Origin of the sequence: Halomonas ramblicola (assembly GCF_030409215.1) — a bacterium.
Lineage (GTDB): Bacteria > Pseudomonadota > Gammaproteobacteria > Pseudomonadales > Halomonadaceae > Halomonas > Halomonas ramblicola.
This window is the reverse complement of the sequence record NZ_JAUFPL010000027.1, coordinates 136,245-190,040: the sequence shown is the minus strand read 5'-3', so window position 1 is coordinate 190,040 and position 53,796 is coordinate 136,245. Positions and strand designations below refer to the sequence as shown.

General features: G+C 63.4%; 47 protein-coding genes (1 of these 47 cut by a window edge). 42 read left to right on the top strand and 5 right to left on the bottom strand.

All coding sequences use genetic code 11. The annotated features are described in order from the left end of the window. Positions 1-218: 218 nt before the first annotated feature. The 11 genes from QWY80_RS11050 to QWY80_RS11000 all read left to right on the top strand — a co-directional run bounded on the left by QWY80_RS11050 (position 219) and on the right by QWY80_RS11000 (position 12,578). Entirely contained in the window at positions 219-1,157 is a 939-nt protein-coding gene (locus QWY80_RS11050; RefSeq protein WP_290231368.1) for a sugar ABC transporter substrate-binding protein, read from the top strand. Positions 1,158-1,396: 239 nt separating this feature from the next. Beyond that, positions 1,397-2,407 carry an ABC transporter permease gene (locus tag QWY80_RS11045; protein ID WP_290231366.1) on the top strand — a complete coding sequence of 337 codons (1,011 nt, stop codon included), beginning with the start codon at positions 1,397-1,399 and terminating at the stop codon, positions 2,405-2,407. Beyond that, positions 2,320-3,381 (top strand): ABC transporter permease, encoded by a 1,062-nt coding sequence (locus tag QWY80_RS11040; RefSeq protein WP_290231364.1) that lies wholly within the window; start codon positions 2,320-2,322, stop codon positions 3,379-3,381. The genes QWY80_RS11045 and QWY80_RS11040 overlap by 88 nt, the downstream gene beginning before the upstream one ends. Continuing rightward, positions 3,378-4,952 (top strand): sugar ABC transporter ATP-binding protein, encoded by a 1,575-nt coding sequence (locus QWY80_RS11035; protein WP_290231362.1) that lies wholly within the window; start codon positions 3,378-3,380, stop codon positions 4,950-4,952. The genes QWY80_RS11040 and QWY80_RS11035 overlap by 4 nt, the downstream gene beginning before the upstream one ends. Before the next feature lie 53 nt (positions 4,953-5,005). Then, complete coding sequence (locus QWY80_RS11030) at positions 5,006-6,085, top strand: maleylacetate reductase (protein ID WP_435389361.1); 1,080 nt, start codon at positions 5,006-5,008, stop codon at positions 6,083-6,085. Then, positions 6,082-7,446: an amidohydrolase family protein gene (locus tag QWY80_RS11025; protein ID WP_290231360.1), complete on the top strand. Its 1,365-nt coding sequence runs from the start codon at positions 6,082-6,084 to the stop codon at positions 7,444-7,446. Before QWY80_RS11030 ends, QWY80_RS11025 begins: the two co-directional genes overlap by 4 nt. Beyond that, positions 7,443-8,345: an NAD(P)-dependent oxidoreductase gene (locus QWY80_RS11020; protein WP_290231358.1), complete on the top strand. Its 903-nt coding sequence runs from the start codon at positions 7,443-7,445 to the stop codon at positions 8,343-8,345. The genes QWY80_RS11025 and QWY80_RS11020 overlap by 4 nt, the downstream gene beginning before the upstream one ends. Positions 8,346-8,349: 4 nt before the next feature. Next, positions 8,350-9,213: an intradiol ring-cleavage dioxygenase gene (locus QWY80_RS11015; protein ID WP_290231356.1), complete on the top strand. Its 864-nt coding sequence runs from the start codon at positions 8,350-8,352 to the stop codon at positions 9,211-9,213. 55 nt (positions 9,214-9,268) lie between these two features. Next, positions 9,269-9,859 carry a malonic semialdehyde reductase gene (locus QWY80_RS11010; RefSeq protein WP_290231354.1) on the top strand — a complete coding sequence of 197 codons (591 nt, stop codon included), beginning with the start codon at positions 9,269-9,271 and terminating at the stop codon, positions 9,857-9,859. A gap of 128 nt (positions 9,860-9,987) precedes the next feature. Then, positions 9,988-10,725, top strand: coding sequence for a sulfite exporter TauE/SafE family protein (locus QWY80_RS11005; protein ID WP_290231352.1), 738 nt, complete (start codon positions 9,988-9,990; stop codon positions 10,723-10,725). Positions 10,726-10,805: 80 nt separating this feature from the next. Further along, positions 10,806-12,578 carry an ABC transporter substrate-binding protein gene (locus QWY80_RS11000; protein ID WP_290231350.1) on the top strand — a complete coding sequence of 591 codons (1,773 nt, stop codon included), beginning with the start codon at positions 10,806-10,808 and terminating at the stop codon, positions 12,576-12,578. Between the two features lie 25 nt (positions 12,579-12,603). Here the strand turns inward: QWY80_RS11000 and QWY80_RS10995 are convergent, their stop codons facing one another. After that, a complete protein-coding gene (locus QWY80_RS10995) occupies positions 12,604-13,410 on the bottom strand; it encodes an SDR family NAD(P)-dependent oxidoreductase (protein WP_290231348.1) in 807 nt (268 codons plus the stop codon). 370 nt (positions 13,411-13,780) lie between these two features. On the opposite strand from QWY80_RS10995, the gene aroQ reads away from it, so the two are divergent. Beyond that, positions 13,781-14,221, top strand: coding sequence for a type II 3-dehydroquinate dehydratase (gene aroQ, locus QWY80_RS10990; RefSeq protein ID WP_290231346.1), 441 nt, complete (start codon positions 13,781-13,783; stop codon positions 14,219-14,221). Between the two features lie 9 nt (positions 14,222-14,230). Here aroQ and QWY80_RS10985 read toward each other — a convergent pair whose 3' ends face one another. Both QWY80_RS10985 and QWY80_RS10980 read right to left on the bottom strand, forming a co-directional pair. After that, a complete protein-coding gene (locus QWY80_RS10985; RefSeq protein WP_290231344.1) occupies positions 14,231-15,184 on the bottom strand; it encodes an AEC family transporter in 954 nt (317 codons plus the stop codon). Between the two features lie 92 nt (positions 15,185-15,276). Next, on the bottom strand, positions 15,277-16,065 hold the full coding sequence (locus tag QWY80_RS10980) for an IclR family transcriptional regulator domain-containing protein (protein WP_290231342.1): 789 nt from the start codon (positions 16,063-16,065) through the stop codon (positions 15,277-15,279). A 332-nt stretch (positions 16,066-16,397) separates the two neighbouring features. Here QWY80_RS10980 and QWY80_RS10975 point away from each other — a divergent pair, with 332 nt between their 5' ends. From QWY80_RS10975 to pcaQ, 9 genes are all read left to right on the top strand, one after another. Next, positions 16,398-17,228 carry a CoA transferase subunit A gene (locus tag QWY80_RS10975; protein WP_290231340.1) on the top strand — a complete coding sequence of 277 codons (831 nt, stop codon included), beginning with the start codon at positions 16,398-16,400 and terminating at the stop codon, positions 17,226-17,228. Next, a complete protein-coding gene (locus QWY80_RS10970; protein WP_290231338.1) occupies positions 17,228-18,001 on the top strand; it encodes a CoA-transferase subunit beta in 774 nt (257 codons plus the stop codon). Before QWY80_RS10975 ends, QWY80_RS10970 begins: the two co-directional genes overlap by 1 nt. Before the next feature lie 18 nt (positions 18,002-18,019). Beyond that, positions 18,020-19,222, top strand: a complete 1,203-nt coding sequence (gene pcaF / locus QWY80_RS10965; protein WP_290231336.1) for a 3-oxoadipyl-CoA thiolase — start codon at positions 18,020-18,022, stop codon at positions 19,220-19,222. 11 nt (positions 19,223-19,233) lie between these two features. Beyond that, positions 19,234-20,418: an alpha/beta fold hydrolase gene (locus QWY80_RS10960; protein ID WP_290231334.1), complete on the top strand. Its 1,185-nt coding sequence runs from the start codon at positions 19,234-19,236 to the stop codon at positions 20,416-20,418. A gap of 182 nt (positions 20,419-20,600) precedes the next feature. Then, complete coding sequence (gene mntA, locus QWY80_RS10955) at positions 20,601-21,011, top strand: type VII toxin-antitoxin system MntA family adenylyltransferase antitoxin (RefSeq protein ID WP_290231332.1); 411 nt, start codon at positions 20,601-20,603, stop codon at positions 21,009-21,011. Then, on the top strand, positions 21,001-21,411 hold the full coding sequence (gene hepT, locus QWY80_RS10950) for a type VII toxin-antitoxin system HepT family RNase toxin (protein WP_290231330.1): 411 nt from the start codon (positions 21,001-21,003) through the stop codon (positions 21,409-21,411). Before mntA ends, hepT begins: the two co-directional genes overlap by 11 nt. 92 nt (positions 21,412-21,503) lie before the next feature. After that, complete coding sequence (locus QWY80_RS10945; protein WP_290231328.1) at positions 21,504-22,589, top strand: hypothetical protein; 1,086 nt, start codon at positions 21,504-21,506, stop codon at positions 22,587-22,589. A gap of 117 nt (positions 22,590-22,706) precedes the next feature. Next, positions 22,707-22,982: a hypothetical protein gene (locus QWY80_RS10940; protein WP_290231326.1), complete on the top strand. Its 276-nt coding sequence runs from the start codon at positions 22,707-22,709 to the stop codon at positions 22,980-22,982. Further along, positions 22,983-24,185 carry a pca operon transcription factor PcaQ gene (pcaQ, locus tag QWY80_RS10935; RefSeq protein WP_290231323.1) on the top strand — a complete coding sequence of 401 codons (1,203 nt, stop codon included), beginning with the start codon at positions 22,983-22,985 and terminating at the stop codon, positions 24,183-24,185. A gap of 166 nt (positions 24,186-24,351) precedes the next feature. Here the strand turns inward: pcaQ and QWY80_RS10930 are convergent, their stop codons facing one another. Then, positions 24,352-25,932, bottom strand: a complete 1,581-nt coding sequence (locus QWY80_RS10930) for a sulfatase-like hydrolase/transferase (RefSeq protein WP_290231321.1) — start codon at positions 25,930-25,932, stop codon at positions 24,352-24,354. Positions 25,933-26,063: 131 nt separating this feature from the next. On the opposite strand from QWY80_RS10930, the gene QWY80_RS10925 reads away from it, so the two are divergent. Then, positions 26,064-26,861 (top strand): helix-turn-helix domain-containing protein, encoded by a 798-nt coding sequence (locus QWY80_RS10925; protein WP_290231319.1) that lies wholly within the window; start codon positions 26,064-26,066, stop codon positions 26,859-26,861. 144 nt (positions 26,862-27,005) lie between these two features. Here the strand turns inward: QWY80_RS10925 and QWY80_RS10920 are convergent, their stop codons facing one another. Further along, complete coding sequence (locus tag QWY80_RS10920; protein WP_290231317.1) at positions 27,006-27,950, bottom strand: LysR family transcriptional regulator; 945 nt, start codon at positions 27,948-27,950, stop codon at positions 27,006-27,008. 226 nt (positions 27,951-28,176) lie between these two features. On the opposite strand from QWY80_RS10920, the gene QWY80_RS10915 reads away from it, so the two are divergent. From QWY80_RS10915 to QWY80_RS10820, 20 genes are all read left to right on the top strand, one after another. After that, positions 28,177-28,974 carry a 2-keto-4-pentenoate hydratase gene (locus QWY80_RS10915; RefSeq protein WP_290231314.1) on the top strand — a complete coding sequence of 266 codons (798 nt, stop codon included), beginning with the start codon at positions 28,177-28,179 and terminating at the stop codon, positions 28,972-28,974. 16 nt (positions 28,975-28,990) lie between these two features. Next, a complete protein-coding gene (locus QWY80_RS10910) occupies positions 28,991-30,463 on the top strand; it encodes an aldehyde dehydrogenase (RefSeq protein ID WP_290231312.1) in 1,473 nt (490 codons plus the stop codon). Between the two features lie 15 nt (positions 30,464-30,478). After that, the gene (locus QWY80_RS10905; RefSeq protein WP_290231310.1) at positions 30,479-31,345 is read left to right on the top strand and encodes a DODA-type extradiol aromatic ring-opening family dioxygenase; all 867 of its coding nucleotides are present in this window, start codon (positions 30,479-30,481) and stop codon (positions 31,343-31,345) included. Next, a complete protein-coding gene (locus QWY80_RS10900; RefSeq protein ID WP_290231308.1) occupies positions 31,342-32,235 on the top strand; it encodes a fumarylacetoacetate hydrolase family protein in 894 nt (297 codons plus the stop codon). The genes QWY80_RS10905 and QWY80_RS10900 overlap by 4 nt, the downstream gene beginning before the upstream one ends. 26 nt (positions 32,236-32,261) lie before the next feature. Beyond that, positions 32,262-33,698: an aldehyde dehydrogenase family protein gene (locus tag QWY80_RS10895; protein WP_290231305.1), complete on the top strand. Its 1,437-nt coding sequence runs from the start codon at positions 32,262-32,264 to the stop codon at positions 33,696-33,698. A gap of 19 nt (positions 33,699-33,717) precedes the next feature. Continuing rightward, positions 33,718-34,734 (top strand): aromatic ring-hydroxylating dioxygenase subunit alpha, encoded by a 1,017-nt coding sequence (locus QWY80_RS10890; RefSeq protein WP_290231303.1) that lies wholly within the window; start codon positions 33,718-33,720, stop codon positions 34,732-34,734. 63 nt (positions 34,735-34,797) lie between these two features. Continuing rightward, complete coding sequence (locus QWY80_RS10885; RefSeq protein ID WP_290231300.1) at positions 34,798-35,964, top strand: acyl-CoA dehydrogenase family protein; 1,167 nt, start codon at positions 34,798-34,800, stop codon at positions 35,962-35,964. Then, positions 35,961-38,081 carry an acetate--CoA ligase family protein gene (locus QWY80_RS10880; RefSeq protein ID WP_290231297.1) on the top strand — a complete coding sequence of 707 codons (2,121 nt, stop codon included), beginning with the start codon at positions 35,961-35,963 and terminating at the stop codon, positions 38,079-38,081. The genes QWY80_RS10885 and QWY80_RS10880 overlap by 4 nt, the downstream gene beginning before the upstream one ends. Positions 38,082-38,094: 13 nt before the next feature. Next, entirely contained in the window at positions 38,095-38,883 is a 789-nt protein-coding gene (locus tag QWY80_RS10875; RefSeq protein WP_290231295.1) for an aldolase/citrate lyase family protein, read from the top strand. Between the two features lie 224 nt (positions 38,884-39,107). Beyond that, positions 39,108-40,064, top strand: a complete 957-nt coding sequence (locus QWY80_RS10870; protein ID WP_290231293.1) for an ABC transporter substrate-binding protein — start codon at positions 39,108-39,110, stop codon at positions 40,062-40,064. A 76-nt stretch (positions 40,065-40,140) separates the two neighbouring features. Continuing rightward, positions 40,141-40,965: an ABC transporter ATP-binding protein gene (locus tag QWY80_RS10865; RefSeq protein ID WP_290231291.1), complete on the top strand. Its 825-nt coding sequence runs from the start codon at positions 40,141-40,143 to the stop codon at positions 40,963-40,965. Then, positions 40,962-41,735: an ABC transporter permease gene (locus QWY80_RS10860; protein ID WP_290231289.1), complete on the top strand. Its 774-nt coding sequence runs from the start codon at positions 40,962-40,964 to the stop codon at positions 41,733-41,735. Before QWY80_RS10865 ends, QWY80_RS10860 begins: the two co-directional genes overlap by 4 nt. 44 nt (positions 41,736-41,779) lie before the next feature. Beyond that, positions 41,780-44,008: a cytochrome P450/oxidoreductase gene (locus tag QWY80_RS10855; protein WP_290231287.1), complete on the top strand. Its 2,229-nt coding sequence runs from the start codon at positions 41,780-41,782 to the stop codon at positions 44,006-44,008. Positions 44,009-44,261: 253 nt separating this feature from the next. Next, positions 44,262-45,281: an ABC transporter substrate-binding protein gene (locus QWY80_RS10850; RefSeq protein WP_290231285.1), complete on the top strand. Its 1,020-nt coding sequence runs from the start codon at positions 44,262-44,264 to the stop codon at positions 45,279-45,281. A 117-nt stretch (positions 45,282-45,398) separates the two neighbouring features. Beyond that, positions 45,399-46,709, top strand: coding sequence for a cytochrome P450 (locus QWY80_RS10845; RefSeq protein ID WP_290231282.1), 1,311 nt, complete (start codon positions 45,399-45,401; stop codon positions 46,707-46,709). 69 nt (positions 46,710-46,778) lie between these two features. Beyond that, positions 46,779-47,768, top strand: coding sequence for a TAXI family TRAP transporter solute-binding subunit (locus QWY80_RS10840; RefSeq protein WP_290231280.1), 990 nt, complete (start codon positions 46,779-46,781; stop codon positions 47,766-47,768). A 68-nt stretch (positions 47,769-47,836) separates the two neighbouring features. After that, on the top strand, positions 47,837-49,789 hold the full coding sequence (locus QWY80_RS10835; protein ID WP_290231278.1) for a TRAP transporter permease: 1,953 nt from the start codon (positions 47,837-47,839) through the stop codon (positions 49,787-49,789). Beyond that, positions 49,786-51,099 (top strand): sulfatase family protein, encoded by a 1,314-nt coding sequence (locus tag QWY80_RS10830; protein WP_290231276.1) that lies wholly within the window; start codon positions 49,786-49,788, stop codon positions 51,097-51,099. Before QWY80_RS10835 ends, QWY80_RS10830 begins: the two co-directional genes overlap by 4 nt. A 720-nt stretch (positions 51,100-51,819) precedes the next feature. Next, complete coding sequence (locus QWY80_RS10825) at positions 51,820-52,815, top strand: porin (RefSeq protein ID WP_290231275.1); 996 nt, start codon at positions 51,820-51,822, stop codon at positions 52,813-52,815. A 312-nt stretch (positions 52,816-53,127) separates the two neighbouring features. After that, positions 53,128-53,796 carry the 5' portion of a 3-hydroxyacyl-CoA dehydrogenase NAD-binding domain-containing protein gene (locus QWY80_RS10820; RefSeq protein ID WP_290231273.1) on the top strand. 180 nt of this gene lie beyond the right edge of the window, so 669 of the gene's 849 nt are visible here — the first part of the coding sequence; it begins with the start codon at positions 53,128-53,130; its stop codon lies beyond the right edge, outside the window.

Below are 53,796 nucleotides of genomic sequence, written 5' to 3'. Positions count from 1 at the left end.
GGCCCCGGTCGCCACGGCGACCGGGGCCCTGGCGTTTCGTGGGTCTCGCGGGTGCGCTTCCGGGAAATGACCAGAATGGATATTTCTCCCCTCCCGCTCCGTTGCCGCAGGCTCACGCGGCCCCATAAGCTGCATCCACTCTGACAGGCGAAGGGCCTCGTCAGCGATGCAACGCCAGATGGCCACGATAACAAGCCACTACAACAGCAGGTGACAACATGTTCCACAAGACAGCGCTAGCCACCAGTGTGATGCTGCTTTCCGCCGGCCTCGCCCACGCCGAAGAGACCTATCGCATCGGCATCACCCAGAACAATGTGGGCGTGGACAGCTACCAGACGACCTATGAAAGCGCCTTCGAGGAGGCGGCCGAGAAGCAAGGCAATGTCGATATCGTGGTGCTCGATGCCGGCGGCGATGTGGCCCGTCAAATCGGCCAGATGCAGGACCTCATCCAACAGAATGTGGATGCTATCATCATCTGGCCGACCAACGGCCAGGCGGTGATTCCGGCCATCCGCCAGGCCTACAAGGCCGGCATCCCCGTCGTGGTGACCAACTCCAAGATCGCCGAGGCCGGCATGGAGTATATCGCCTCCTTCTCTGGCCCCGACAATGTCCAGCAGGGGGCCTCTTCTGCCGAGATGATGTGCGAGGCCCTCGATGGCGAGGGGCAGATCGTTCAGATCGCCGGGCAACCCGGCTACACCACGGCCATGGAGCGTTCCCAGGGCTTCGAGGAGAAGCTGGCCGAGGCCTGCCCCGGCGTCGAGATTCTCGAGACCCAGCCCGCCGACTGGAACCGCGAGAAGGCTCAGCGGGTCATGGAAAACTTCCTTACCAAGTACGATGACATCGACGGCGTCTATGCCGGCGACGATAACATGGGTGTCGGTGCCCTGAATGCCGCCAAGAGCGCCGGCCGCGCCGATGAGATCGTGTTCATCGGTGCCACCAATTTCGCCGTGGGCTATGAGGCCATCGAGCGTGGCGAGTACTACGGCTCCATCTACCAGTCACCGGTCGATGACGCGGAGGCGGCCCTCCAGACCGCCCTCGACGTGCTGTCGGGAGAGGACGTGCCGAAGATGAACTTCTTCGAGACGCCCAAGATTACCGCCGACAACCTGTCCGAGTTCGACAAGCCCGTGTTCTGAATGTCGCAAGTCTCGGGGCACGAAGTGAGTTCGTGCCTCCCCGTGTCTCTCCAGGCCAATGGCTCCGCAGCGGTCGATGAAGGCCCCCGCGGAATACCGAAAACCACACTCCGTTGGCCATGATGAATGGTCAGAAAGTCACTCGATTCGGTGGCATGCCCCCGGGTATGCCAACGGACCGTCGACTGTAACGGATTCACCCTGGCCTTAAGTCAGTAGTGCCAACATAGGTGAGTATCATGGCTTCTGTAGAACAAGGTAAACAAGCCATCATGCTGAGCAAGAAGCATAAGGCGGGTCTCCTGAACTTTCTTTCCGCTCAGGGAATCCTGGTCTTCTTTCTTATCTGCATGTTTGCTTTCTCGCTGTTCTCCGAACAGTTTCTCTCCCAGTCAAACATCATGACGGTGGTCCGCCAGGCTTCGATCATCGGCATCATTGCCGTGGGCGTAACGGTGGTCATCATCGGCGGAAACCTGGACCTCTCCGTTGGGTCGATGCTCTCCTTCTCGACGGTGCTGGTCGTCGATCTGCATGACAAGATCGGGCCTGCCGGTGCCATCATCCTGATGTTCGTCCTCACCCTGCTGATCGGGGCCGTTAACGGCTTCCTTATCGGCTTCATGAGACTGAATTCGCTGATCGTCACCCTGGCGATGCTGTCGGCGATCCAGGGACTGGTACTGATCTACAGTGGCGGACAGAACGTCGATATCGCCAACCAGAGCGACACCTGGTTCGCCTTCTTCGGACGAGGCTATGTGCTGGGTATCGCGGTGCCGGTGATCCTCTTTGCCGTGCTGGCGATCATCGTGCAGGTCGTCATGTCCTACACCAGCTATGGTCGGCGCATCTTCGCCGTCGGCGGCAACCCGGCCGCCGCCGTCTATTCCGGTATCCGCAAGAACTGGTGCGTGTTCAGTACCTATCTGATCTCGGCCTTTTGCGTGGCCTGTGCCGCCCTGGTGTTGGGCTCGCGGGTCATGGGGTCCCAGAACAACGTCGGGCAGGGCTACGAGCTGCTGGTGCTGGCCGGGATCATCCTGGGGGGAACCAGCCTGCTGGGCGGCGCCGGCAGCATCTGGAAGACGGTCATCGGGGTATTGATCCTGGGCTTCATCCAGAATGGTCTGCTGCTGTTGGGCTACCCCTATTACACCCAATGGCTCGTCACCTGGGTGATCATCATCCTGGCGGTGTGGCTGGACCTTGCCAACAAGCGCAAGCGTCTGTTCACGACTCACTCCTGAACCTGGTGATCAACATGATTAACGTGAAGGATTTTCTAAAGGGCAGTGGCATTATCCAGCCTATCTGGGTATTTGTCATCGCCATTACCGTCTTCTTCAGCTTCATGTCGGAGTATTTTCTCTCGGTCGGGAACCTGAGCAACATCCTGGTCCAGACCTCGACCATCGGTCTCATTTCCCTGGGCATGACCTACGTGATGATCAACGGCAACATCGACCTCTCGGTGGGTGCCGTCCTGGGGCTGGCGGCATCGCTATCGGTCGGCCTCCAGGACCATGGCATCACCATCGCCGTCATCGCCGCTCTGGCATCGGGCCTTGTCCTGGGCGCCATCAATGGCCTGATCGTCTGGAAGACCGGCGTCAACGCCTTCATCGTGACCCTGGGGGCGATGATCGGTGTCCGCGGCCTCATCTTCATCTACACCGAAGAGCAGTCCTTCTACGCCACCAACTTCGCCTTCTCCGACTTCGGGACCAGCTCGATCGGGCCGATTCCCGTACTCGCTATCATCTTTCTCATCTGCACCCTGGTGATGCACCTGGTGCTGAAGAAGACCGGTCATGGGCGCAACACCTTTGCCGTGGGCGGCAACCCCGAGGCCGCCCTGGATGCGGGCATCCGCATCGGTCGTCACATGATGATCAACTTCATCATCGTGGGCTTCTTCGCCGCCCTCGCCGGGGTCCTCCTGGCGACCCAGATGGGTGCCGCCACGCCGAACCTGGGCCGTGACTACGAGCTCTGGACCATCACGGCCGTGGTGCTCGGCGGCACCAAGCTGACGGGCGGGTTCGGCAGCATCACCGGCACCCTGGGCGGCGTGCTGGCCATCGGCATCCTGCGTAACGGCATGAACCTGATGCAGGTACCGGCCTTCTATGTGCTGGTCATTCTCGGCGTCATCCTGATCTCGGTGCTGATCATCGACCAGCGACTCAATGTCCATGCCAGCAAGGGAGTCAGCATATGAGCACTGCAACCATGAGTCGGAATCCCCGCCACGCTGCGGATTCCTCGAGCCCCGTGCTGTCGTTGATCGACATCACCAAGAAGTTTCCCGGTGTGGTGGCGCTGAACAAGGTCAGCTTCGACGTCAGGGCGGGCGAGGTCCATGCCCTGCTGGGCGAGAACGGCGCCGGCAAGTCCACCCTGATGAAGGTGTTGGCCGGCAAGCACCAGCCCAACGGGGGGAAGATCATCCTGGCGGGAGAGGAGAAGTCCTTCGAGAACCCCAAGCAGGCCAAGAAGAGCGGCATCGTGCTGATCCACCAGGAGCAGTCGCTGGTTCCCGAGATGTCGGTGGCGGAGAACATCTTCCTGGGTAGCCTGCCGCTGAAATGGGGCAACCGGGTCGACTGGAAGAAGCTGCATGCCGACAGCAGCGAGATACTCAAGCGTCTCAAGTGTACCTTCAGCTCCCGCGACATGGTCAGCAACCTCTCCATCGCCAAGAAGCAGATGGTGGAGATCGCCCGGGCCCTGGTCTTCACGCCGCGGATCGTGGTCTTCGACGAGCCGACGGCATCACTGACCGACCACGAGAAGCCGGTGCTCTACGACATCATCCGCAACCTCCAGGACCAGGGGGTCGGGATTGTCTATATCTCGCACCGCATGGACGAGATCTTCCACCTCTCCCAGCGCATCTCGGTCCTGCGTGACGGCGAGTACAACGGCACCCTGAATACGGCCAACACCAGCGAGGATGAGGTCACCAAGCTGATGATCGGCAGGACCCTCGAACTCGATCATGCCAGCAAGCCTGACGAGTTCGGCGAGAAGATGCTGGAGCTGCGTCACCTCAGCGTGGAGGGAGTCTTCGAGGACGTCAGCTTCAGTGTCCGCAAGGGCGAGATCGTCGGCATGTATGGTCTGGTCGGTGCGGGCCGCTCCGAGGTCGCCGAGACGATCTTCGGCCTGCGTCAGCCATCTGCCGGCGAGCTCCTGCTCGAAGGCAGGGTCGAGACGATCCGTTCCAGCCACGATGCGGTGGTCAAGGGCATCGCCCTGGTCCCGGAGGATCGCAAGGATCAGGGCCTGATCCTCGGCATGAACTGTCGCGACAACATGACGCTCTCGGCGCTTGGCAGTGTCTCCTCCATGGGCTTCATGAAGACCGGGGAAGAGAAGGTCGTCTACGACAAGTACCAGCAGGCGATGAAGATCAAGACGCCCAGCTGGCGCCAGAAGGTCGGCAACCTCAGTGGCGGCAATCAGCAGAAGATCGTCATCGGCAAGTGGCTGCATACCCACCCCAAGCTGCTGATCCTGGACGAGCCGACCCGTGGCATCGACGTGGGCTCCAAGGCCGAGATCCATGCGCTGATCAAGGAACTGGCCCGCTCGGGCTATGCGGTGCTGGTGATCTCGTCGGAAATGCCCGAGGTGCTGGGTGTCAGCAACCGCATCATCGCGATGTATGACGGCCGGGTGACGGCGGAATTCGATGGCGATGCCGTCTCCGAAGACAAGTTGGTTCAGGCCATCACCGGGCAGTACGTCACGGACGCCAGCGGGCCCGAACCCGCGGCCTCGGCCTGATGTGGCCACGCGAGCCGCGCCCGAGCTTCCCACGCAATCACGAGGACACCACCATGATGCCCTTCATCTATAACGGCCTGCCGTCACGCGTCATCTTCGGCCAGGGAACCCTCTCCCGACTCGCCGACGAGGTTCGTGAGCTGGGCTGCCACCGTGCACTTGTCCTGGCAACGCCCGAGCAGGCCGGCCAGGCCAGTGAGGTGCTCGCCCAGTTGGGCGAGCTCGGGGCCGGCCTCTTCGCCGAAGCCAGGATGCACACCCCGGTCGAGGTGACCGACGCGGCGATGCGCCACCTGGAGGAACTCGAGGCGGACTGCACCGTGGCCATCGGGGGCGGCTCCACCATCGGGCTCGGCAAGGCCATCGCCCTGCGGACCGGGCTGCCCCAGGTGGCGATCCCCACGACCTACGCCGGCTCCGAGATGACGCCGATCCTCGGGGAAACCAGGGACGGCCTCAAGACGACCCAGCGCACCCTCGAGGTACTGCCCGAGGTGGTGATCTACGACGTCGACCTGACCCTGGGCCTGCCGGTCGGCATGTCCGGCACCAGCGGCATCAATGCCATCGCCCATGCGGTGGAGGCGCTCTATGCCCGCGACCGCAACCCCGTGGTCTCGCTGATGGCGGAGGAGGGCATTGCGGCCCTGGCGCGCAGCCTGCCGCTGATCGCCAAGGAGCCGGCCAACCAGGCCGCGCGTTCGGATGCCCTCTATGGCGCCTGGCTGTGCGGCGCCTGCCTGGGCTCCGTCGGGATGTCGCTGCATCACAAGCTTTGCCACACCCTGGGCGGTTCCTTCGACCTGCCCCATGCCGAGACCCATACCATCGTGCTGCCCCACGCCGTGGCCTACAACGCCGGGGCCGCCCCGGAGGCGATGTCCCGCATCGCCCGGGCGCTGGGCAGCGACGATGCGGCCGGTGGGCTCCATGACCTGGCGCGCGCCGTGGGTGCCCCCCTGGCCCTGGCCGACATCGGCCTGCGGGAGAGCGATATCGACCGGGCGACCCAGATCGCCACGAGCAATCCCTACTGGAACCCACGCGAGATCGAGGCCGATGGCATTCGTCGCCTCCTGAGCGATGCCCATGCCGGCCGTCGCCCGACGTCAAGGGAGGTTTCCGACGCATGAAGACCCTGCTGACCAATGCCATCGTGGTGACCATGGACCCCGGGATCGGCGTTCTGGCCGGCGGCCAGGTGCTGGTGGAGGACGACCGTATCCTGGCCGTGGGCCAGGACCTTCCCGCCGAGGGCGCCGAGGTCATCGACTGTCGGGGCGGCATCCTCATCCCCGGCCTGGTCAATGCCCATCTGCATACCTGGCAGACGGCCCTGCGCGGCGTTGCCGCCAACTGGACGCTGCTCGAGTACTTCGGCCATGTGCATCGCGGCCTGGCGACCCTGTTCAGCCCTGATGACATCCACATCGCCACCCGCATGGGGGCGCTCAACCAGCTCAACTGCGGTACCACCACCCTGGGGGACTGGTGCCACAACAACCCCACGCCCGAGCATACCGATGCGGCGATTCGCGGGCTCGTGGAGTCCGGTATCCGGGCGCTGTTCTTCCATGGCTCGCCCAAGCCGGACCCCAAGCCGGGGCAGCCGCATTTCAGCGAGATTCCCCATCCGCGCAGCGAGGTCGAGCGGCTGCTCGCCGGCTCGCTGGGCGACCGCGAGGGCCGCGTGACCCTGGGCCTGGCCATCCTCGGGCCGCACTACTCCACCCTCGATGTCACCCTGCACGATTTCGAACTGGCCAAGGAGTTCGGCCTGGTGGCCTCCATGCACCAGGGCGGCGGCAAGGCGGTCACCCCCGGTGGCTGGGACGTGATCGAGGCGCGGGGCCTGCTGGGGCCGGATATCAACATCGTGCACGGGCAGAGCCTGGACGACGGGCAGCTGGCTCGCTTCTGCGAGCAGGGCGTGACCTTCTCCATCGCTCCCGAGAACGAGATGACCCAGGGGCACGGCTTCCCGATCACCGGCCACGTTCGCCGGCACGGCGGCGTCGTCTCCCTGGGGGTGGATCTCGAATCGGTCATCTCCGGGGACATGTTCACGGTTGCGCGGATGGCGCTGGGCATGCAGCGCTCGCTGGACAACGATGCCTCGCGGCGCGAGCAGGGCAGCATTCCCGACACCTCGACCATCCGCACCCACGAGGCGCTTCAGTGGATCACCCTCGACGGCGCCCGCGCCCTCGGGCTCGAGGACCGCATCGGCAGCCTGACCCCGGGCAAGCAGGCCGACATCGTGCTGCTCGACAGCGGCCTGCTGAACATGCAGCCGGTCAGCGACCCGGTCTCGACCGTGGTCATGCAGGCGAGTCTCGCCAATGTCGACAGCGTCATGGTGGCGGGAGAGTTCCACAAGCGACACGGCAGGCTGCTGGCGGACGTCGAGGAGGGGATCCGCCACCTGGCAGCCTCCGGTCACCGCATCTACGCCGAGCTTCAGTCACGGCAACAAGAGGGGGCGTCACAATGACCACGACCAACAAGGTAGCCTGGATTGGCCTGGGCAAGCTGGGCTTGCCCATGGCAACGCGAATCGCCGCGGCCGGCTATCCCGTCCAGGGGTTCGATCTCAGCGCCGAGCGGATGTCGCTGGCCGAACAGGTCGGCATCACGGCACACGATGACCTGGCCTCCGCCGTCGAGGCGTGCCGCCTGGTCATCGTCTCGATCCCCGATGACCGGGCGCTGCTGGGCCTGACACTGGCGTCGGGTGGGCTGATCGAGGCCATGGCCCCGGGCAGCGTGCTGGTCGAGACCAGCACCGTCAGCATCGAGGCCTCCGCCCGGGTGGCCGCGGCCGCCGAGGAGCGGGGCATTGCCTATCTGCGCAGCCCGGTGTCGGGCAACCCGGTCGCCGCCGAGTCCGGCACCCTGTCGGCCATGGTCTCCGGGCCGCGCGAGGCACTGGATGAGGCCGTACCGGTGATGGCCACCTTCACCAAGGCCCAGTACTGGCTCGGTGACGATGAGCAGGCGCGCTACGCCAAGCTGGCGATCAACCTGATGATCGCGGTGAGCGCCGGGATGATGGGCGAGGCCCTGGCGATGGCCCGCAAGGGCAACATCGGCTGGGAGGCGATGCTGGACCTCATGGCCGACAGCGCCGTGGGCTCACCGATGGTCAAGTACAAGACCCAGCCGCTGAAGGACCGCGACTTCACCTCCACCTTCTCGGCCGCCCAGATGGCCAAGGACCTGGACCTGATCCTCGGCTGTGCCCACGCCGACGGTGTCGCCGTGCCCCTGGCCGCCCAGATGCGCGAGGCCTACAGCTCGCTGATCGGCACGGGCCACGGCGAGGATGACTATATCGCCACGATTCACCACACCGAGCGCCTCTCCGGGCTGCCGGCCATCGAAAGGCAATGACCCCATGCGAAACCTGAATGCAGAGAACATCACGGATGCCGTGATCGAGCAGTTCGCCGGCTGCAGTGACGAGCGCCTCAAGAGCGTGCTGAACAGCCTGGTCACCCACCTGCACGCCTTCATCCGTGAGGTGGAGCCCACCGAGCAGGAGTGGACCGACGCCATCGACTTCCTGACCCGCACCGGGCAGATGTGCGACGACAAGCGCCAGGAGTTCATCCTGCTCTCCGACACCCTGGGCGTGACGATGCTGGTCGATGCCATCAACCATCAGACATCGGACCCCATGGTGTCGGAAAGCACGGTGCTGGGCCCCTTCTACGTGGCCGACCCGCCCCAGGTCGCCCAGGGGGAGTCGATCGACTGGAACGTCGAGGGAGAGCCCTTCTTCGTGGAGGGGCGGGTGCATGACGGTCGCGGCGAGCCACTGGCCAATGTCGTGGTCGATGTCTGGCAATCGGACAGCGAAGGCTTCTACGACGTCCAGAAGGAGCTCGAGAGCGCGTCGCTGCGGGCCAGGTTCACCACCGACGACCAGGGGCGCTATGCCTTCTGGACGGTGACCCCCTCACCCTATCCGATCCCCACCGACGGTCCGGTCGGCAAGATGCTGGAAATCACCGGTCGACATCCTTACCGCCCCGCCCATGTGCACTTCATGCTGATGGCCGAGGGCTACGAGACCCTGGTGACCCAGGTCTTCGCCGAGGGCGACCCCTATCTCGACTCCGACGCCGTCTTCGGCGTCAAGGATTCCCTGGTCAGGGAGTATGAGTTGCTGCCGCCGGGAAGAGCACCGGATGGACGGTCGATGGAAGTCCCCTTCCGCCATCTGACATACGACTTCGGCCTGAAGCAGAGCCGCTAGTCCCATCGCAAGACGACACCATCCAGCAACTACCATCCAGCAAGAGGAAAGCGACATGACTGCTATCGACAACGCCGCGATCGAGACCCTGTTCACCGAGGCGCGTACCCATAACGTGTGGAAGGAGCAGGATGTCAGCGAGGAGAAGCTGCGCGAGCTGTATCACCTGATGCATTTCGGCCCGACCTCCATGAACTGCCAGCCCCTTCGCGTGCTCTTCCTGAAGAGCCAGGAAGCCAAGGAGCGCCTCAAGCCGGCGCTGCTTCCCGGCAACCAGGAGAAGACCATGCAGGCGCCCGTGGTGGCCGTGCTGGGCTATGACACCGAGTTCTACCAGCACCTTCCGCGAATGTTTTCCCACAACAAGGATGCCAAGTCGCTGTTCGAGGGCAAGACGGACTTCATCAATACGACGGCGTTCCGCAACAGTTCCATCCAGGGTGGCTACTTCATTCTTGCCGCCCGCGCACTGGGGCTGAATGCCGGGCCGATGTCCGGCTTCAACAATGCGGCGGTGGATGAGGAGTTCTTCCCCGATGGCCAGGTGAAGAGCAACTTCCTTTGCAACCTGGGATACGGAGATGCCTCGGCGCTCTTCCCGCGCCAGGATCGCTTCGAGTTCGAGGAGGTTTGCGAAGTACTCTGATCCGGCCTTCCGGGAGGCGACTCCCGGACATCCCGTGAGGTATGCCACTCATGGGAGGCAGGGTAATCCTCCGGTTGGGCCGTGATCGCCACGGCCCCTTTTTGTATCTGGTCACTGCAGGGGCCCGCATGGTGTACGACTGGCAGTTCATTGTATTGATCATCATCGCCGTGCTGATTACCGGCATATCGAAATCGGGCTTCGCCGGAGGCGTCGGGGTGGTGGCGGTGCCGCTGATCTCGCTGAAGGCGAGTCCCACCTTCGCCGTCGCCATCATGCTGCCGCTGCTGATCGTCATGGATGCCTTCAGCCTCAGAGCCTGGTGGCGGCATCGCGTTGGCCGGATCCTGTGGCTGATGTTGCCCCCGGCGGTGCTGGGCGTGGCGGTCGGCTACCTGACCTATGGCCGCTTCGATCAGGACCTGCTGAAGGTGATGCTGGGGGTGTTCTCGATCCTGTTCGGCCTGTGGGGGCTGCTCAAGCCCTTCCGCGGTCGCGTCATGCCGGTCTGGGTCGGCGGGCTAAGCGGCGGCATCGCCGGCTTCACCAGCTTCATCGCCCATGCCGGGGGGCCGCCGCTCAACTTCTACCTGCTGCAGTGCCGGCTCTCCAAGGAGCAGTTCCTGGGAACCGCCGTGGTCTTCCTGGCTGCCACCAACCTGGTCAAGCTGGTCCCCTACGGCATGCTCGGCCTGCTGAATGTCGTGAACCTGACCATCGCGCTGCTGCTGGTCCCGGTGGCCTGGCTGGGGGTGCGCCTGGGGCTGGTCATACAGAAACGGCTGAGCGGTGAGCTCTTCTTCCGGATCATCCTGGGCCTGCTGATCCTGCTGGGTATGCGGCTGATCGTCGACGGCTGGGGATAGCCGCGTTGGCGTCGCGTTTGCCGCCAGGCGTGAGGCGGCGCTATCTTGTGGCACTCCCTTCTCCCTGCCTCGAGGCGACCATGAGCGACCTCCCCAACGAGAGCCATCCAGAGGGGCCCTACGACAGGCTGTCCCCGACGCCGAGGCCGAAGCTCTCCAATACGGAGCTGTCGCGCTTCATCGACTTCATCGAGAAGTTCGAGGAGGAGACCGAGCACTCGCTTTCCCTGAGCCACGGCTATCGGGAAATGCGCATGATGCTCCATCTCATGCGCAACCACCTCGCCGGCCGACTGACGACGCCCACCTCCCTTGCGGATGCCTCCGGGCTCTCCTACGGCACCGCCAAGCGCGGGATCGAGAGCATCATCCAGCGCGGGCTGATCCTGTCACGCCCCAGGACGAAATCGGGCAAGACCGTCTCGCTGCACCCCTCGCCCATGATGATCGACGAGTGGGAGGCCTACGCCAACCGGATCAAGGGCCTTCTGGGCCCGCTGTTCGGGGTGGATCCGGAATCGGACACCGGCCGGCGCATCTTCCTCGACGCGGACGCGACGGATCGCGTGATCTCGCCACCGGCGGTGCTGTCGGCCCGGCTCGAGCTGAAGGGCGGGCTGCGCGGACTCATCCACGCCGATCCCACCTTCATGGCGATGCATAACCTGAAGCAGCAGCTGGAATCGATCTTCGGCCTCGAGATCCATAACTCAGCCCGGTCGATCGATGACCTGCTTGAGGCGATCCTGGCCAATGCCGGCCGCACGAAGTCTCGCTACGACCTCGTCGCCTGCGATCTCCCCTGGTTCGGAGAGCTGGCCTCGAAGGGGATCCTGCTGCCCCTCGACCGCTTCATTCGTCGCGATGCCTACGACCTGTCCGACTTCCACCCGGTCGCCGTCCAGAGCACGCGCTACGCCGGGCGGCAGTACGGCATTCCCCTGCAGACCACGCCGGAGCTGCTCTGTTACCGGAAGGATATCCTCGAGGAGGCGCAGCTCGAGCCCCCGACCACGACCGAGGAACTGGTCAAGGCGGCCAGGCGCTTGCATGACCCCGCCAGGGGACGCTATGGCATCGCCTGGAATGCCGCACGAGGCACGCCGCTGGGCCATACCTTCAGCTTCCTGATGGCCAAGTTCGGCCAGCCGATCATCGACCTTCGACGCTGTGAGGGTGGCTATGACTTTCAGCAGGCATCCGGGGAGGCGCTGCGGCCGATGTTCCAGTCGGATGCGGCCTACCGCGCCTGCGAGTACATGCTGGATATCCTCAAGTACTCGCCGCCCAACATCCTCCACATGGCGTGGTACGAGCGAGCCCAGTCCTATGCAAGCGGCGAGGCCTGCATGGCCTACTGCTACACGCTGCTGGCCCCGCTCATCGAGTTCGATCAGGCGTCACCGGCATGGGGGAAGACCGGTTATCTGCCGCACCCCGTCGGTAACCATGGCCGTCCGATCACCCCGATCGGAGGCTATGCACTGGCCATTCCGGCCAACCTCTCGGAGGAGCGGGTCGAGAGTGTCTGGACGGCACTTCGTCACCTCACCTCAGCCAACATGTCCAAGCTCTACATCCTCAACGGCAGCCTGGTGACCCCGCGCTTCAGCGTCAGCCAGGACCCGGAGGTCTCGTCGCTCTCGCCGCTGATCGAGATCGTGGATGAAATGGTGAGGAAGGACATCCTGCAGGCCTGGCCGCGCCCCCCGGTGCCGGGCATCACGGACGTGATCAGTATTGCCGGGCACGAAATCTTCGAGGTGCTGGACGGGCGGCGCTCCATCAAGAAGGCCCTGTCCATGGCGCAGGACAGGGCCGATCGGGTGATGCGCGACAGGGGATACTACTGAGCCACCAGCCGGGTTGCCGGTGGCATCACTGCATGATCATGCCGCCGTCGATCATCAGCAGCTGGCCGGTCATGTAGTCCGACTCGGGGCTGGCCAGGAAGGAGGCCGTGCCGACCACATCTTCCGGGTAGGAGTAGCGCTTCATCAGGATCATCTTCTCGGCGAGCTCATCCATGGACTGGCCCTGCTTGTCGAACTTGCCGATGCTGACCAGGTCCTTGTCGAGCTGTTCCCACAGCTCGGTGCGCACGACGCCGGGACCATAGCCATTGACGGTGATGTTGTGGTCGACCAGCGCCTTGGCGCCACCGTTGATCATCGCCAACACGGCATGCTTGCTGCAGGCGTAGGGCACCACATCATCGAAGGCTTGTCGCGACAGGATAGAGCCGACATTGAGGATCTTGTAGGGACCGTTCTCCTTGCCCTGCTCGATCATCTGCTTGGCGGCTTCCTGCATCCCGATCAGGCACCCCAGGGCATTCACATCCATGATCTGGTGCCAGTTCTCCTCGGTGATATCGAGGAACATCAGCGGTTTGTTGATACCGGCGTTGTTGACCATGACATTGAGACTGCCGAAGGCATCGACGGTGGCCTGAATGGCCGCCTTCATCTGCTCACGCTCCGTGACGTTCAGCTTGACGGCAATGGCCTTACCGCCATCTCTGCCGTTAATGCGCTTGACGACTTCTTCGCACCCCTCGATGTTCAAATCCGCCACGCAGACATTGGCGCCCTGCTCGGCATAGTGTTCGGCAACGGCAGCACCCATGCCACGCGCCGCACCGGTAATCAGGCAGTTCTTTCCTTCAAGTCGAGTCTTGTCCATGGTGTCACCTCGGAAATCTTGTTGTGGGTCTCTCCATGCCACCGCTGACCTGATGACCGCTGTTCTGGGCGCATGGAGCCTGGGTCTACAAGGAATCCTGTCACGCATGCCTTCGCGGGAACGATTCATCGTGCTTCCTTGTTGAAACGTATTGTCGGCAGGGCGGGATGGAAGTGACAGCTGCCGCTGAGGCCAATCTGACCAGATTGGATTTTTCCGAGAGCGCTGCGTTAGGTGCAGGCAGCCTGCCGAGAGGATGGCCTCTGCCTTGCAACCCACGGGGGAGAAACTGACAATTACCAGGCTGCCAGGGACATTCGCTGGCTGATCTCTTTAACCCCACGGACAAACGATCAAGGGAGATTGCCGTATGAGTCAGCGCAAGGTACTGGTCCTGCACGGTCCCAACCTCAACCTGCTGGGCACCCGTCAGCCGGAGATCTACGGCCACGAGACCCTGGTGGACATCGACAGCGCCCTCCGGGCGCAGGCGGCGGCGAATGGCTGGGAGCTTACCTGCCGCCAGAGCAACCACGAGGGGGAGCTGATCGACGCCATCCAGGCGGCGCGGCTCGACGGGACGGCGGCGATCATCATCAACCCCGCCGCCTACACCCACACCTCGGTGGCCATCCTCGACGCCCTCAACGCCTTCGAGGGCACGGTGATCGAGGTGCATCTCTCCAATGTGCACAGGCGCGAGAGCTTCCGCCACCACTCCTACGTCTCGCTGCGCGCCGACGCGGTCATCGCCGGCCTCGGCAGCCAGGGCTACCGGGCGGCACTGGAGGCGGTGATGGCAAGCGCCTGAGTCGCCTCCTTAGCCGGTCAGCAGGCCGTGGCGCTGCATCAAGCCGATGACCAGGCTGAGGGTCACGAAAGCGGTCAGGGTGCCGACCATCAGGGCGGCGGCACCGACGCCGGCCATGCCGTAGCGCTGGCCGAGCAGGGGGTAGACGCTGATCATCGGCGCGCAGGCGAACAGCAAGGCGCCGGCCAGCAGGACCGGGTCCATCGCCGGCATCAGCAGGAAGCAACCGAGCACTGCCAGGGGATGGCCGATCAGCTTGCCGACGATGATCTGGCCGACGTCGTTCAGCATGCCGTGTACCTGCAACCCGAACAGGGTACCGCCGATCACGAAGAGTGCCGCCGGGCCGGCGGCGTTGGCCAGCATGTCGATGACCTGCGCCAGGGGGCGGGGCAGAGCGGTTTCGGTCAGGGCCAGTACCAGGCCCACCATCAGACCGACCAGAATGGGGTTGCGGGCCAGTCGCATGAGGGTCTGCCGGGAGGCCGCGGCGAGACCGGCGCCGCTCTGGCGTCCCGCCTCGGCCAGGATCAACGCCGCCGGGATGATCAGCAGGTTCTCGATCAGGAAGTTGAGGGCCATGATGACGGCGGCCGGCGAGGAGCCGAGCACCATGGCGGCCAGGGGATAGCCGATGAAGCCGCTGTTGGAGGCGGACATGCCCAGGGCGTGCATGGCGCCCTCGCTGAGCGGCTTGCGCTGCAGGGCCAGGGTCAGCAGCAGGGCGAGGGCGAACACCGCCAGCGAGCCCAGGCCGTAGGCCAGCAGGTAGTGGGGTTGGAGGACCTCGTCGAGGGGGTTCTGGGTCAAAGCCCGGATCACCAGTGCCGGCAGGGCGAAGTAGAGCACGAAGGTGGCCACGCCCTGTATCTGCTCGCGGTTGACCAGGCGAATGCCCATGGCCAGATAGCCGGCGCCGATCAACAGGAAGATCGGCGTGGTGATGGAGAGTATCTCGAGCATAGCGGTCTCCCTGACCTTCCAGCGAGGGAATCGGCGCCTGGGGCGAACTGTCGGAGGGGGCGCCTTCCGGGCGTCACTGGCCGCCTGGCTGCTCAACTGACGGTGGCGCGAATCTCGCGGGCCTTCTGCTGCAGCAGCGGCAGGTACTCCTTCATCAGGGTGTCGAGATCCACCCGGGCGGCGTTGGTGCTGATGTTGATGGCGCCGAGCAAGCGGCCATTGGCATCGAAGGCCGGCACCGCCAGGGAGCGCAGGCCGGAGTCGAGCTCCTGGTCGGCGATGGCGTAGCCCTGCTGGCGCACCTCGAGGAGGCATTGCCTGAGCTCGGCCCTGTCGGTCACGGTCTTGTCGGTGTGGCGCTCCAGCACCACCCGCGCCAGGTAGGCGTCGAGGTCGGCGTCGGGTAGCTGGGCCAGCAGTACCCGGCCCATGGAGGTGTGCGCGGCGGGCAGCCGGGTGCCCACCGAGAGGGTGATGGCCATCAGCCGGTGGCGTGCCGAGGAGCGCGCCACGTAGATCACGTCGTCGCCGTCCAGCACCCCCAGGGAGGAGGATTCGCCGCACTCGGCGGTGATATCCTCCAGCACCTGCTGGATCACGCTACGGTAGTTGTTGGCGGAGAGAAATGCATAGCCAAGCTGCAGCACCCTGGGGGCCAGCTCGAAGTAGCGCTGCTGCTTGCGCACATACCCCAGGGCGTGCAGGGTCAACAGGAAGCGCCGGGCGCGGGCGCGGTTCATGCCGGTGCGGCTGGCCACCTCGCTCAGCGTCATGCGCGGATGGGCCTCGTCGAAGGCCTGGATCACCTCCAGCCCACTGGCCAGGGCGGTGACGAAGTCCCGATCGTCGGGGCTGAGAACATCTTCCTCTGGGGGCGTCATGGTCGTTCCATCTGGCTATCGTCGGGAGCGGGCATCGTGGCCTCTACCCTAGCATTTTGTCCGCTATTCGAACAAGTGTGCGAAATTTTGTTATACCTTGGTCGTAGGCAGTAGGCCGGTGATCGCCGTCTTCGCCTGGCTGAAGGGCAGGTAACCAACTGAAAATTTGGTGTTTCGGATGATGTGATCGCGAGGGGAGGCCTAGCCTCCCCTTTTTTGTGCGCGCTCGTCGGGATTTGACGGGTGGGAGCGACAGGGGTAAGTTGTTCGCATCACAAATCAGTGTTCGTTATTCGAACATGTCGAGAGAGCAACCGCCAGGAGGAAATCCCATGGCCGAGTTCCTGAGCCTGCACGACGCGGTGGCGCGCTACGTCGAGGATGGCGCCACCGTGGCCATGGAGGGCTTCACCCACCTGATTCCCTTCGCCGCGGGTCACGAGGTGATCCGCCAGGGCAAGCGCGACCTGACCCTGATCCGCATGACCCCCGACCTGGTCTACGACCAGCTGATCGGCGCCGGCTGTGCCAGGAAGGTGATCTTCTCCTGGGGCGGTAACCCCGGGGTGGGCTCGCTGCACCGTCTGCGCGACGCCGTGGAGAAAGGGTGGCCCCACAAGGTCGAGATCCTCGAGCACAGCCACGCCGCCATGGCCTGCGCCTTCGAGGCCGGCGCGGCGGGCCTGCCGCTGGCGGTGCTGCGTGGCTACGTGGGCAGCGAGCTTCCGAGCGTCAACGACCAGATCAAGTTCATCGACTGCCCCTTCACCGGCGAGCGCCTGGCCGCGGTGCCCTCGGTGCGCCCGGACGTCTCCATCGTCCACGCCCAGAAGGCCGACAGGGACGGTAATGTGCTGGTGGAGGGCATCGTCGGGGTGCAGAAGGAGGCGGTGCTGGCGGCCAGGCAGAGCATCGTCACCGTCGAGGAGATCGTCGAGGACCTGCGCAGCGAGCCGGACTACCACCCCAACGCCTGCATCATCCCGGGCTGGGCCATAACCGCCATCGCCGTGGCCGAGAAGGGATCGCTACCCTCCTATGCCCATGGCTACTACCCGCGCAACAACGCCTTCTACAAGGAGTGGGACGCCATCGCCCGCGATCGCGACGCCTTCACGGCCTGGATCGAAGAGAACGTCATGAATGCAGGGGGGACCGCCTGATGAGCTTCGACTACACCTCCGCGGAGATGATGACCGTCACCGCCGCCCGCGCCCTGGAAAACGGCATGACCTGCTTCGTCGGCATCGGCCTGCCTTCCGAGGCGGCCAACCTGGCGCGCCTGACCCACGCCCCGGACGTGGTTCTGATCTACGAGTCCGGCACCCTGCAGACCAGGCCGGACGTGCTGCCGCTCTCCATCGGCGACGGCGAGCTGGCCGAGACCGCCCTGACCACCGTCGCGGTGCCGGAGATGTTCCGCTACTGGCTGCAGGGCGGGAAGATCGACGTGGGCTTCCTGGGCACCGCCCAGATCGACCGTTACTGCAACCTCAACACCACCCTGATCGGCGACTACCGCGAGCCCAAGGTGCGCCTGCCGGGGGGCGGTGGCGCTCCCGAGATTGCCACGAATGCCGGTGAGGTCTTCATCACCCTCAAGCACTCCAAGCGCGCCTTCGTCGACAAGGTCGACTTCGTCACCACGCTGGGCTTCGGCCGCGACGGCAAGGGCCGCGACGGCGTGCCCAATATCGGTCGCGGCCCGACCCGGGTGATCACCGACCTCTGCGTGATGAAGCCCGACCCGGAGACCAAGGAACTGGTCGTGGTCTCGCTGCACCCCGGGGTGACCCGCGAGGACGTGATCGAGGCCACCGGCTGGGAGATCCGCTTCGCCGAGACCCTGGAGAGCACCCCGGAGCCGAGCGAGAAGGAGCTCACGATCCTGCGCGATCTGAAAGAGCGCACCGCCCGCGCCCATGCCGGCCAGTAAGCCGAACAGGAGAGCCACATGACCGACGTATTCCTTTGTCATCCGCGGCGCAGCGCCATCGGCCGCTTCGGCGGCACCCTCTCGAGCGTGCGCCCCGACGACCTGGCCGCCAGCCTCTTCAAGGCGGTACTGGCCGAGGCCCCTGGGCTCGATCCGGCGGCCATCGAGGATGTCTTTATGGGCTGCGCCAACCAGGCCGGCGAGGACAACCGCAGCGTGGCGCGCATGTCCGCGCTGCTGGCCGGCCTGCCGACCTCGGTGCCGGGCACGACGCTGAACCGTCTCTGTGGTTCCGGCATGGACGCGGTGGGCACCGCCTTCCGCGCCATCAAGGCCGGCGAGATGGAGCTGGCGCTGGCCGGCGGCGTGGAGTCCATGTCCCGCGCCCCCTATGTGATGGGCAAGGCCGACAGCGCCTTCTCCCGCGGCCAGCAGATCGAGGACACCACCATCGGTTGGCGCTTCATCAACACGTTGATGAAGAAGATGTACGGCGTCGACTCCATGCCGGAGACCGCCGAGAACGTCGCCGAGCGGTTCAAGATCGCCCGGGGGGATCAGGACGCCTTCGCCCTGCGCTCCCAGCAGAAGGCCGCGGCGGCCCAGGCATCCGGCCGCTTCGCCGAGGAGATCACCGCCATCGAGATCCCGCGGCGCAAGCGGGAACCGCTGGTCTTCGATCAGGACGAGCACCTGCGCGAGACGACGCTGGAGAAGCTTGCCGGCCTGCCGACGCCCTTCCGCGAGGGCGGCAGCGTCACTGCCGGCAACGCCTCCGGGGTCAACGACGGCGCCGCCGCCATGCTGGTGGCTAGCCGGGCCGCGGTGGAGCAGCACGGCCTCACGCCCATGGCCAGGATCCTCGGCATGGCCACCGCCGGCGTCGAGCCGCGCATCATGGGCTATGGCCCGGTGCCGGCGGTCAACCGGCTGCTCGAGCGCACCGGAGTGTCGCTGGACGAGATCGATATCATCGAGCTCAACGAGGCCTTCGCCGCCCAGGCCCTGGCCTGCATGCGCGACCTGGGCCTCGCCGACGACGACCCGCGGGTCAATCCCAACGGCGGCGCCATCGCCCTGGGCCACCCGCTGGGCATGTCCGGCGCCCGCCTGCTGATGACCGCGGCCCACGAGCTGCAGAAGACCGGCAAGCGCTACGCGCTGTGCACCATGTGTGTCGGCGTGGGGCAGGGCATCGCTACGCTGATCGAACGCGTTTAACGGAGGCTGAGATGGCATTTCTGGATATCGACGGCCGCAGCGTGGCCTACCGCCTGCTGGGCGCCGAGGCCAACCCGCTGGTGCTGCTGGCACACCCGCTGGGCATGACCCAGGCGGTCTGGGACGACATCCTGCCGGCGCTGCTGCCCCGCTACCGGGTGCTGACCTGGGACCTGCCCGGCCACGGCGCCAGCCAGGCCTGGCCGGCCGACGGCGGCGAGATCACGCCGGCGGCCCTGGCCGCCGAGGCCCTGGCCCTGGCCGATCGCGCCGGCGCCGGCCGCTTCCACTTCGTCGGCACCTCCATCGGCGGGGTGGTGGGCCAGCAGCTGCTGGCCGAGCATGCCGAACGGCTGCTCTCCGCCACCCTGACCAACACCGGGGCGGTGATCGGCACCAGCGAGCTGTGGACCACCCGCGCCGGCCGGGTGCGCAGCGAGGGCCTCGCCGAGATCTCCGGCGAGATCGTGCCGCGCTGGTTCTCCGCCACGCGCCTCGCGGCGGAGCCGGCCCTGGAGACCGGTTGGCGCACCCAGATGGCGCGTACCGACGGCGAGAGCTATGCCCGGCTGTGCGAGATGCTGGGGCGCAGCGACTTCCGCGGCCAGCTGAGGGGCAGCGGTGTCACGATACGTCTGCTGGGCGGCAGCGAGGACCTGGCCACCCCGCCCGAGACGCTCCAGGCCCTGGCCGCCGAGTGCGACGGCGCGCCGCTGGAGATCCTCGAGAACTTCGCCCATGTGCCCTCGGTGGAGTCGCCCGAGGCGATGGCCAAGCGACTGCTGCTGTGGCTGGCGCAGGACCTGGGCGATGTGGGCGCCAAGGGCGTGGACTACGCCACCGGCCTCGAGACCCGCAAGCAGGTGCTGGGCGAGGCGCACGTGGCGCGCTCCACCGAGAACGCCACCTCCCTGGACGCCCCCTTCCAGCAGATGATCACCCGTCTGGCCTGGGGCGAGCTGTGGAGCAACGGCGACCTGACCCGGCGCGAGCGCAGCATGATCACCACCGGCATCCTGGCCGCCCTGGGCCGCGAGGAGCTCGAGCTGCACCTCAAGACGGCCAGGCGCATCGGCCTCACCGAGGCGGAACTGCGCCAGGTGCTGATGCACGTGGCGATCTACGGCGGCGTACCGGCGGCCAACCATGCCTTCGCGCTGGCCAAGCAACTGGGCTGGGGCGACGGCGAGGCCTGAGCCTCGATCTCGTCTTCACCCTCTCCAGGACGGGCTGGAGGCGTGCAGCCGCTCGCCTCTCGATGGCACGGCAGGATGGTAGTGCCCGTTTCTCGAAGGCGAGCACGTGGTACCCTTGCGAAATCGCCCGTCGATCGGGTGATTCGTAGAGTGCTGTTTCCATCCTGCTGGTGGAGTCCACCATGAGCCTGGCAACGTCTGAGCGGGAACACTGCGTCACCTTGTTGACCGAGGCCTTGCCCGGCTTGCAGGCCATCTACCTGTTCGGCAGCCAGGCGACAGGAGGCGCGGATCGCCACAGCGATGTGGACCTGGCCGTCTTGCTGCCGAGCCCCCTGTCGGCAGAGCGGCGTTGGGCCCTGATGGGGGCGGTGGCCAACCGGTTGGATCGCGATGTCGATCTGATGGACCTGCGCTGTGCTACGACTGTCATGCAGTACCAGGTGATCAGCGAGGGGATGCGGTTATGGTGCCGGGGTAGCGACGCCGACGAGTTCGAGCTTGCCGTGTTGAGCGAATACTGGGACCTGCAGATTCAGCGGCGTGAGCTGATTGCCGACATCAAGCAGCGAGGCACCGTTCATGGCCGATGAAGTCCTGCTCAACAAGGCGGCCACCATAGAGCGCTGCGTGGCACGCGCACGTGAAGAGTACGACAAGGACCCCGCCACCTTCGACGTCGACCAGACACGCCAGGATGCCGCCATCCTGAACCTGCAGCGTGCCTGTGAGGCCGCCATCGATGCCGGCAATCGCCTGATCCGACTGCGGCAACTGGGGTTGCCACAAAGCTCACGGAACGTCTTCGAGATGCTCGCCCAGGCTCAACTGATCGCCCCTGAGCTGGCCAGGGTCATGCAGCAGATGACCGGTTTTCGTAATATCGCCGTGCATGACTACCAGGCGGTACAGGTGCCCATCGTCATCGCCATCATCCAGAAACATACCGATGACCTGCTCGACTTCGCCAGCCAGGTAATCCGACTGGCATGATCCTCCACTTCTAGACATGATGGATTGACCTGCCCTTCCTCCCCGCCATGAGTGAATACCAGTACTACGAATTCCTGGCCGTGGACCGGCCCTTGAACGCAGATGACCAGCGGGCGCTGCGAGCGATTTCCAGCCGGGCACGCATCTCGTCCACCAGCTTCACCAACCACTACGAGTGGGGCAACCTGAAGGCCGACCCCACCCGACTGCTGCAGCGCTACTTCGACCTGCATGTCTATGTGGCGATCTGGGGATCGAAACGCCTGCTGATTCGGCTGCCCACGACGGCCCTTTTCCTGACGGACCTGGACGCCTTCCAGCTGAATGAGTGTGATCTGCTGGAGGTCCGTCAGACTCCCGAAGGTTGGTTGATCGACATTGATGCCGAAGCCGATGAAGAGTCGGAATGGGACGAGTTCGACGATGGAAGTGGCTGGATGGGGGCGCTGGCGGGGTTGCGCCAGGAGCTGCTCTCCGGTGACCTGCGGCTGTTCTACCTCTGTTGGCTGTGGGCCGTGCAGCTCGGCTATATCCGCGAAGAGGCCCTGGAGCCGCTACCGGGCATCGGCCCCCTGACCCCCAGCCAGCGGGCGCTGGCCGAGTTCATGGCGCTCGATCCCATGCTGGTGGAGGCCGCTGCCGAGTCCGGCGAGAAGGCGCCTGCCGGCAGTGAGATCGAGGGCTTTGTCGCCTCCCTTCCCTTGCAGGAAAAGGATGCGCTGTTGCGACGCCTGCTGGAGGGTGACGGCAGTGTGGCCGCCGAGCTGCAGCGCCGCCTTCGCCAGCATGGTCAGGCGGATCAGCCGCCTCGGCGCAGCGTGGCCGAACTGAAGATACAGGCCAACGCCTCACACGAGCGACATCGCCAGGCCTATCTGGCAGAGAAGGCTCGCCGGGAAGCGGAGCAGGCGGCGGCAGAGGCGAAGCAGCGTCGGGAGCGATTGGCCCAGGTGGCCAGGCTGGGCGAGCGAGCCTGGCAGGAAGCGCTGAGCCAGATCGGCCGTCGGCAGCCCAAGGGCTACGAGATGGCCGCCGGGTTGCTTGCGGACCTGCGTGAGCTGGCCATCGAACGCGGCGAGCAGGCCGCCTTCGAGGAGCGCCTGGACAGGATAGTGGCCGAACATCGGCGCAAGGGACGTTTCCTCGAACAGCTGCAGCGCCTTGGGCTGTTGCCGTGAACCCGACGATGACCGGATCCGAGCTTAGATGACCTGTCAGGTGGTCCGAAAGATGGGGGCTACTTCAGCCCTGCTGGCGCTGCCGCTGATGCTCTGGCTCCCCGGCGGGGCAGTGGTGTGGTCGGCCGGGGGGTCGGCCTCTTCACCAGCGCGCTGTTCATCTTCGTGCTGGCGCTGCCCGCCTGGCTGGTGCGCCTGGAGGCCTTGCCGCGGCTGATGGCCGGCATGCTGTTCTTCGGCTATCTTCTGGTCTTCGCCATCACCGTGGTCGGCGGCTGGCTCAACGACCTCTCGGGGACCGTGGCGCTGGCCTTCCTGCCGACCCTGTTGATCAGCCTGGTGGCCATGGCGTGTACCCCTCGGCTGCTCGCCTCACGACAGCAGGAGACCTGAATGCTCAATGCCCGCATCAAGCTGCGCCATCTGCAGGCCTTCCTCGAGGTGGCCCGCCAGCGCAGCTTCGCCCGGGCCGCCGAGCGCCTGGCGATCACCCAGCCGGGCATGTCCAAGACCATCCGCGAGCTCGAGGAGACCCTCGGCACCGGCCTGTTCGAACGCACGCCCCAGGGCGTGGCCCTGACCCAGGCGGGGCTCACCCTGCTGCGTCACGCCGGGCCGGCGTTGCGCGCCCTGGAGGAGGGCGTGGGCGCGCTGGACGATGCCCATCGGGGCACGCGCTGGCTGCGGGTGGGAGCACTCTCCACCGTGGAGAGCCGGCTACTGCCCGAGGCGCTGCGCCGCTGGCACGCCGAGGGCTCGACGCATGGCGAGGTGGGGATCAACGTGGTCACCGGCCCCAGCGCCTTCCTGCTCTCGCGGCTGCGCCGCGGCGAGCTGGACCTGGTGGTGGGGCGCATGACCGAGGCCCGCGAGATCCAGGACCTGGCCTTCGAGCACATCTACTACGAGCGGCTGCTGCTGCTGGTACGCGCCGGCCATCCCCTGGCCGGCGTCGATCCCTTGCCGCCCGAGGCGCTGACCGCCCATCCCTGGGTGCTGCCGCCGCCCCAGACCACCCTGCGCCAGCAGGTCGACAGCTTCTGCGTACGCCACGCCTTGACCCTGCCGCCACGCCTGCTGGAAACCCTCTCCCTGCCGCTCAGTCGCGGCCATACCCTGGGCAGCGACGCCATCTGGGTCGCCCCCGAGGAGGCGGTGGCCGATGCCCTGGCCCGCGGCGAGCTGTGCGAGCTCGCCCTGCCGCTGGAGCGCCAGGGCGGGTCGGTGGGGTTATGCACCAATCCAGCTTGCAGCCCTCCCTGGCCCTGGAGGCCTTCTGCGAGCTGCTGCGAGAAGTCGCGGCAGGGGCGAATAGGACATAACCCAGCGGTTATGGGGGTAGGGCGAGACGTTAATTGGCAGCCTGTGGCGAGGCGCCACAGTTCACTCGGGCCGGCTTCGACCTGGCGACCCTGCAGGCAGCGTTCGTCGCCATCGGCTACCCGGTGGTCGAGCTGTGCAGCCGTTTCCTGGCCCCTGCCGCTACGGCGACGAGGTGCGCATCGAGGCGCGGATCGCCGAGTTCCGCAACAGCAGCTTCGACGTGGAGCATCTCCTGCATCGCGGGGAGGCCCCTGGCCGTGGAGGCCACGGTGATCCGCGCCATGGCGGGACGGCATCCCGAAGACCCGCATCGGATGCGGGGGCGGCCGGTGTCGGAGGCGGTGAGGGCGGCGCTGCGGCGGAGGTAGGGGGCAAGGCACCGATGGACGCCCTTGCTGACCGGAAGAAAAAGGCCGACGGCCGGAGCCGCCGATGAGTCTTACCAGACGCCAAAGAGAAAGCCGCGCTTATGAGCCATGCCGGTGCGGCGCTCCACCTCGGCGTTGCCGATGGTGGTACGCAGACGGCGCGCCTGGAACCAGCGGTTCAGCGCGGCATCTAGCTCGCCGCGCACCGTCCGGCAGTCGTCGCGATGGGCCAGGTCCTCGAGCTCGCCGGGATCCGTCGCCAGGTCGAACAGCTGCGGCGGGTGGTTCGCGTAGTGCACGTACTTCCAGCGCCCGTCGGTGACCATAAAGGCCCGCGCCTCGTCCGGGGCCAATCCCAACTCCTTCCTTGCCGGGCGCCAGGCGTAGTCGGCCTCGCTGAAAGCGTAGCGCCGCCAGTCGCCGACCGTCTCCCCACGCACCAGCGGGGCCAGCGAGCGTCCCTCCAGCACATGGTCCAGCGCGCCGCTGTCGCCGCCGGCCAGGTCGACGAAGGTGGGCACCAGGTCGATGGCCTCGACCAGGCGCTCGTCGCGGGTGCCGCGGCTGACGTCGGCCGAACGGTGCGGGTCCACCACGAGCAGCGGAATCCGTGCGCTGGGCTCGTGGAACAGCTCCTTCTCGCCCAGCCAATGATCGCCCAGGTAGTCGCCGTGGTCCGAGGTCACCACGATCACGGTGTCGTCGCGCAGCCCCTTGTCCTCGAGGAAGTCGACCAGCCGGCCGATATGGTCATCGAGCTGGGTGACCAGACCCATGTAGGCGGGGATCACCCGCTCACGCACCTCATCGCGGGAGAACTCGACTGACTCGCCGTGGCCCATGAAGGCCTCGACCACCGGATGCGGGCGCTCGCGCTCGGCGTCGCTGCGCACTGCCGGCAGGATGTCCTCGGGGCCGTACATGGCGTGATATGGCGCCGGCGCCATATAGGGCCAGTGGGGCTTGATGTAGCTGAGGTGCAGGCACCAGGGTTGGTCGCCGGCCGCCTCGATGAAGTCCATGGCGCGGTTCGTGGTGTAGGCGGTCTCGGAGTGCGCCTCCTCGACCCGAGCCGGTAGATGGCAGTGACGCATATACCAGCCACTCAGGAGCTCACCGTCGCTGCCCACCGCCGAATTGGCGGCGCTGTGCCAGGGGTTGTCGCCTTCGTAGCCCTGGTCGCGCAGGTAGCGATTGTAGGGCAGGTCGGGGTTGGCGAGCTGGTCGGGGTGCAGGCCGTCGTCACGCGCATAGGGTTCGAAGCCGCACTCGCTGACCAGCACGCCGCGCGAGGAGTCGGGGTCGAGGCCCAGGCGCGCCATGCCCTCGTCGTCGCGCTTCATATGGGTCTTGCCCACCAGGCCGACGCGGTAGCCGTGGGGCCGCAGGTAGTCGCCCAGGGTGCGTTCGTCGACTCGCAGCGGCACGCTGTTGTAGCTGGCACCGTGGCTGGCGGCATAGCGGCCGGTGTAGAAGGACATCCGCGAGGGGCCGCACACCGGAGCCTGGCAGTAGGCGCGGGTGAAGTTGACGCCTCGCTGGGCCAGGGCATCGATGTGCGGCGTCCGGAGGGTGGGATGGCCGTTGCAGCCGAGGTAATCGGCGCGCAGCTGATCGGCCATGGTGAACAGCAGGTTGGGGTGACGGCTCATTGGGGGTTCCCGGTCTTTAGGTGATGGTAAGGGGCCTGGCCATGGCTCGGCTGGCGTGGCATGCCTCACTTATCCATTGACGGGCCTTCCCCGGCAATCGGAAACTTTCACCTGGTAAAAGCTTGGAGGTCATGATGGTCAAGCAGATTCGTGCCCTGGCCCGGGGGCTGGAGGTGGTCGAGGCGATCCAGCGGGCGCCGCAGCCCCCCACCCTGGAGGAACTGCACCGGGCCACCGGCATCGATCGTGCCACCATCCTGCGCGTCCTCGCCACCCTGGAGGCGGCCCGCTGGGTCTACCGCGGCATGGGCGACAAGCGCTACCGCCTCGCCTATGTCCTGCAGGAACTGGGCTACGGGGTCAGCGTCTACGATGTGATCGCCCAGGTCTCGGCGCCGGTGCTCGATGCCCTGCAGCAGGATCTGCTCTGGCCCTCGGATATCGCCGTCTATGACGGCGAGGGCATGGCGATCATCGAGACCTCGCGCCGCCGCAGCCCCATGACCGTCAATCGCGAGATCGTCGGCTACAAGCCCAGCATCCTCCGCTCGGCCATGGGGCGCTGCTTCCTGGCCTTCAGCGACGATCGGCGACGCGCCCATATTCTCGAGACGTTGCAGCGCCAACCCGGAGAAGAAGGGCGACTGGCAGCCGACGAGGCCTATGTCACGGCCCTGGTGGCCGAGGTCAGGGCCTGCGGCTACGGCCGACGCGAGCCCGGGAGCTGGGTACTGCCTGCCTACCGCGACGAGGAGTTCCGCGCCATCGCGGTGCCGGTGATGGTGATGGGTGATATCCAGGCAGCGCTGAACGTGGTGTGGATCCAGGAGGCCTATGCCGACCAGGAGGTGGAGCAAACCTTCTACCGGCGCCTGAAGGTGGCCACCGAGGAACTGGGGAAGATCTTCGAGGCCCAAGGGCTATACTGAGGGAGCGAGTTATCGATTTGACGTTATAGGGTGTTTATAAATTTTTCAGGCCGTGTGAGTTAACCGGTTGAGCAATTAGCGGTTGCGATGATCTGACTGCACTTGGCTCTTTCACAGCCCCGCATAGAATTGCTCAGTGCTTCCCTAATGGGACTTCGTGCCATGGGCCTCGCCGGCATCCTCTGCTTCTACCATCTCCAGCCATCCACCTGCAAAGTTTTGGGTAAACTGAACAAAACTCTCGGCGGCAGGCGATAAGGCGATTCCCGCGCGTGTGAAAATCGCGGTCTTCCGATAAATCTCGGGGCCTTCTAGTGGCCGAAACACCAATCCAAAGCCCTGTACGAGCGATCGCGCGAAGGCGGGGCAGACGGTGACACCTCCTTGGGCCCGGAGCATCGACAAGGCGGTATTGATACGCCGGACATGGTGGATCTCGTGTGGATGAGCATCGGCCGGAACGCGCCGCAGCACTCGCTCCGTAAAGTTACGCAAGAAGGTGATGAACGTACGGTCCTGGATGTCTTTCCAGGAGACCCGTGACTTAGCCGCCAATGGATCGTCCGGGCGCAATGCTGCCCAGAACCGGCTCTCCATCAGGACCTCGGAGTCGAAGCGTGAATCATTGTCGCTGTAAGGGGCTATCCCCACGTCGATTTCCCCGTTGGCTAATCGCGTAAAGACGTCTTCGATGGGGACATCCGTGAATCGGACCTCAATGTCGGGATACGTTTCGCCGTAGGCGAGGATCAACTCCGGTATCAAGGTGCAGGAAAGCACTTCCGGCGTGGCAAAACGCACGATGCCGCGGCGCATCTCTGTCAGGTTCTTGATGTTGGCCAAGGCATCATCGAGATCGTCCAGCACCCGCTCTGCCAGAGGGGAAAATGCCTCACCCACTGTGGTAAGGCTGACCATACGTGTGCTCCGATTGATCAGCCGCACATCCATTTGCGACTCGAGCTCCTTGATGAGACCGCTCAGCGCCGCCTGGGACAGGTGCAACCGCTTGGCCGCTTCGGTAAAACTGCCAGCATCTGCAACCGCGCAGAATGCTCGGAGCTGCCGCAAGGTGACATTATTCGACATAACTTATAAAACTCCATAATATTATGGTTTTTATGATAAGTCCGTGCTTTCTACAGTGCAAGGCATTGGCTGACCGCGCATCGAAGAAGCTCCTCGGAGAAGTTCCATGCCGCAGTAACTGTTGCGGCTCCAGGCGATGCAGGTGAATTTTTCACAAAAACCGAATAACCGATAGGAAAATGCAGATTGATCGATAAGCGAGCACTCCCTACCGTGCGAGTGAGACATGGAGGAGACATACGTGCTTGCAAATGCTGATCATCAAAAGGCTGTCGACCTGTTGCTCGCTGCGGAGCGCGACTGCCGCCCTATCCCTCGCTTGTCCGACAGTTTCCCTGGCATGAGCATCGCCGATGCCTATGCCATCCAGCGCCAGGTCGTCGACGCAAAGCTCGCCGCCGGCGGTCGCATCCGGGGCCACAAGGTCGGCCTGACCTCTCGCGTGATGCAGGAGAGCGTGGGCATCGACGAGCCCGACTTCGGCCACTTGCTCGACGAGTCCATTCTCGGCACTGACCGCCCCATCGCCGTCGACCGCTTCCTGGTGCCCCGCATCGAGGTGGAACTGGCCTTCGTGCTCGGCCGGCCGCTGCGCGGGCCGGACGTTACCATCGCCGACGTGTTGATGGCCACGGACTTTGTCCAGCCGGCGCTGGAAATCATTGATAGCCGCACGGAAACCCCGCGCACGGTGGTCGACACCATCGCCGACAACTCCGCCTGCGGTGCCGTGGTGCTGGGGGGACGGCCGGTACCGCCCACCGAGGTCGACCTGCGCTGGGTTGCCGCCGTGCTGTATCGCAATGCCGTGATCGAGGAAAGCGGCGTGTCCTCGGCCGTGCTGGGTCATCCAGCCGCCGGCGTCGCTTGGCTGGCTAACCGTCTGGCTACCTTCGACACGGCCCTGGAACCTGGTCACGTGGTGCTCGCGGGCTCGTTTACCCGGCCTGTACCGCTCGCGGCCGGCGACATTTTTCACGTGGATTACGGGCAACTGGGCAGCATTGCCCTGGCATTCGCATAGGACTGCAGGAGTAGCAATGAACCATACCATCGAGATCGACGGCATCCATGTCTCGCCCCATCACTACATCGGTGGACAGCGAGTAGCCTCCAGCCAGACCTTCACCGACCACTGTCCCATCGACGGCCACGTCATTGGTGAGATTGCGGCAGGGCTTCCCGAGCACTGTGATGCCGCGGTGACGGCCGCCGACGAAGCCTTTCCGGCCTGGGCCGCCCTGGGACCAGAGGGGCGTCGCACCCATCTACGACGCTTCGCGGCCGAGATCCGCGCCTGGGGCGAGAAGCTGGCTCGGGTGGAGTGCGAAGACAACGGCATGTTGTTGGCCCGCTTGCGTGGCCATCAGATCGAGCGCTGTGCACAAAACATCGAGTACTTCGCCGATGAAGCGGTGCGCCTGGCCTCGATGGCCTTTGACGGCGAGAAGGCGCACCACGACGTACGTCACGAGCCGGCGGGGGTGGCCCTGCTGATCACCCCGTGGAACTCGCCCATGATGTTGACGACCTGGAAGCTAGGCCCGGCACTGGCGGCGGGTAATGCGGTGGTAGTCAAGCCGCCGGAGTGGGCGCCACTGACCTGCTCCATGTTCGGCGATATCGCCGACGCCGCCGGTCTGCCCAAGGGCGTCCTCAACATCGTCCAGGGAATCGGTGCAGAGACGGGTGCCCGGCTGGTGGCCGATCCGCGCCTGGCGCGTATTTCCTTCACTGGCTCGGTGCCCACGGCCAAGCAGATCAGCCAGTCCGCCGGCGCTAACCTGGTGCCGGCGAGCTTCGAACTGGGGGGCAAGTCCCCGTTCATCGTGCTGGCCGACGCCGACCTGCAGGTGGCTGCCGAAACCGCCGCCCTGCAGTACCGCAATGCTGGTCAGGTCTGTCTGGCGGGGACCCGGCTGCTGGTCGACGAGTCGGTGGCCGGTGAGTTCCTCGATCGAATGCATGCCGTTGTGGAACGCCTGCGAGTGGGCGATCCGCGGGACCCGGCCACCGAAATCGGCCCCATCATCCATCCGCGCCAGTTCGCTCAGGTAGACGGCTTTGTACAGCGGGCAGTGGCCGACGGCGCTGAAGTGCTATGGGGCGGTTCCGCTCACCAGGCCGGCGATCTGTACTACCAGCCTACCTTGTTGGGCAGCGTCGACCAGGAGTCGGAGATCGTCCAGAACGAGGTGTTCGGGCCGGTACTGGTGGTCCAGACCTTCGGCAACGACGACGAAGCGGTGGAGCTGGCCAATGGTACTCGATACGGCCTGGCAGGCGTGGTGTTCGGCGAGGATGAGCGGGCCAAGGCCGTTGCCGACCGACTGCGCACCGGCATGGTCTGGGTCAACTCCTTCTTCCTGCGCGACCTGAATGCCCCCTTCGGTGGCATCCGCGACTCCGGCATCGGCCGCGAGGGCGGCCAGTGGAGCTTTGAATTTTTCTGCGACATCAAAGACGTGATGATGCCGCATACACCATATCGCCCGGTCTTCGCCGGCGGTTAAGAGGAGGTTAACAACATGGGTAACATCGTAGGCGCCGCCATCGTTTCTCACCATCCGGGACTATTCCGCCCCAAGGAAATCCGGGTGGAAATGGGTAATGGTCGGGATTCCGACCTGCTGGAAGGCTATCAGCGAGTACGTGCGCGTCTGGATGCCGTCGCTCCGGACACCTTGATCATCATCGATACTCACTGGTTTACCACCGCTAAGCACGTGGTGGCCGGCGGCGAACACTACCAGGGTACTTACACCTCGGATGAAATGCCCTGGATTCTGTATGACATGCCGTTCGACTACGACGGGGCGCCGGAGCTGGCGAAGGAGATCGGTCGGGTCGCCGAAGAGCGGCAGGTCCCGTTCTATAATGCTGAGAATCCGCATATCCACCCGGAATACCCCACCGTCAATCTGCTCGAGCCGTTGTGGCGCGGCGAGCGCATCCTGCGGGTGGGTATCTGCCAGAACGCCAAGGCCCACCACTTCCTCGAGATGGGTGCGGTGCTGGGGGAGGCGATACGCCGCAGCGACAGCCGAGCAGTGATCCTGGCCTCCGGGGCGCTCAGCCATCGCATGACCGACTTGGACTTCAAGCCTCGCAACCCGCGTTTCTGGCATCCCGACAACATGAGCGATCCGCGCCACGTGGAGCTGGATCACGAGGTGATGGCGGCCTGGGAGCGCGGTGATCACGCTGCCGTCATCGACCGCTATCCGGAGCTGCGGGCGGCCGCCTACGAGGGGCTGGCTGGGCACTATATGCAGCTGGTCGGCGCCTTGGGGGGGCGAGAGTGCCATGCGCCGGGCACAGCGTTGTCCGAGTACGAGAGCGCACTGGGCACGGCCAACATCCACATCTGGTTCAATTTGGGAGAAGAACAATGAGCGTTCTGAAGGGACCGCGCCGTGAGCTGCGACGTGTGCTGCACAACGGTGCCGAGTACTGGGGCGCCCCGGTCGAAGGGGGCATCCAGTTGGCCGATGGACGCGTCATTGAGCTGGATCAGGTGACCCATCTGCCGCCTTGCCAGCCCAGCAAGATCATCTGCATGCATTTGAACTATGCCTCACGTTACTACGAGCTGCGTGGCAAGCGGGTGGAAGACGGCGGCTATGGCACTCCGAACTACTTCATGAAACCGCCGACCACCCTGAATGCCCATGGCGGCGAGATCGTTCGTCCTGACGGCTATCAGTACCTCAACTACGAAGGTGAGATCGGCATGGTGGTGGGGCGGGTGACCCGCAATATCCTGCCAGAGGAGGCCTGGGATCAAATCGCCGGCTTCACCTGCGCCCTGGACATGGGGCTCCAGGATATGCGCGATACCGATGCTGGCTCGATGCTGCGCGTCAAGGGGCACGACGGCTACTGCCCGGTCGGTCCGGGCCTGGTCTCCGGCATCGACATTCGCGAGCAGACTCTACGTACTTACCGCAACGGCGAGGTGGTGCAGGAGGGCGTGCTGGCAGAGGAGATGCTCTGGGGCTTCGACTATGTGCTGGCGGATCTTGCCCGTCATATCACCCTGCTGCCGGGGGATCTGATTCTCACCGCCACACCCGCTAATTCACGGCCGCTGGAGGTGGGTGATCGCATCGAAGTAGAGGTCACCGGCCTGGGCCGCCTGAGCAATACCGTAGTGGCGGCGCCTGCTCCGCGTGCCGAGGTTGGCCATTCTCCCACCAGCAGCGACGAGGTACGGCGAGTCTCCCTGGGCAATGATGAGCGCCTTCCGGCGTCGCTGCGCGCACGCACGCATCACCCCGTCTGAGCCCCATCCAGCTAACAGGAGGAGTCGTGGAACAGCACCGTAATTACATAGCCGGCGAATGGGTCGGGTCCGACGAGGTGGTGGTTAACCGCAATCCCTCGGACTTGGACGACGTGGTGGGGGAGTATTGCCTGGCCGATACCGTGCAGACGAATCAGGCCATCGATGCCGCCGCCGAGGCCTTTCCGGCGTGGGCGGCGAGCACGCCGCAGTTCCGCTTCGAGGTGCTGGACCGCATCGGCGGCGCGCTGCTGGCGGCCAGGGATCATCTTGGCCGGACCCTGGCTCGGGAGCAGGGCAAAACCCTGGCCGCGGCCACCTTCGAAGTGGAGCGGGCCGCCTATACCTTCAAATTCTTCGCCGGCGAGACCCTGCGAATCCCCGGCGAGCGCATCAACTCGTTGCGCCCGGGAGTGGAGATTGAGGTCACCCGTGAACCCCTGGGTGTGGTGGGCCTGATCACGCCCTGGAACTTCCCCATCGGCATTCCGGTGTGGAAGCTGGCGCCGGCCCTGGCCTACGGCAACTGCGTGGTGTTCAAGCCGCCGGAGCTGGTGCCGGGTACCAGTTGGGAGATGGCAAAGATCATCCACGAGGCTGGCTTGCCGGCCGGGGTGTTCAATCTGGTCATGGGCAAGGGCCGGGTGGTGGGCGAGGCCCTGCTGGCCTCGCTGCAGGTCAACGGGATCAGCTTCACCGGCTCCCAGGGCGTGGGGCGGCGCATCGCCGCCCAGGCGCTCGCCACCGGCAAGAAGGTGCAACTGGAGATGGGTGGCAAGAACCCGCTGGTGGTGCTGGACGATGCCGACCTGGACGTGGCCGTGGAGGCGGCGGTGGACGGCGCCTTCTTCTTCACCGGCCAGCGCTGTACAGCGTCCTCGCGGTTGATCGTTACCGATGGGATCCATGATCGCTTTGTCGATGCCCTAAAGACGCGCATGGCGCAGTTGCGGGTGGGCCACGCCCTGGACCCCGACACGATGATCGGCCCGGTAGTGTCCGAGGAGCAACTTCAGCAGGATCTGAGCTACATCGAGCTCGGCCGTGAAGAAGGCGCGGAGCTGACCGGCGGCGAACAGCTGCAGAGAGAGACCCGTGGCTACTTCCTGGCGCCAGCGCTGTTCACCGGCACTCACAACGACATGCGCATCAACCGTGAGGAAATCTTCGGACCCGTGGCCTCGGTGATCCGGGTGCGCGATTTTGATGAGGCCCTGGCAGTGGCCAACGCCACCGAGTTCGGCCTGGCCTCCTCGATTTGCACCACCTCCCAAAAATACGCCAGCCACTTCAAGCGGCACAGCCAGGCAGGCCTGGTGATGGTGAACCTGCCCACGGCCGGCTTCGAGTATCACGTGCCCTTCGGCGGCAGCAAGGGCTCCAGCTACGGGCCCCGCGAGCAGGGCCGCTACGCCCAGGAGTTCTATACCACGGTGAAGACCGCCTACGGCCGGCCGCTGTAGGATCCGAGGAAAACCACCGATGCTGAAAGCCGAATTTCCCCGCAACTGCTGGTACGTGGCCGCCTGGAGCCATGAGCTGGATGAGGGGCCGCTGGGCCGCACCATCCTCGGCGAGCCGCTGGTGTTGTGGTGCGACGGGCAGGGGCACCCGGTGGCCCTGGCGGATCGCTGCTGCCATCGGGGCGCCCCCTTGTCCATGGGACGCTGCGTCGACGGCAGACTGCAGTGCATGTATCACGGCTTGAAGTTTGACCAAAGCGGCCACTGCATTGAGATGCCCGGTCAGGACCAGGTGCCGCGCAAGGCTCGGGTGCGGGCCTACCCGCTGGTCCAGCGCGGCCAGTGGCTGTGGGTGTGGATGGGCGAGCCGGAGCGCGCCCGCGAGGCGGACATTCCGCACACGCCCTGGCTGGATGCCGAGCGCTGGCCGTATCGGCCCGGCTACTATCACTATCAGGCGCCGGCGGAACTGATCAACGACAATCTGCTGGACTTTTCGCACCTGTCCTACGTTCACGAAGGCACCCTGGGCGGCTCCGAAGCCATCGCCGGCACCCGACCACAGGTCACGCCCTTGCCCCACGGATTGCGCATTGAGCGGCGCGTGGAAGGCGTGCCGCCTGCGCCCAACATCACCCGTTTCACGTCCGTCCGGGGCACGGTCAACCGCTGGTTCAGTTACGACTTTCTTTTGCCGGGTGTCCTGCTGATGGAGTTCTGCACCGAGCCGACCGACGGCGGTGAGCCGCTGATGCAGTACACCTGCCAAGCAGTCACTCCCGAGACGCCCCACACCGCTCACTACTTTTTCATGGGCACGCGCGACTTCGCGCTGGCCGACCCCGCGGTCACCGAAGCCATCTATGAGGGACTGGTCACTGCCTTCGAAGAGGATCGCCTCATTATCGAGGCGCAGTACCGGGCCCTGCGCGAGCAGGGCGACTTCGCGCCGGTGGCGACGGTGGCCGATCAGGCACTGATTCAGTTCCGTCGCCTGGTCGAACAAAGGGTGGCCGAGGACAGCGCGAAAAGCTGATAGCCGGTGTGTTTTGGAGATTTTCTAACCTGTTACACGATCCCCGATTTGGAGATTTTTGACATGATTCGCGACCCCGACAAGCTCGAGCAACTGCTCGCCGACACCCGCCGCTGGGTGCGGGAACGTGCCATCCCCTTTGAGGAGCGGGTAGCCGCGGCCGATGAGGTTCCCGAGGAACTGGTGCAGGAGATGCGCGAGCGGGGCATGTTCGGCTGGAGCATCCCCGAGGAATATGGCGGCGCGGGGCTAACCACCGAGGAACTGATCCTGGGCGCCCTGGAGCTATCCCAGTGTTCGGTGGCCTTTCGCGCCAGGGTGGGCACCAACACCGGTATCGGCTCCGAGGCCATCGTCGCTGACGGCACCGAGGAACAGAAGCGCCGTTTCCTGCCACGCCTGGCCAGCGGCGAACTCACCGGGGCGCTCGCCGTCACCGAGCCGGAGGCCGGGTCCGAGGCCACCAACATTCAGACCAGCGCTCGCCGCGAAGGGGATCATTACATCCTCAACGGCAAGAAGTGCTTTATCACCAACGCCCCCATCGCCGGCCTGTTCACCGTGCTGGCCCGTACCGATCCGGATAGCAAGGGCCACAAGGGGCTGTCCGCCTTCATCGTCGAGCGCGACACGCCGGGGCTATCCACCGGACCCGCCTACCGCAAGATGGGGCAGGCCGGCTCGCCGGTGGGGGAGGTGTATTTCGAGGACTGTCGGGTGCCGGTGGCCAACCTCATCGGCGGCGAGGAGGGCCTGGGCTTCAAGACCGTCATGAAGACCCTGAACAAGCAGCGCATCCATCTGGCGGCCCTGTCCACGGGTCCGGCCATGCGCATGCTGAACGAGACCATCGCCTTCACCAGCAAGCGGGTGCAATTCGGCCAACCGGTGGCGAACTTCCAGTTGGTACAGGCGATGATCGCCGACTGCCGCACCGAGATTTTCGCGGCCCGTTCGATGATCCTGGAGACCGCCCGGCGCCGCGATCGGGGCGAGGACGTCGCCCTGGACGCCTCCATGTGCAAATACTACGCGACCGAGATGTGCGGTCGCGTGGCTGACCGGGCCGTGCAAATGTTCGGCGGCTACGGCTATGTGGCGGACTACGCCTCCATCGAGCGCTGGTATCGGGACGTACGGCTGTTCCGGCTCTACGAGGGCACCAGTCAGATTCATCAGCTCAACATCGCCAAGCTCACCCTGAAAGAAGCGGAGGCGCAGGGCCAATGAACATCGAACAACTATTCAATCCCCGCTCGGTGGCGGTCATAGGCGCCTCGCAGAATCTCGCCGCCATCAACGGGCAGCCCATCGCTCACTTGAAGGCCAAGGGCTACGCCGGGCAGATCTATCCGGTGAACCCGCGTTACCAGGAAGTGGCAGGTTACCGCTGTTACCCGGACATCGACTCCTTGCCCGAGGCGCCTGACGTGGCGGTGATCGCCGTGGCCGCCAAGCGGGTGCCCGAGGCCGTGCGGGCTCTGGGAGAGAGGGGCACGCCGTTTGCCGTGATCCTCTCCTCGGGGTTTGCCGAGGCTGGTGAGGAAGGCCGTGCCGCCCAGCGCGAGGTGACCGAAATCGCCCGCCGCTACGGCATGCAGATCCTCGGGCCCAACTGCCAGGGCTATATGAACATCGCCGACGCTATCCATGTCGGCTTTGGCGCCCCCTACGCGATGAGCTTCCCTAAGGGCGGGGTGAGCCTGACCTCGCAAAGCGGCGCCTTCGGCAACTCCATCCTGATGCTGGCCAGTGAGGAAGGCCTGGGCTTCCGGCGTTATCTCTCCACCGGTAACGAGTCGGTGACCACCACGCTGGATATCTTCGAGGCTCTGATCGACGACCCGGAAACCCGGGTGATCGCCGGCTACGTGGAAGGCTTCCAGGATGCCCACCGGCTGGTGGAAATCGGCACTCGGGCACTGCGCGCCGGCAAGCCCATCGTCGTCTGGAAAGTCGGCACCTCCGAGGCCGGCGCCAAGGCGGCGGCTTCGCATACGGCCAACCTGGGGGGGGCGATGGCGCTATACCGGGCCGCCTTTAAGCAGGTCGGCATCGTCGAAGCCAACGACGTCGGCGACCTGGCCGACTGCGCCAAGGCGCTGTTGCCTGGGCGGATTCCTAAGGGCAACCGCATGGCGGTAGTGACGATCTCCGGCGGTGCGGGCATCGCCATGGCCGATCGGGCCGCCGAGGCCGATCTTACCCTGCCCGAGCTGGCGCCGCAGACTGTGGCAGCGCTAAAAGAGGCACTGCCCGATTTCGCCGCCGTGGCCAATCCGCTGGACGTCACTGCCGCCCTGCTTACCGATGCGCAGCTGCTCAAGGCGACGCTGGAGCGACTGGCGGATGATCCGAACGTCGACATGATCGCCCTGGCTCTCGCCGCCGCCAGCGGGGCCCAGGCCGCCGAGCTGGCGCGCGAGGTGGTGCGCATCTCCGAGCAGCGCCAGATCCCCATCCTCGTCGCCTGGAACGCGGATGAGTGCGCCAACGCGGAAGCCTACCGGATCCTGGACGATGCCCAGATTCCCCGCTACGGCTCGCCGGTGCGCTGCGCCCGTGGTGCCGGCGCGCTGTGGGAGTACGCCAAGGCCAAGCAGCGGCTGAGCCAGGACGCGGACGAGCAGCCCCTGCGGCTGCACCGGCCGGCGGCGCAGGAAGTGTTGGCCGGACGGCAGCATGACCTCACCGAATTCGACTCCAAGCGGCTGCTGGCCCAGTACGAGATCCCGGTGACCCGCGAATGGCTGGCGACCACCCGCGAGGAGGCGGAGCAACTGGCCGCGGAGATCGGCTTGCCCGTAGCCATGAAAATTCAGTCATCGCAGATCCCGCACAAGACCGAGGCCGGCGGCGTACGGATCGGCGTTGCTGATGCCGAGGCGGTGGGCGTGGTATTTGACGAGATCATGTGCAACGCCGCCCGCTATGCACCCGAGGCGGTACTGGATGGCGTGCTGGTGCAGGAGATGCTCGCCGGGGGCACCGAACTCATCGTCGGCGCCATCAACGATCCCCTGTTCGGCCCGGCGGTGATGGTCGGCTTCGGCGGCGTGTTCGCAGAAGTCACACGTGACGTCAGCTTTCGCCTGGCGCCGGTCACCCCCGCCGAGGCCCAGCGAATGATTCGTGAGCTCAAGGGCTTCGCCATCCTCGACGGCGCCCGCGGACGACCCAAGGCCGACGTGGCTGCCTTGGCGGACCTGCTGGTGCGGGTCTCGGCCATGGCAATGGACTGCGTCACCGAATTCGCCGAACTCGATCTCAACCCCGTGTTCGTACGCTCGGTCGGCGAGGGCGTCCGTGCGGCAGATGCCCTTATCAAGCCCAAACCCCGTCCCTAAGTGGAGGCCCCAGATGCAAACCCCCGTCAATCCTTTCAAACAGGCTCTTCTGGAGGGCCGCCCCCAGACCGGGCTGTGGCTGTCCCTGGCGGATGCCTACGCCGCCGAGGTGGTGGCGGGCAGCGGTGCCGACTGGCTGCTGATCGACGGCGAGCACTCCCCGCTGACCATCGACAAGACCCTGGCCATGCTGCAGACCCTGGCTGCCTACCCGGTGGCCCCGGTGGTGCGGCCACTGTGGAACGACAAGGCGCTGATCAAGCAGTTGCTGGATATCGGAGCCACTAACCTGCTTCTCCCTTATGTGCAAAGCGCCGAGGAGGCCGCCCAGATCGTGCGCTGGACTCGCTATGCCCCGCGCGGAGTGCGCGGCATGGCGAGCGGTGCCGTCCGGGCCAGCCGCTTTGGGCGAGTCGGCGATTACATCGGACGTTGTGAACAGGAACTGTGCCTGGTAGCCCAGATCGAGACCCGCGGTGCGCTGGACTGCCTAGAGGAAATCGCCGCGGTGGAGGGCATCGATGCCTTGTTTGTGGGGCCCGCCGACCTTGCGGCTGACCTGGGATATGCGGGACAGCCGGGGCACCCGGAGGTGGTTGCCGCTGTGGAGGACGCCCTACAGCGCATCGCCGCGGTCGGCAAGGCCCCCGGTGTCCTGTCCGTGGATCTCGAACTGGCTCGGCGCTACGCCGAGGCAGGCTCGGTGTTCACTGCCGTGGGGGTAGACATCGTCATGCTGGCGCGGTCCAGCGAACACGTCGTCGCGTCGTTCCGTGAGCATGCCTTGCCTGCCGACTCATAAGAAGAGGCGAACAACCTATCGTAAAATGTCGTTAGACCGATTAATAGCCCGGTGTTGTAATCGAGCGAAGAGTAGAAAAAGGGTAAAACAGCCGCCTTCCGGGTGGGCTCCAAACACTCTGAAACGCCAGTTCAACCATAACAAGATGGAGAAGTAGAGTGAGTATTCGAGCATGTTTTGCAACTCTTTCTGCTGCTGCCGCGCTAACGGTGGCAAGTCCCGTTATGTCCGATCCCGTCGATGCCGGCGGGGCCCAACTCCGCTTCCAGGTCTTCGAATCCACCGGTGACATGTTGTACCGCGTGATGGAGGAGAAATTCTGTGAGCAATATGGGCTGGAGTGCAGAGGCGTACGTATCGGGGCCGGGCCGGCAGGCATCCAGGCCTTGCTGGGAGAAAGCCTGGAGGTGAGTTTCATCACCACCGATGCGGCGATCCGCGCCATCAACGGCGGCGCGCCCGTACGCATCGTCCACGGCATTGGCGACCGGGTACCATTCTATCTGGTGGCGCGAAGGGGGCTGGAGCGGCCCAATGCCGGCGAGGGATTCCCCGCCATCATGCAGGATTTCGAGGGTAAGCGTATTGGCGTCACCGGTCGCGGTGCTGGCACTGAATTGATCGGCCGCCTGCTGCTACGTGAGGCCGGTATGTCGGAGGATGATGTGACCTTTGTTGCCGTTGGCGGGCCGCCCACGGCTTACGGATCGCTGGCTGCCAATCAGATCGATGCTGCCGTCATGGTCCCGCCGCTGGCCGAGATCTGCGATCGGTCCGACGTTTGCGAGACGGTGCTCAACCTGCCCACCGAGGACGGCATCGAATCGATCAATGCCTTGGATGGCACCGGTATCGTTGCCCTGATGAGTCAGGATTATATCGAGAAGAATCCTGAGGTGGTGAAAGCCTTTCTCGCTGCCGTTCAGGATGCTGGTACCTGGATGCAGGACCCAGCCAACTTTGGCGAGTACTACGCCATTGCACAGGAGAACATCACCCTCAGGATCCCCCACGCGGATGAGATCCTGCGTGAGGCCCTGCAGCGGCAGTTGCAGATTTCAGACGTACAGGTCCGTCCCGCTGCCGTGGAGGCCTACATCGATATGCTCTACGACATGGGCTTGATCACAGAGAAGCGGCCCGTGGATCAGATCATCTCCGACAAGGCGCTGACGCCCTGATCGGGCCCGGTGCATGAGTTGCCGCCAAGGTAGAGCTCCAATGAGACACAAGAGAGAGAGCGAGATGCTTAGTACTGTGAGCAAGGTCCAGCCGCAGGCCCCGCAAGCTGAATCCGCTGCAGCCGGTGCCGTTACTCTGGATCAGGCAACCATCCGCTTCGGTGAGGTGACGGCCTTCCAGGACGTGAGCCTGGACATCCGCCCGGGCGAGTTCGTATCGGTCGTGGGGCCCAGCGGTTGCGGCAAGACCACCATCCTTAACTACATCGCGGGCTTGCTGCCGCGGGAGGTGCTCTCCGAGGGCTCTATCGATGTCCTCGGTGAAGCGCCGACCACCGGCAATCCACACCTGGGCTACATGCTCGCCCGTGACAGCCTGCTGCCCTGGCGCACCGCCCTGGGTAATGCCGAATTCGGCATGGAGGCTCGCGGGGTGGCCAAGGCAGAGCGTCGAGCGCGCGCCCATGAGTTGCTGGCGCGGGTAGGCCTCAAGGACTTCGAGAAGTCCTATCCCAAGATGCTGTCCCACGGCATGCGCCAGCGCGTGGCCCTGGCACGCACCTTCTGTCTCGACGCCGAGCTACTGCTGATGGATGAGCCCTATGGCGCCCTGGATGCCCAGACCAAGTTTCAGCTCGAAGAGCTGTTGATGGATCTGTGGCAGGGGTCCGGACGCACCGTGCTGTTTATCACTCACGACTTGGCCGAAGCAATTGCCCTGGGCGACAGGGTGGTAGTCATGGCACCGCGCCCGGGCCGGATCATCAGTGACATAGAAATCGACCTTCCACGCCCGCGGAACTTGCGTGCGTTGCAGCGTGATACTCGCTATCACGAACTGTACCGGCACGTCTGGAGCACCCTGGAAGAGGGATTCGAGAACACAGGAGAGCAGCAATGAACCCACAGGAAAAGCGTCATTCTCCCTGGCTGGTCTTCAGCAGCCAGATCATCGTGGTGGGCGGCCTGATCGGTATCTGGGAGTACATCATGTATATCGGTTGGGCCTCTGCGGCCCTGTACGGACAGCCCAGCGGTATCTGGGATGCCCTGGGCTACGGCCTGATCGAAACCACCGAGCTATGGCAGGAGCTGGGCTGGACCATGCTGGCCGTATTGATCGCCTTCGGTATCGGTGCTGGAGTAGCATTGATCATCGGCATGTTGTTCGTGCTTTTCCCCTTTATCGAGAAGGTAATGGAACCCCTGTTGGCGGCCCTCAATGCCATGCCGCGCATCGCCTTGGCACCGCTGTTGATACTCTGGTTCGGCCTGGGCATGGGCTCCAAGGTTGCCATCGGCGCCAGCCTGACCTTCTTTATCGTACTGCAGAGCGTCACAGCGGGTGGGCGCGGTGTAAATCAGGACCATATTACTTTGTCACAGACGCTTGGGCTAAAGCCCCTCGAGTCCTTTTGGAAGATCACCATGCCCACGGCGGTGCCGACGGTCTTCGCCGGGCTTCGCCTGGGCTTGATGTATGCCCTGCTGGGCGTGGTGGCCGGTGAGATTATCGCCTCGGAACACGGCCTGGGGCAGCGGGTGGCATACCTGACCTCCAGCTTCGATATCAATGGCGTGTGGGCGGTGGTCTGCGTACTTTCCGTCGTTGGTATGGCCTTGTCGTGGTCCCTGGGGGCCCTGGAAAACCGCTTGCTGCGCTGGCAGTAAGTATCTGCGCCTGTCCCCACCGCTTGTTATTCAGAGGTAATATCATGGCTTCGAAAAAGGACGCACGCACGCTCGATCCGGTTCGCAAGACCCCGACCACCGGGCTGACCCTGGATCAGATCAACCTGGGCGCCATCGACACCTTCATGCGTAACGACCTGCATGGCATCTTCGCCAAGTTGCGGGCCGAGCGTCCGGTGTCCTGGCACCAGCATCCGGATTCCGGCAGCCGCGGCTTCTGGGCGATCACTCGCTACGACGACATCGTCGAGGTGAGTCGCGATACCGAGACCTTCAGCAATCGCGACGGCATCCAGGTCCAGTTCGAGGGGGATACGCCTCACGCCGGCGAGGGCTCGATGATCGAGATGGATCCGCCGCAGCACACCAGCTACCGGCGGATCGTCGCTTCCACCTTCTCGTCCATGGGCGTGGCCAGACTCGAGGACCAGGTCCGGGCCCGGGTGCGCAAGATCCTCGACGACCTGGACGGCCGCAACGAGATCGACTTCGTCGAGGATTTCGCCACGCCCTTGCCGCTGGGCGTGTTCTACGACCTGATGGGGGTGCCGCGCGAGGATCAGCGGCGGATGCTGGAGCTGGCCGATCGTACCTTCTTCTCTGCCGATCCGCGCCTGGGGGGCGATGCCGGCGGGATCGCCGAGGCCGGCCAGGAGATCCAGGCCTACGGTCGCTGGCTGGCCGAGCAGCGCATGAAGAACCCCACCGACGACCTGATGAGCGCGCTGGTGCACGCCGAGGTGGACGGTGAACGCCTGAGCCTTGCGGACCTAGGCTCCTTCTTCGGCCTGCTGGGCGCGGCGGGTGCTGACACCACCCGCGCTTCACTCACCTATGGGCTGGAAGTGCTGACGCAATTTCCCGAGCAGAAGAAACTCCTGCTGGAGGATGTGGACGGGCGCATGCCGTTGGCGGTGGAAGAGATTGTGCGTTGGGCTTCGCCCACCATGCACATGCGCCGCACCGCCACGCGCGACACCGAGATTGCCGGCCAGCCAATCAAGGCCGGAGACAAGGTTGCTCTGTGGTTCGTCTCCGGCAACTTCGATGAGACCAAGTTTGACGCACCGTACCAACTGAACATCCTGCGTGACCCGAACCCACAGATGGCTTTCGGTATGGGCGGCCCGCATTTTTGCCTGGGGGCGCACCTTGCCCGGCTGGAGATTAGAGTGGCATACACTGAGTTGCTGCGGCGCTATCCGGATGTCGAGGCCATCGGCAGCGCCACCCGGCTGCGCAGCACCTTTATCAACGGTCCCTATGCCTTGCCGGCACGGTTCAACGCCAAGCGCGAGGAAAAGTTGAAGGTACGGGTGAAGCGTCTCGCCGACGTGGCCGAGGAAATCCGCTACTTCGAGCTGGAAGACATGAACGGACGGCGCCTGCCGGAGTTCTCCCCCGGCGCCCACATTGATGTCCATGTCGGTCCGGGCTTGGTGCGACAGTATTCGCTGTGCAACGCGGCGGGTGATCGCTGTTACTCCATCGCCGTCAAGCGCGAGCCGGAATCCCGTGGCGGCTCCCAGGTTATGCACGAGGCCATCGGCGAGGGTGATATCCTGGAGATCGGACCGCCGCGCAACAACTTCGAGCTACAGGCTGGGGCAGGGCACTACATTCTGGTGGCCGGCGGTATCGGTATTACGCCGCTGCTATCGATGGCTCGATACTTGGCAAAAATCGGCGCTTCCTTCGAGCTGCAATACTTTACCCGCTCGAAGGCCCATACCGCCTTCCGCGACGTATTTGCCGAGCCTGAATTCAAGGACCGTGTCACCGTCCACCACGGGCTGGATCGCGACCAGGTTCGCGAGGTCCTGCGCCGCCGACTGTCCGGGAGCGCCGACGACGGCCACCTGTACCTGTGCGGTCCGGGACCCTTCATGGACACCGTGGAAGAGACCGCGGCCGAGACCGGTTGGCCGGCCGAGGCCGTGCACCTGGAGTACTTCGCCGCCGACAAGACGGTGCTGGACGCGCCCACCGACACCTTCACCGTGCACCTGGCGCGGACCGGCATCGACGTGGAGGTGTCTGCCGAGGAGTCTATCGTCGACGCCCTGGCCGAGCACGAGGTGTACGTGGACACCTCGTGCGAGCAGGGGGTGTGCGGCACCTGCGTGGTTAACGTGGTGGAAGGCGAGGTGGATCATCGCGACGCTTATCTCAGCGTCGAGGAGCACTCGGCGGGAAATATGTGCGCCTGTGTGTCCCGCGCCAAGGGCAAGCGCCTGGTGCTCGACCTCTAGCGTCATCAGATTGGACACCGGCCTTCGGGTCGGCGTCCAGTCACCACAGCCGATTACCCGGGAGAGTCAATGCGCCCGCCACCAGCGGATTGTTCACATAAACCGAACAATCGATCGGAAAAATCTGTTGGCACGAAAAATAATGAGCTGTTGTACTCGTTGACAAGAACGCCTGGTCAGGCCAAACCCCAACAAAAACAAGGCGACGCGGGGACATCACCCGGTCCGCCAAAAGATTAGCTAGGAATCCAACATGAAATTCAAAACATTTTTCACCTCGGTCGCGGTCACCACGATGATGGCGGTAGCTCCCACCGCACTTTCCCAGACACCCAACGGCGGAGGTGCGACCGTCCGCTACCAGGTCTTCGAAGCAGTGGGCGATATGCTGTTTCGCGTCATGGACGCCAAGTTCTGTGAGCAATATGGGCTCGAGTGCAAACCCGTACGCATCGGCGCCGGCCCGGCCGGCATTCAGGCGGTCATCGGCAACAGCATGGAGGTAGCCGTCATCACCACGGATGCCGCCATCCGCTCAATCTCCGGTGGTGCGCCAGTGACCATAGCCCATGGCCTGGGCGACCGGGTGCCGTTCTATTTCGTCGCGCGCAGCGGTCTGGATCGACCCAACAAGGACAACGGTTATCCGGCACTGATGCAGGATTTCAAGGGCAAGCGCATCGGCGTTACCGGCCGCGGCGCCGGTACCGAGCTGATCGCTCGCCTGCTGCTGAAGGAGGCTGGCATGTCCGCCGACGATGTGACCTTCGTCGGTGTGGGCGGCCCGCCGACCGCGTTCGGTTCGTTGTCGGCGCAACAGATCGACGCCGCTATGCAAGTGCCGCCGACCGCCGAGATATGCGACCGCTCCGAGGTGTGCGAGACCGTACTTAACCTGCCGGAGTCCGACATCGAGCCAATCAAGGCGCTCGAAGGCACAGGCATCGTCGCCCTGATGAAGCAAGAGTACGTCGAAAACAACCCACAAGTCGTTGAGGCTTGGCTAGCTGCGGCGGAGGATGCAATGGCCTGGATGAAGGATCCAGCCAACTTCGATGAGTACGTAGCGCTGGGCCGGGAGCATATCCGCCTGAATCTTGAGAATGCAGATGAGATCCTGGAAGAGGCGCTTGCGCGGCACTTGGAGATTTCCGCTCTCGAAGTCAGCCCTTCCGCCGTACAGGCTTACGTCGACATGCTGGCCGAGGGTGACCTCCTGCCGAAGGCGTCGCCTGCCGAGCGGTTCATCTCTGACGTGGCTCCCCTGCGCTAGTTTTGCCATTGAGAAAAGGCAACTTACAACGACCATTACCTTTAATTAGAGTTGAATGGTCGACATCAGGCCGACCTATTGGCTGGCCTGTCATCACCAGCAGAGAGGATAATATCCATGGCTGATCACGAAAATTTCTACACGAGACCGCCCGTGGACGTGTCGGGCGGGAAGTGTCCGTTCAGCGGCGGCCTCGGTGACGAATTCAACCCGTTCGAGGATCCGTACCTGTCCAATCCTTGGTCCTTTCTGGAAAAGGCTCGTCGCGAGGAACCCATTTTCTACAGTCCGCTAATTAACCATTGGGTGGTCACCCGCTACGACGATGTCCGCCGCGTGCTGGGTGATCCCGAGAGTTTTTCCAATCGAATGTCCCAAAGCCCAGTCAAGCCGTGGCCGAAAGAGGCGATCGAGATTTTCGAGGCGCGCGGCTTCCCACTGATCCCGAACCTGAATAACAGCGACCCCCCGGAGCATACCAAGTTGCGCGCGTTCATGCGGGGCGCCTTCACGCCACGTAAGCTCAAGTGGTTGGAACAGCCGACACGCGATTTCTTCAACGAGGCGATCGACGATCTGCAGGGTAAGCAGAGCGCCGATATCGTGAAAGAGGTTTTCCACGATACGCCGGCTCGGGTTCTGTTCAAGATGCTGGGCATTCCCGACGAAGACATCGCGATGGTCAAGGGGTGGTCCGAGGGTCGCGCCCTGCTCACCTGGGGGCGTCTCAGCGATGAAGAGATCGTGGCGCAGATCCCCTCGTTCTGCGATTACCTGCAGTACTGCTTTGATCGGGTCGACGCTTTGGAGGCGAACCCGGGCGAGGACTACATCAGCGAGCTGATTCAACAATGGCACGCCGAGAAACCGGAAGGCATCACCAAGCAGAATATCGCGGTCATGCTGTTCGGCCTGTTGATGGCAGGACACGATACGACCACGAACCTGTCCGGCAACACGGTGCGCGCGCTGCTGACTCATCGGGAACAGTGGGAGCTGCTGTGCCAGGATCCTTCGCTCATTCCCAACGCGGTCGAGGAAGGACTGCGCTACGAGGGCAGCGTGATCGCCTGGCGACGCGTGACCACGCGCGACGTTGAGATCGCCGGCGTGGAAGTGCCCGCCAACTCGATGGTCCTCGTGGTGCTCGGATCGGCGAATCGCGACCGCTCGCATTTTTCCGACCCGGACACCTTCGATATCCGCAGAGAAAATGCCCGAGACCATCTTTCTTTCAGCTTCGGGCCGCACTTCTGCATGGGTTCGCCCCTCGCGCGGCTGGAAATGAAGGTCTATCTCGAAGAGTTGACGCGACGAATCCCAAGCCTTCGCATGGTGCCTGGCCAAAAACCGGACTACCTGCCCAATACCTCCCATCGCGGTTCGTCCACGTTGCTCGTGGAGTGGGACCGGATCGAGCCCCGCTAGAAAAGCCATTTCAGCGGTTGCCGGCGTTGAATAAACTCAAGCTAAAACAACATCTGTGCTGGAGAAACTATGAACCCCACCTTGAAATATCTGAGGGCTGGGCTTTATGCCACAATCATGGGCGGTGCTCTCGCCACCGCCCCTTCTCACGCCGAGCAGATCAGCATGGAGTCGGCCGGTGCCAATAACGTCGTAGGCGTCTTGCCTCAAGCCTTGTCGTCGCATTGGGCGGACAATGGCGTCGATATTCAGCTTTCATTAAATCAGACACTGACCCGATCGTTGCTCAAATTAGGGCTCGGCAGGTTGGATTCAGCCTTTGTACCGCCGTTTGCCTATGATGCTTTGAAGCAAGGTACTGGCCCCTATGCTGAAATGGGCGACCAGGCCGCTGATCTCGCGGGGAACGTGCGGTCTCTTTTTAGCATTCCAACCGGGCTGTACCATCCCATCACCTGGGCGGATGCTGGCATCAGAGAGTGGTCGGATGCCGAAGGCGAGCGTATTTTCATCGGCCCGCCCGGAGGTGCCGCCAATGAACAAATAACTTCCCTGATTGAAGCCGGTGGTCTTTCAGAAGGCGAATATACGCCGGTTAAGGCCCCTTGGGGTGCGGCGAATCAAGCCTTCCAGGACGGTCAGTACGACGTCTATGTCGGCGCTTTTGGGCTGGGTTCCCAGGCATTGGCGGAACTGAGCCTGTCGCGCGATATTTACCTGCTGTCGGTAGGAGACGTTGAGCCGCCAAAAGGGACGGGGTTGCAATTGAGTGAAATCCCACCCAACACTTATCCGGGTCAAGTGAATGAAGAGGCGATCCATGCTTGGCAGCTGACGATGTTAATGATGGTTAACAAGGATATTTCGGAAGAAGTCGCGTATCAGTTGACCAAGACCTATTTCGAGCATCGCGACCAACTCGCGAATAATAATAAGGTGCTGGCTTATTTATCTGACTCGAATCCTTTTGCCGGTGTCGATACGCCCCTGCACCCAGGAGCCGTACGCTACTATCAGGAAGCCGGGATGAGCATTCCCGAAAGACTGTTGACGAAGTAAAGATTTACCCGACAAAGCTTCCGTCATAGAGGGGGGTACACCGCACCCTCTTCGCTCCGGAGAATACGATGTTTTCTTCCTCTAAACCGCCTTTTGAACCGCTTTTCTGGATTAGGTCCATCCTTTGTCTGGCGGTTAGTCTGTATGGGCTTGCGAACGTCATGCCGGCCATTGGGGACATTCAGATTGGTCCGTTTCCCATGGTGTTCTTCAGGGCCTCTTTCTTTGCACTGTGCGTACTGGCGGTCATGTTTAGTATGCTGTGCCAGGTCCGAAAAAACGAGATCCCGGCATGGCAGGCCGTTATCGGTGTTATTCTCTCAATCGCACTGATTTGGTCATGCTGGGAGTATTATCAGGTCGCCACCCGTCTGGACAGTGCCATGTTTCTATTTGGCGCCAAGGAAATGTGGATAGCACTGATCGCTTCCACAGGCGCGCTGTTTTTCTGCTGGCGAATCTGGGGTGCCCCGGTGGCGTTACTGGGTATGTTCGGCATCCTTTACATGGCGACCGGTCACTGGTGGCCCGGTCCTTTGCGGACCGTTGACACAGGTATTACCGAAACGCTGGCGCAGAACCTGTTTTTCAGCCTGGATGCGGGCATCTTGGGTAGCACCTTCGCCATCGTCATCACCACGGTGTTTCCGTTTATCATTCTCGGTGCTGTATTGGAAGGAGTGGGCGCGGGCGATTCGATGATCCGGATTGCGTTCTCCTGGATGCGGCGCACGGCGGGCGGTCCCGCTCATGCCGCTGTTCTCTCCTCGGCACTGTTCGGAACGGTATCGGGCAGTGCGGTCGGCAACGTCGTCGGCACCGGCGTGGTGACCATCCCGATGATCAAACGTCGGGGTTTCTCCTCCAATTTCGCCGGCGCCGTGGAAGCGGCCGCGTCAACGGGAGGGCAAACCATGCCGCCGATCATGGGGGCCGCGGCGATCGTATTGGCCGACTTCGTAGGGGTGAGCTATTTGACCGTCATTATCGCGGTATTGGTGCCTGCTATCGCTTACTACGGCAGTTTGTTCGCGATGATCGTGTTTGAATCCCGCCGGCTTGGTATTCGTGCGGACGAAAAGGTGGTGGGCGTCGACGAGCCTGTGCGGCAGGACTATCTGAATCTACTGCTTATCTTTATCCCGCTGGGAACCATCGTGGCACTTCTTGTCTCCGGTTTATCGCCCTCCGGCGCTTCCATCACCGCGTTGGCGTTGCTGTTTCCGCTGAGCCTGATCAATCCCGCGGTACGTGCTAAGCCGGCCCTGTTGCTTCGGAGCCTGTGTGCGGGTGGCAACACCTTCGCTGGCTTATTGATGGCGATCGCCGCGGTCAGTATCGTTATCTCCGCGCTTTCCGTCACCGGTGTCCCCATTAAGTTCAGTATCCTGCTCAACAGCATCGCAACCGATTCGCTGTTGATCTCCCTGTTGGTGGCGGCTATGTGCTGTGTTGTGCTGGGTATGGGCATGCCCACACTGCCAGCCTATGTGACGGTGGCCACCATCGCTATTCCGGCCATGGAGCAACTGGGACTGGCTCCGCTGACCGCGCACTTGTTCGTGTTTTTTATTGCCGTTGGTTCCGCGATTACACCACCGGTCGCCATCGCGGCCTACGCGGCGGCGAGTATTTCAGGTGGCGGGCCGATAGCCACTTCGGCCCAGGCTTCCAAAGTGGGCATCATGATCTTCATCATTCCCTTTACGTTCGCATTCAACCCTCAGTTGTTAACGGTGGATCAATCGGGGGTCATTTTCGATCTCGGGACCTGGTTCTGGTTACTGATCAAGCTGGTGGTTGGCATTCTGCTGACAGCGACCGCCCTAACCGGCTTCCATAAGCGTGCCCTGAGGATCTATGAAATAGCCATCAGGTTAGTGGCGGCCGTCATGCTGTTTGCGCCGGGCTTGCTGTGGGATCAACTGGGTATGAGTCTGGCGCTTATCTTGTGGTGCTGGCATTTGCGCGCTGATCTGAAAGTATCCTTTTTATTCTGGTTAAAAAAGGCTAACGGATGACCAATATTATCTACATTGTCGCGGATGACCTCGGCTACGCGGACCTGGGGTGCTACGGCGGTCGCGAAGCGCAGTTCGGTCCGGTTTCACCGAATATCGACAAGCTGGCGGAAGAAGGCATGATGTTCCTCGATGGCTATGCCAACTCGCCCGTATGCTCACCGACACGCTTCGCACTGATGTCGATGGCCTATCAGTATCGCTTGCGTGGTGCGCTGGAGGAGCCGATTCACAGTCGAAGCAAGGGGAGCAAAACGCTCGGCCTGCCCCCGCACATTCCGACATTGCCGTCTCAGTTGAAGAAAGCCGGCTATTATACAGGGCTTATCGGTAAGTGGCATTTGGGCTACCCTCCTCACTTTGGACCCCGTTTATCTGGCTATGATGAATTCTATGGCATCATGGCCGGGGGGGTGGACTATTTCACCCATAAGAGTGGCCGGGGTGACCACGACTTTTGGATTAATGAGGAGGAACACGAAGAGATTGGCTATATCACCGATCTGTTCTCCGATCGTGCGGTTGATTTTGTCCATCGTCGAGCAAAGGATGCCGACCACACCCCCTTCTTTTTGAGCCTGCACTATACGGCGCCCCATTGGCCCTGGGAATCCCGGGACGATGGTCACCTTGCTGAAGAGATTTCATCAATCTTCCACCTTGAAGGTGGCAACATCCACACCTACCGAAAAATGATCCACCACATGGACGAAGGCATAGGGCGGCTGATGGAGGTTCTGGATCAGTATGGCCTGACGGACGACACGATCATCGTTTTCACCAGCGATAATGGCGGTGAACGGTTTTCCGACAACTGGCCCCTGGTGGGCGCGAAAATGGATTTGACCGAAGGCGGTATTCGTGTGCCCTGGATCGTGCGTTGGCCGAAGGCGGTCCCCGCCGGCACCGTCAGTTCGCAGCACTGCATGACCATGGATTGGTCGCGTACCTTGCTTGAGGCAGGAGGAGGGGAAATAGACGCTAAATATCCAGTTGATGGTGTTTCGCTGTTGCCTGTTATAACAGGGAAAGTTGATCAGTTCGAGCGGCCTCTCTTTTGGCGAATGAAACATCGTGCCCAGCGTGCCTTTCGACTGGGTGACTGGAAGTATCTCAAGGTCGATGAGTACGAGTACCTGTTCAACATCGCCGATGATGCCCGTGAACGAGCCAATAAGGCAAAGATTTATCCGGATAAACTGGAAGATATGCGCAACCAGTGGTTGGCATGGAACGAAACGATGCCCCCCATTCCGGAAGATGCTGTCGTGAGCTTGATATATAGCAGAGCGGATATGCCCCAGCGATGAAGTGATTTCCAGGTCGGGAATACTGGCGATTCTGGCGTTTTGGTTATAGTCATTAGCCGAGAAAACGCGCAGCCTGTCAGGCTGCGAAATATATCGGAGCTGGGCCAAGGCTACGTTCTCTGGTTGATCGCCATGCCGCTGCCGGTATCCTCGGTGTTAACAGTCGTAGGGGTAGACATCGTCATGTTGGCGTGGTCCAGCGAGCAAGTCGTCATAACTTTCCGTGAAAGTAACTCGTCTGTTGGATCATAAGGAAAAGCGAACAACCTATCGTCAAATACCGTTAGACCGTTTAATGGGATGATGTTGTAATCGAGTGAGTAAAAGGGGTGTCAGAAACCGTCTTTCGGCAGGCACTAAACGCTACGAGATAGATAAAAAAGGAGAAATAGAGTGAGTGTTCGAGCTTTTTTCGCAACTCTTTCCGCCGCTTCCAAACTCACGGCATCGCCTCCCGCGTTGTCCGATACCGTCGCTGCCAGTGTGGCCCGATGCAATTTAAGGGCGTTGAAACACACCGGGAATATGAGGTAACCAAAGACAAGAGATTGATTTCTGAATTTTTAGCACCCGTTTCCGCGTGTCTGGCCTGAGTCGACACGTTCTAACGGCTGCGTCAACACTCTGGTTCACCTAAATTCCTCCTCGATAATTGGTAAGGGAACGGCATCTCACGTTCGAAGAAACCAATATTAATAAGACAGATAAAGAGAGCTCACAATGACAACCGCAACACGACTGACCCTCGCCCCCCTGGCTCTGGCCCTCGCCCTCACCGGTCAGGTGCTGGCCGATGAACACCATACCGGCCCGCAGTTTTACGGCACCCTGACGGGGGGCATGCTGAACGTCGACGACCGGGACATTGATCTCTGGGCCTTTAAGGCCGAGGCCGGTGTGGGTGGGGTATATACCGTCAACGAAGGCTTGCGGATCCGCTACGACCTGGTCGGTGATTTTGCTAATGCTATCAATTCTGTAGACGACCAGACTTGGACGCCCGGCGCCCATGCCCAAGACGACGGCGAGATCTACATCCGCACGGCCAGGGTCCTGCTGCTGACCGAATATGGCAATATTGGCCTGTGGTCGCGGGCACCGTCCGGCTTCTGGGCCCAGCTTTACCGAAACGTCAACAAGTTCGAATACAACCAGATGCATGGCCAGACCGGGCAGAACGCCATCTTCGGCCAGGCCGAGCAGGGCAGCGACGTGCTCTCCTACGCCACGCCCCGGTTCGGCGGCTTCCAGTTCATCGGCGCGGTCTTGACCCCTGATGCCCACAACGGCGAAGAGGTGGACGTGGCGACCGGGCGACTAATCTACGAGCAGGGGCCGCTGAACGTCGGGGTCGGCCACACCCAGGTCAACACCCCCGTCGAGGAGGGCTATGACCTCTACCGCACCTCCTTCGGCCTCGGCTACGACTTCGGTGTCATCCAGCTGGGCGGCGTCTACGAGCACAACGATGACCATGCCGAGGCGACGAATCGCAGCTTTGACGCCTGGGGCGTCAATGTCTCGGCCAACCTGAGCGAGTCCTGGTCGGCATCCCTCGGCTATTCCGAGAACGACAAGCCCAACGACGCCGACAACAGTGCCGTGGTGGGTATCGTACGTCACCACTTCAACCAGGACGTCTACGCCTTCCTCGAGGCGGGGCACTACGACCGCACCGACAACAACCTAGCGGCGGGTATCAGCGTCAGCTTCTGAAGCCGCCTCTTTGTCAATACTTGACTAGTAATATGGGGGAGCAAGTTCGCATAATTTGTCTGGCTCGTCGGTGGGTCGATCAAGGGCTGATACCGTTTGGTCTACCGACGCCACGATCTCATCGGTATTTATTCGCCATTGAAAACGGCTCAGGCCATCGCTGTAGCTCGTCAAATAATGTCGAACTCAATCCCCTGAATCTATCCTGCAGCCGTGTATCATCATTCTGGCACCAAGGTTCATGTTTATGTTGTCAACCTTTGGAACTCCACACTTGATAACTCATATTTGAATTAGAGGGAGATCGAACGGATGAGCAAGCAAGCCATCGGCGTCGTTGGCGCTGGTACCATGGGCCAAGGCATCGCCCAGGTGGTGCTGGCTGTCGGGCGAGAGGTGCGCTTCTATGACGTTGCCGAGGCACCGCTGGAGCGAGCCAAGGCGGGAATCGCCAAGGGCCTGGCGAAGCTGGTGGACAAGGGAAAGCTGGCCACCGAGGCGCGCGATGCCGCCCTGGCTAGACTCACTCCGACTACCTCGCTGGAGGTGCTCGCCGACTGCGAGGTAATCATCGAGGCGGCGCCCGAGTTGCCCGAACTCAAGGAACAGCTGTTCCGCGAAATGTCGAAGCTGGCTCCCGAGGCAATCCTCGCCTCCAATACCTCCTCGCTTTCGCTGACACGGCTGGCCGCGGTCAGCGAACGTCCCGAGCGGGTGGTGGGCATGCATTTCTTCAACCCGGTGCCGGTACTCAAATTGGTGGAGGTGATCCGTGCCGAGCAAACCGCGCATGCCACTGTGGTCCAAATCGAGACGCTGGCCGAGGAGTTAGGCAAGACTGCGGTGGCGATCGTCGACTCGCCGGGGTTCGCGGTCAACCGCCTGCTTGTGCCAATGATTAACGAGGCAGCCTTCCTGCTGCAGGAAGGAGCGGCCAAAGCCGAGGACATCGATCGGGCCATGCAACAGGGCACCGCCCAT

Bases quoted from the DNA above. Each gene is read 5' to 3' on its own strand.
- QWY80_RS11050 (WP_290231368.1), top strand. From the start codon at position 219: ATGTTCCACAAGACAGCGCTAGCCACCAGTGTGATGCTGCTTTCCGCC.
- QWY80_RS11045 (WP_290231366.1), top strand. From the start codon at position 1,397: ATGGCTTCTGTAGAACAAGGTAAACAAGCCATCATGCTGAGCAAGAAG.
- QWY80_RS11040 (WP_290231364.1), top strand. From the start codon at position 2,320: ATGGCTCGTCACCTGGGTGATCATCATCCTGGCGGTGTGGCTGGACCT.
- QWY80_RS11035 (WP_290231362.1), top strand. From the start codon at position 3,378: ATGAGCACTGCAACCATGAGTCGGAATCCCCGCCACGCTGCGGATTCC.
- QWY80_RS11030 (WP_435389361.1), top strand. From the start codon at position 5,006: ATGATGCCCTTCATCTATAACGGCCTGCCGTCACGCGTCATCTTCGGC.
- QWY80_RS11025 (WP_290231360.1), top strand. From the start codon at position 6,082: ATGAAGACCCTGCTGACCAATGCCATCGTGGTGACCATGGACCCCGGG.
- QWY80_RS11020 (WP_290231358.1), top strand. From the start codon at position 7,443: ATGACCACGACCAACAAGGTAGCCTGGATTGGCCTGGGCAAGCTGGGC.
- QWY80_RS11015 (WP_290231356.1), top strand. From the start codon at position 8,350: ATGCGAAACCTGAATGCAGAGAACATCACGGATGCCGTGATCGAGCAG.
- QWY80_RS11010 (WP_290231354.1), top strand. From the start codon at position 9,269: ATGACTGCTATCGACAACGCCGCGATCGAGACCCTGTTCACCGAGGCG.
- QWY80_RS11005 (WP_290231352.1), top strand. From the start codon at position 9,988: ATGGTGTACGACTGGCAGTTCATTGTATTGATCATCATCGCCGTGCTG.
- QWY80_RS11000 (WP_290231350.1), top strand. From the start codon at position 10,806: ATGAGCGACCTCCCCAACGAGAGCCATCCAGAGGGGCCCTACGACAGG.
- QWY80_RS10995 (WP_290231348.1), bottom strand. From the start codon at position 13,410: ATGGACAAGACTCGACTTGAAGGAAAGAACTGCCTGATTACCGGTGCG.
- aroQ (WP_290231346.1), top strand. From the start codon at position 13,781: ATGAGTCAGCGCAAGGTACTGGTCCTGCACGGTCCCAACCTCAACCTG.
- QWY80_RS10985 (WP_290231344.1), bottom strand. From the start codon at position 15,184: ATGCTCGAGATACTCTCCATCACCACGCCGATCTTCCTGTTGATCGGC.
- QWY80_RS10980 (WP_290231342.1), bottom strand. From the start codon at position 16,065: ATGACGCCCCCAGAGGAAGATGTTCTCAGCCCCGACGATCGGGACTTC.
- QWY80_RS10975 (WP_290231340.1), top strand. From the start codon at position 16,398: ATGGCCGAGTTCCTGAGCCTGCACGACGCGGTGGCGCGCTACGTCGAG.
- QWY80_RS10970 (WP_290231338.1), top strand. From the start codon at position 17,228: ATGAGCTTCGACTACACCTCCGCGGAGATGATGACCGTCACCGCCGCC.
- pcaF (WP_290231336.1), top strand. From the start codon at position 18,020: ATGACCGACGTATTCCTTTGTCATCCGCGGCGCAGCGCCATCGGCCGC.
- QWY80_RS10960 (WP_290231334.1), top strand. From the start codon at position 19,234: ATGGCATTTCTGGATATCGACGGCCGCAGCGTGGCCTACCGCCTGCTG.
- mntA (WP_290231332.1), top strand. From the start codon at position 20,601: ATGAGCCTGGCAACGTCTGAGCGGGAACACTGCGTCACCTTGTTGACC.
- hepT (WP_290231330.1), top strand. From the start codon at position 21,001: ATGGCCGATGAAGTCCTGCTCAACAAGGCGGCCACCATAGAGCGCTGC.
- pcaQ (WP_290231323.1), top strand. From the start codon at position 22,983: ATGCTCAATGCCCGCATCAAGCTGCGCCATCTGCAGGCCTTCCTCGAG.
- QWY80_RS10930 (WP_290231321.1), bottom strand. From the start codon at position 25,932: ATGAGCCGTCACCCCAACCTGCTGTTCACCATGGCCGATCAGCTGCGC.
- QWY80_RS10925 (WP_290231319.1), top strand. From the start codon at position 26,064: ATGATGGTCAAGCAGATTCGTGCCCTGGCCCGGGGGCTGGAGGTGGTC.
- QWY80_RS10920 (WP_290231317.1), bottom strand. From the start codon at position 27,950: ATGTCGAATAATGTCACCTTGCGGCAGCTCCGAGCATTCTGCGCGGTT.
- QWY80_RS10915 (WP_290231314.1), top strand. From the start codon at position 28,177: ATGGAGGAGACATACGTGCTTGCAAATGCTGATCATCAAAAGGCTGTC.
- QWY80_RS10910 (WP_290231312.1), top strand. From the start codon at position 28,991: ATGAACCATACCATCGAGATCGACGGCATCCATGTCTCGCCCCATCAC.
- QWY80_RS10905 (WP_290231310.1), top strand. From the start codon at position 30,479: ATGGGTAACATCGTAGGCGCCGCCATCGTTTCTCACCATCCGGGACTA.
- QWY80_RS10900 (WP_290231308.1), top strand. From the start codon at position 31,342: ATGAGCGTTCTGAAGGGACCGCGCCGTGAGCTGCGACGTGTGCTGCAC.
- QWY80_RS10890 (WP_290231303.1), top strand. From the start codon at position 33,718: ATGCTGAAAGCCGAATTTCCCCGCAACTGCTGGTACGTGGCCGCCTGG.
- QWY80_RS10885 (WP_290231300.1), top strand. From the start codon at position 34,798: ATGATTCGCGACCCCGACAAGCTCGAGCAACTGCTCGCCGACACCCGC.
- QWY80_RS10880 (WP_290231297.1), top strand. From the start codon at position 35,961: ATGAACATCGAACAACTATTCAATCCCCGCTCGGTGGCGGTCATAGGC.
- QWY80_RS10875 (WP_290231295.1), top strand. From the start codon at position 38,095: ATGCAAACCCCCGTCAATCCTTTCAAACAGGCTCTTCTGGAGGGCCGC.
- QWY80_RS10870 (WP_290231293.1), top strand. From the start codon at position 39,108: ATGTCCGATCCCGTCGATGCCGGCGGGGCCCAACTCCGCTTCCAGGTC.
- QWY80_RS10860 (WP_290231289.1), top strand. From the start codon at position 40,962: ATGAACCCACAGGAAAAGCGTCATTCTCCCTGGCTGGTCTTCAGCAGC.
- QWY80_RS10855 (WP_290231287.1), top strand. From the start codon at position 41,780: ATGGCTTCGAAAAAGGACGCACGCACGCTCGATCCGGTTCGCAAGACC.
- QWY80_RS10850 (WP_290231285.1), top strand. From the start codon at position 44,262: ATGAAATTCAAAACATTTTTCACCTCGGTCGCGGTCACCACGATGATG.
- QWY80_RS10845 (WP_290231282.1), top strand. From the start codon at position 45,399: ATGGCTGATCACGAAAATTTCTACACGAGACCGCCCGTGGACGTGTCG.
- QWY80_RS10840 (WP_290231280.1), top strand. From the start codon at position 46,779: ATGAACCCCACCTTGAAATATCTGAGGGCTGGGCTTTATGCCACAATC.
- QWY80_RS10835 (WP_290231278.1), top strand. From the start codon at position 47,837: ATGTTTTCTTCCTCTAAACCGCCTTTTGAACCGCTTTTCTGGATTAGG.
- QWY80_RS10830 (WP_290231276.1), top strand. From the start codon at position 49,786: ATGACCAATATTATCTACATTGTCGCGGATGACCTCGGCTACGCGGAC.
- QWY80_RS10825 (WP_290231275.1), top strand. From the start codon at position 51,820: ATGACAACCGCAACACGACTGACCCTCGCCCCCCTGGCTCTGGCCCTC.